Source organism: Clostridium sp. HCP1S3_C6 (assembly GCF_052066735.1).
Taxonomy (GTDB): Bacteria; Bacillota; Clostridia; order Clostridiales; family Clostridiaceae; genus Clostridium.
This window is the reverse complement of record NZ_JBQHRN010000006.1, coordinates 1-57,671: the sequence shown is the minus strand read 5'-3', so window position 1 is coordinate 57,671 and position 57,671 is coordinate 1. Positions and strand designations below refer to the sequence as shown.

General features: G+C 27.7%; 43 protein-coding genes, 1 other RNA gene, 1 riboswitch and 1 other annotated feature. Of the genes, 29 read left to right on the top strand and 15 right to left on the bottom strand.

From position 1 onward, the window contains the following. Nucleotides 1–239 precede the first annotated feature (239 nt). Entirely contained in the window at nt 240–1,256 is a 1,017-nt protein-coding gene (ilvC, locus tag ACTNAO_RS03570; RefSeq protein ID WP_441026248.1) for a ketol-acid reductoisomerase, read from the top strand. Nucleotides 1,257–1,286: 30 nt separating this feature from the next. On the opposite strand, the gene ACTNAO_RS03565 is transcribed toward ilvC, so the two are convergent. Continuing rightward, complete coding sequence (locus ACTNAO_RS03565; RefSeq protein WP_441026246.1) at nt 1,287–2,447, bottom strand: PucR family transcriptional regulator; 1,161 nt, start codon at nt 2,445–2,447, stop codon at nt 1,287–1,289. 187 nt (nt 2,448–2,634) lie between these two features. On the opposite strand from ACTNAO_RS03565, the gene ACTNAO_RS03560 reads away from it, so the two are divergent. Then, the gene (locus ACTNAO_RS03560; protein ID WP_441026244.1) at nt 2,635–3,987 is read left to right on the top strand and encodes an aspartate aminotransferase family protein; all 1,353 of its coding nucleotides are present in this window, start codon (nt 2,635–2,637) and stop codon (nt 3,985–3,987) included. A 364-nt stretch (nt 3,988–4,351) separates the two neighbouring features. On the opposite strand, the gene ACTNAO_RS03555 is transcribed toward ACTNAO_RS03560, so the two are convergent. Together ACTNAO_RS03555 and ACTNAO_RS03550 are read right to left on the bottom strand one after the other, a co-directional pair. Then, nucleotides 4,352–5,380 (bottom strand): transposase, encoded by a 1,029-nt coding sequence (locus tag ACTNAO_RS03555; protein ID WP_441026242.1) that lies wholly within the window; start codon nt 5,378–5,380, stop codon nt 4,352–4,354. Nucleotides 5,381–5,592: 212 nt separating this feature from the next. Further along, entirely contained in the window at nt 5,593–7,005 is a 1,413-nt protein-coding gene (locus ACTNAO_RS03550) for an aspartate ammonia-lyase (protein ID WP_441026240.1), read from the bottom strand. A gap of 259 nt (nt 7,006–7,264) precedes the next feature. Further along, a riboswitch (Fluoride riboswitch) is annotated at nt 7,265–7,339 on the top strand. A 50-nt stretch (nt 7,340–7,389) separates the two neighbouring features. Between ACTNAO_RS03550 and ACTNAO_RS03545 the strand changes: the two genes are divergently transcribed. From ACTNAO_RS03545 to ACTNAO_RS03535, 3 genes are all read left to right on the top strand, one after another. Then, nucleotides 7,390–8,592, top strand: a complete 1,203-nt coding sequence (locus ACTNAO_RS03545; RefSeq protein WP_441026238.1) for a chloride channel protein — start codon at nt 7,390–7,392, stop codon at nt 8,590–8,592. A 227-nt stretch (nt 8,593–8,819) separates the two neighbouring features. Then, nucleotides 8,820–10,490, top strand: a complete 1,671-nt coding sequence (locus tag ACTNAO_RS03540) for a glycoside hydrolase family 13 protein (protein ID WP_441026236.1) — start codon at nt 8,820–8,822, stop codon at nt 10,488–10,490. An 11-nt stretch (nt 10,491–10,501) separates the two neighbouring features. After that, nucleotides 10,502–11,644 carry a hypothetical protein gene (locus ACTNAO_RS03535; protein ID WP_441026235.1) on the top strand — a complete coding sequence of 381 codons (1,143 nt, stop codon included), beginning with the start codon at nt 10,502–10,504 and terminating at the stop codon, nt 11,642–11,644. Between the two features lie 18 nt (nt 11,645–11,662). Here ACTNAO_RS03535 and ACTNAO_RS03530 read toward each other — a convergent pair whose 3' ends face one another. Continuing rightward, complete coding sequence (locus ACTNAO_RS03530; protein ID WP_441026233.1) at nt 11,663–13,024, bottom strand: MATE family efflux transporter; 1,362 nt, start codon at nt 13,022–13,024, stop codon at nt 11,663–11,665. A 235-nt stretch (nt 13,025–13,259) separates the two neighbouring features. On the opposite strand from ACTNAO_RS03530, the gene ACTNAO_RS03525 reads away from it, so the two are divergent. Both ACTNAO_RS03525 and ACTNAO_RS03520 read left to right on the top strand, forming a co-directional pair. Then, nucleotides 13,260–20,456 carry an InlB B-repeat-containing protein gene (locus ACTNAO_RS03525; RefSeq protein ID WP_441026231.1) on the top strand — a complete coding sequence of 2,399 codons (7,197 nt, stop codon included), beginning with the start codon at nt 13,260–13,262 and terminating at the stop codon, nt 20,454–20,456. A gap of 145 nt (nt 20,457–20,601) precedes the next feature. Further along, nucleotides 20,602–21,330, top strand: a complete 729-nt coding sequence (locus ACTNAO_RS03520; RefSeq protein ID WP_441026229.1) for a DUF881 domain-containing protein — start codon at nt 20,602–20,604, stop codon at nt 21,328–21,330. A 23-nt stretch (nt 21,331–21,353) separates the two neighbouring features. Here the strand turns inward: ACTNAO_RS03520 and asnB are convergent, their stop codons facing one another. Both asnB and ACTNAO_RS03510 read right to left on the bottom strand, forming a co-directional pair. Next, nucleotides 21,354–22,943: an asparagine synthase B gene (gene asnB / locus ACTNAO_RS03515; RefSeq protein WP_441026227.1), complete on the bottom strand. Its 1,590-nt coding sequence runs from the start codon at nt 22,941–22,943 to the stop codon at nt 21,354–21,356. Nucleotides 22,944–23,429: 486 nt separating this feature from the next. Continuing rightward, a complete protein-coding gene (locus tag ACTNAO_RS03510; RefSeq protein WP_441026225.1) occupies nt 23,430–24,323 on the bottom strand; it encodes a LysR family transcriptional regulator in 894 nt (297 codons plus the stop codon). Nucleotides 24,324–24,428: 105 nt separating this feature from the next. Between ACTNAO_RS03510 and ACTNAO_RS03505 the strand changes: the two genes are divergently transcribed. Beyond that, a complete protein-coding gene (locus ACTNAO_RS03505) occupies nt 24,429–25,160 on the top strand; it encodes a YoaK family protein (protein ID WP_441026223.1) in 732 nt (243 codons plus the stop codon). 17 nt (nt 25,161–25,177) lie between these two features. Here the strand turns inward: ACTNAO_RS03505 and ACTNAO_RS03500 are convergent, their stop codons facing one another. After that, the gene (locus ACTNAO_RS03500) at nt 25,178–26,221 is read right to left on the bottom strand and encodes a PocR ligand-binding domain-containing protein (RefSeq protein WP_441026221.1); all 1,044 of its coding nucleotides are present in this window, start codon (nt 26,219–26,221) and stop codon (nt 25,178–25,180) included. A gap of 133 nt (nt 26,222–26,354) precedes the next feature. Between ACTNAO_RS03500 and ACTNAO_RS03495 the strand changes: the two genes are divergently transcribed. Both ACTNAO_RS03495 and ACTNAO_RS03490 read left to right on the top strand, forming a co-directional pair. Next, on the top strand, nt 26,355–26,936 hold the full coding sequence (locus tag ACTNAO_RS03495) for a 5-formyltetrahydrofolate cyclo-ligase (RefSeq protein WP_441026219.1): 582 nt from the start codon (nt 26,355–26,357) through the stop codon (nt 26,934–26,936). A 108-nt stretch (nt 26,937–27,044) separates the two neighbouring features. Beyond that, the gene (locus ACTNAO_RS03490) at nt 27,045–28,313 is read left to right on the top strand and encodes an O-acetylhomoserine aminocarboxypropyltransferase/cysteine synthase family protein (RefSeq protein WP_441026217.1); all 1,269 of its coding nucleotides are present in this window, start codon (nt 27,045–27,047) and stop codon (nt 28,311–28,313) included. Between the two features lie 73 nt (nt 28,314–28,386). On the opposite strand, the gene thrS is transcribed toward ACTNAO_RS03490, so the two are convergent. After that, the gene (gene thrS, locus ACTNAO_RS03485; protein ID WP_441026306.1) at nt 28,387–30,327 is read right to left on the bottom strand and encodes a threonine--tRNA ligase; all 1,941 of its coding nucleotides are present in this window, start codon (nt 30,325–30,327) and stop codon (nt 28,387–28,389) included. Nucleotides 30,328–30,379: 52 nt separating this feature from the next. Continuing rightward, nucleotides 30,380–30,617: a binding site (T-box leader), on the bottom strand. A 164-nt stretch (nt 30,618–30,781) separates the two neighbouring features. Then, nucleotides 30,782–31,186, bottom strand: a complete 405-nt coding sequence (locus ACTNAO_RS03480; protein WP_441026215.1) for an HNH endonuclease signature motif containing protein — start codon at nt 31,184–31,186, stop codon at nt 30,782–30,784. A 221-nt stretch (nt 31,187–31,407) separates the two neighbouring features. Between ACTNAO_RS03480 and ACTNAO_RS03475 the strand changes: the two genes are divergently transcribed. After that, on the top strand, nt 31,408–32,082 hold the full coding sequence (locus ACTNAO_RS03475; RefSeq protein WP_441026213.1) for a hypothetical protein: 675 nt from the start codon (nt 31,408–31,410) through the stop codon (nt 32,080–32,082). 56 nt (nt 32,083–32,138) lie between these two features. Here the strand turns inward: ACTNAO_RS03475 and ispF are convergent, their stop codons facing one another. Further along, a complete protein-coding gene (ispF, locus tag ACTNAO_RS03470; RefSeq protein ID WP_441026211.1) occupies nt 32,139–32,609 on the bottom strand; it encodes a 2-C-methyl-D-erythritol 2,4-cyclodiphosphate synthase in 471 nt (156 codons plus the stop codon). Between the two features lie 110 nt (nt 32,610–32,719). Between ispF and ACTNAO_RS03465 the strand changes: the two genes are divergently transcribed. Further along, nucleotides 32,720–33,775, top strand: coding sequence for an anti-sigma factor domain-containing protein (locus ACTNAO_RS03465; RefSeq protein ID WP_441026210.1), 1,056 nt, complete (start codon nt 32,720–32,722; stop codon nt 33,773–33,775). Between the two features lie 49 nt (nt 33,776–33,824). Here ACTNAO_RS03465 and ACTNAO_RS03460 read toward each other — a convergent pair whose 3' ends face one another. The 3 genes from ACTNAO_RS03460 to ACTNAO_RS03450 form a co-directional block, all read right to left on the bottom strand. Further along, complete coding sequence (locus tag ACTNAO_RS03460) at nt 33,825–34,703, bottom strand: polysaccharide deacetylase family protein (RefSeq protein WP_441026208.1); 879 nt, start codon at nt 34,701–34,703, stop codon at nt 33,825–33,827. A gap of 347 nt (nt 34,704–35,050) precedes the next feature. Then, the gene (locus ACTNAO_RS03455) at nt 35,051–35,758 is read right to left on the bottom strand and encodes a response regulator (protein WP_441026206.1); all 708 of its coding nucleotides are present in this window, start codon (nt 35,756–35,758) and stop codon (nt 35,051–35,053) included. After that, on the bottom strand, nt 35,745–36,836 hold the full coding sequence (locus ACTNAO_RS03450; RefSeq protein WP_441026205.1) for a sensor histidine kinase: 1,092 nt from the start codon (nt 36,834–36,836) through the stop codon (nt 35,745–35,747). The genes ACTNAO_RS03455 and ACTNAO_RS03450 overlap by 14 nt, the downstream gene beginning before the upstream one ends. Before the next feature lie 612 nt (nt 36,837–37,448). Between ACTNAO_RS03450 and ACTNAO_RS03445 the strand changes: the two genes are divergently transcribed. The 13 genes from ACTNAO_RS03445 to ACTNAO_RS03385 all read left to right on the top strand — a co-directional run bounded on the left by ACTNAO_RS03445 (nt 37,449) and on the right by ACTNAO_RS03385 (nt 51,481). After that, nucleotides 37,449–37,841, top strand: a complete 393-nt coding sequence (locus tag ACTNAO_RS03445) for a hypothetical protein (RefSeq protein WP_441026203.1) — start codon at nt 37,449–37,451, stop codon at nt 37,839–37,841. Between the two features lie 160 nt (nt 37,842–38,001). After that, nucleotides 38,002–38,598 carry a 30S ribosomal protein S4 gene (gene rpsD / locus ACTNAO_RS03440; protein WP_441026201.1) on the top strand — a complete coding sequence of 199 codons (597 nt, stop codon included), beginning with the start codon at nt 38,002–38,004 and terminating at the stop codon, nt 38,596–38,598. A gap of 33 nt (nt 38,599–38,631) precedes the next feature. Continuing rightward, a complete protein-coding gene (locus ACTNAO_RS03435; protein WP_441026199.1) occupies nt 38,632–39,189 on the top strand; it encodes a hypothetical protein in 558 nt (185 codons plus the stop codon). Nucleotides 39,190–39,298: 109 nt separating this feature from the next. Beyond that, on the top strand, nt 39,299–40,366 hold the full coding sequence (locus ACTNAO_RS03430) for a mannose-1-phosphate guanylyltransferase (protein ID WP_441026197.1): 1,068 nt from the start codon (nt 39,299–39,301) through the stop codon (nt 40,364–40,366). A 189-nt stretch (nt 40,367–40,555) separates the two neighbouring features. Beyond that, on the top strand, nt 40,556–41,137 hold the full coding sequence (locus ACTNAO_RS03425) for a zinc dependent phospholipase C family protein (RefSeq protein ID WP_441026196.1): 582 nt from the start codon (nt 40,556–40,558) through the stop codon (nt 41,135–41,137). 128 nt (nt 41,138–41,265) lie between these two features. After that, nucleotides 41,266–41,649, top strand: coding sequence for an ArsR/SmtB family transcription factor (locus ACTNAO_RS03420; RefSeq protein ID WP_441026194.1), 384 nt, complete (start codon nt 41,266–41,268; stop codon nt 41,647–41,649). A 13-nt stretch (nt 41,650–41,662) separates the two neighbouring features. Continuing rightward, nucleotides 41,663–43,843 (top strand): heavy metal translocating P-type ATPase, encoded by a 2,181-nt coding sequence (locus tag ACTNAO_RS03415; protein ID WP_441026192.1) that lies wholly within the window; start codon nt 41,663–41,665, stop codon nt 43,841–43,843. A 132-nt stretch (nt 43,844–43,975) separates the two neighbouring features. Next, nucleotides 43,976–44,209 (top strand): preprotein translocase subunit SecG, encoded by a 234-nt coding sequence (gene secG, locus ACTNAO_RS03410; protein ID WP_441026191.1) that lies wholly within the window; start codon nt 43,976–43,978, stop codon nt 44,207–44,209. A gap of 279 nt (nt 44,210–44,488) precedes the next feature. Beyond that, complete coding sequence (locus ACTNAO_RS03405) at nt 44,489–46,516, top strand: sodium-translocating pyrophosphatase (RefSeq protein WP_441026189.1); 2,028 nt, start codon at nt 44,489–44,491, stop codon at nt 46,514–46,516. 226 nt (nt 46,517–46,742) lie between these two features. Further along, a complete protein-coding gene (gene rnr, locus ACTNAO_RS03400; RefSeq protein WP_441026187.1) occupies nt 46,743–48,947 on the top strand; it encodes a ribonuclease R in 2,205 nt (734 codons plus the stop codon). A gap of 84 nt (nt 48,948–49,031) precedes the next feature. Then, nucleotides 49,032–49,502: an SsrA-binding protein SmpB gene (smpB, locus tag ACTNAO_RS03395; protein ID WP_441026185.1), complete on the top strand. Its 471-nt coding sequence runs from the start codon at nt 49,032–49,034 to the stop codon at nt 49,500–49,502. 82 nt (nt 49,503–49,584) lie between these two features. Then, the gene (locus tag ACTNAO_RS03390) at nt 49,585–50,745 is read left to right on the top strand and encodes a hypothetical protein (protein WP_441026183.1); all 1,161 of its coding nucleotides are present in this window, start codon (nt 49,585–49,587) and stop codon (nt 50,743–50,745) included. A gap of 250 nt (nt 50,746–50,995) precedes the next feature. Next, the gene (locus tag ACTNAO_RS03385; RefSeq protein ID WP_441026181.1) at nt 50,996–51,481 is read left to right on the top strand and encodes a hypothetical protein; all 486 of its coding nucleotides are present in this window, start codon (nt 50,996–50,998) and stop codon (nt 51,479–51,481) included. Nucleotides 51,482–51,542: 61 nt separating this feature from the next. Here ACTNAO_RS03385 and ACTNAO_RS03380 read toward each other — a convergent pair whose 3' ends face one another. After that, nucleotides 51,543–51,851, bottom strand: a complete 309-nt coding sequence (locus tag ACTNAO_RS03380) for a hypothetical protein (protein ID WP_441026180.1) — start codon at nt 51,849–51,851, stop codon at nt 51,543–51,545. 183 nt (nt 51,852–52,034) lie between these two features. On the opposite strand from ACTNAO_RS03380, the gene ssrA reads away from it, so the two are divergent. From ssrA to bsh, 4 genes are all read left to right on the top strand, one after another. Further along, nucleotides 52,035–52,388: a transfer-messenger RNA gene (gene ssrA, locus ACTNAO_RS03375) on the top strand. 684 nt (nt 52,389–53,072) lie between these two features. Next, on the top strand, nt 53,073–55,325 hold the full coding sequence (gene pflB / locus ACTNAO_RS03370; RefSeq protein ID WP_441026178.1) for a formate C-acetyltransferase: 2,253 nt from the start codon (nt 53,073–53,075) through the stop codon (nt 55,323–55,325). Next, entirely contained in the window at nt 55,291–56,085 is a 795-nt protein-coding gene (gene pflA, locus ACTNAO_RS03365; RefSeq protein WP_441026176.1) for a pyruvate formate-lyase-activating protein, read from the top strand. The genes pflB and pflA overlap by 35 nt, the downstream gene beginning before the upstream one ends. A gap of 160 nt (nt 56,086–56,245) precedes the next feature. Further along, nucleotides 56,246–57,229 (top strand): choloylglycine hydrolase, encoded by a 984-nt coding sequence (gene bsh, locus ACTNAO_RS03360; RefSeq protein ID WP_441026174.1) that lies wholly within the window; start codon nt 56,246–56,248, stop codon nt 57,227–57,229. Between the two features lie 29 nt (nt 57,230–57,258). Here the strand turns inward: bsh and ACTNAO_RS03355 are convergent, their stop codons facing one another. Then, nucleotides 57,259–57,471: a hypothetical protein gene (locus ACTNAO_RS03355; RefSeq protein WP_441026172.1), complete on the bottom strand. Its 213-nt coding sequence runs from the start codon at nt 57,469–57,471 to the stop codon at nt 57,259–57,261. Nucleotides 57,472–57,671: the final 200 nt, after the last annotated feature.

Here is a 57,671-nt window from a genome sequence, read left to right as displayed (position 1 = left end):
TAAATGATAAAGTGATAAAAAAATTACGTTTACTTTATTATATTTATAATTTTACTACGTTTTTGTTATAATACTTGAATAATTTTGTCAATTGGTGTATTCTAATATAAAGAAACAATAGTAATTAAAAACAATATTTGCTATGCGCAATGGAATATGAAAATGTTTCGTTGAGACAATATATTAAAAGATAAAAAGCTATAAGTTTTTTATTTTAACTACTTAGGAGGTTTTTTAAAATGAATAAGATCTATTATCAAGAAGACTGTAACCTTTCATTGTTAAAGGGAAAGACTATCGCAGTTATTGGATATGGTAGCCAAGGACATGCACATGCATTAAATGCAAAAGAATCAGGATGCAATGTTATCATTGGACTTTACAAGGGAAGTAAGTCTTGGGCAAAAGCTGAACAACAAGGATTTGAAGTATATACAGCTGCTGAAGCTGCTAAGAAGGCAGATATCATTATGATATTAATAAATGATGAACTTCAAGCTGATATGTATAAGAAAGATATTGAACCAAACTTAGAAGAAGGAAACATGTTAATGTTTGCTCATGGATTTAATATTCATTTTGGTCAAATAGTACCACCTAAAAATGTAGATGTTACTATGATAGCTCCAAAAGGACCAGGTCATACAGTAAGAAGTGAATACCAAGCTGGAAAAGGTGTTCCTTGCTTAATAGCTGTAGAACAAGATGCAACTGGACAAGCTAAAGATTTAGCATTAGCTTATTCATTAGCAATTGGTGGTGCAAGAGCTGGTGTTCTTGAAACTACATTCAGAACTGAAACTGAAACAGACTTATTCGGTGAACAAGCTGTACTTTGCGGTGGTGTTGTAGCACTTATGCAAGCAGGTTTCGAAACATTATGTGAAGCTGGATATGATCCAAGAAATGCATATTTCGAATGTATTCATGAAATGAAATTAATAGTTGATTTAATATATCAATCAGGATTTGCAGGAATGAGATATTCAATATCTAATACTGCTGAATATGGTGATTATATAACTGGACCTAAGTTAATAACTGCAGAAACTAAGAAGACTATGAAGAAGATATTAAAAGATATCCAAGATGGTACATTTGCAAAAGATTTCTTATTAGATATGTCTAAAGCAGGTGGTCAAGCTCACTTCAAAGCAATGAGAAAGTTAGCTTCTGAACATCCATCAGAAAAAGTTGGAGCAGAAATACGTAAGTTATATAGCTGGAATGGTGAAGATAAATTAATAAACAACTAATTCTTAGTTATTTAAAAGAGACTTCTATTTTTAGAAGTCTCTTTTAATATTCAAAATTTCTTTTATATAATAGGACATTTCATATAATAATCTAGTATCTGTATTTTCAAAGTTACATTTAGTTAATGATTTTATTTTTTTTATTCGATAATTAATTGTATTTCTGTGAGTGTATGTAATAGATGCTACTTTTTGTACGCTGCAAGAATTAAATAGATATAATTTTAATGTATCAAGATAATTTGTATTATGTAACTTATCATAAGTTTCTAGTTTTCCAAGAGTTTTATCATACATTTCTTTAAGAATATACTTATCATTTACATCTAAAATAAGTTTATATATTCCTATATCATCATAATGTATTATATCTTTTTTCTTTAAATTACAAATTGTAAAACTATATAAAGCTTCTTTATATAAGGTTTTTATACTATCAATAGATTTTTTTATAGAACTTATTCCTATGTATAATTCACCTTGTGATTTTGAGTTTAAAATATCACAAATGGAACTTAAATCATTTATCATTATATTATTAAATAAAAGAAGAAGAGAGTTATCCTTAAATATATAACTATATTTTATATTGCTATTTATAAATTTACTATTAATAGAGTTACTTATATTTTTGTAAGATATATTACAATCCTTATTTTCAATTTTTGGTGAAACTTTAATTAAAAGGTAATTTCCTTCTAAATTATAATTGTTTTGAAGAAGTATTTCTTTGGCATCAGAATTTATATTATTGTTATTAAAAATCAACCATTTAAATGCATTACTTACATTCTTTTCTTTTTGATTATTCAATATAATTTCATTTGAGAAGCTTTGCATTATATCAACTAAGTGAATTTCCCAGGGCATAGTAAATAGAGGAAAGTTTTTTTTGTTGCATAAATCTATAACACTTTTGGGGATTTCTTTTATATATTTTCCAGTATTAATAATTAATCCTGATGCATTATTTTTAATAAGATTATTAATATAATTTAGAAGATCAGAACTATTAGAATTTGCTAAACAAGTTGTTAAAACTAACTCATTTCCTTTTATAAAATTTGTGGTAGTAGTATCTTCTGAATAATAAACCCATGTAACAGTGTTAGAAATTCCTTTGTGGCCGGCGCATAAATTTAATTTGAAAATATTATTGTTTTCATACAACTCTTTTAATGTAGTACTCATATTATCACCTATCCTAATACTATTTTAGTCGTTTTGCACTAAAAATACAAAAAAATTTGTGCTTAACAATGTTGTTGGGTAAATATGATTGTGCTAAGATAATAATAAATAATAAATGTATGACAAAGAAGTCGAAAATTTCTTAATATGTCATACATTTTTTTTGTTTTTTAAGGAGGAAAATATTATGTTGAGAGATGATTTGCCTAAAATAATTACAAGTACTTTGCCAGGGCCAAAAGCAAAGGAGATTATAAAGAGACGTGAAAAAGCAATTCCAGATGCTATAAAATGTGTTTATCCAGTTGTAATTGATAGAGCTGAAGGAGCAATAATAGAAGATGTAGATGGAAATAAATTTTTAGATTGGGTTGGTGGTGTTGGTGTATTAAACATTGGATTTAGCCATCCTGAAATAATTGATGTAGTAAAAAAGCAAAGTGAAAAGTACTTTCATGGAATGTTTAACATAGTAACTCATGAAGGTTATGTAAAACTTGCAGAAAAATTAAATCAGATTGTACCAGTAAAAGGTAATGAAAAGAAAACTTACTTTGCAAATAGTGGGGCAGAGGCAGATGAAAATGCAGTAAAAGTTGCAAAAGCTTATACAAAAAGACCTAATATAATATGTTTTTCAGGGGCTTTTCATGGCAGAACTAATTTAACAATGGCAATGACAGCTAAAAAAGCATATGCAAAAGGTCTTGGACCTTTTCCAACAGGAGTTTATAGGGCTGAATATCCTTATTTGTATAGGAAACCAGAAGGAATGACAGAAGAACAAGCAATAAAATACTACATAGATTCAATATATAAGGTTTTTGAAGAATCTTCACCAGCTGAATATATTGCAGCAATAGTGGTTGAGCCTCTTCAAGGTGAAGGTGGATTTATACCAGCACCAATTGAATGGGTTAAGGCTGTTAGAAAAATATGTGATGATAATGGAATAATGCTTATTGCTGATGAAGTTCAATCAGGATTTTGTCGTACTGGTAGAATGTTTGCTACAGAGTATTGGAAAGAGGCAGGAGTTATGCCAGATATATTAGCAACAGCTAAGTCAATAGCTGCAGGGTTACCTTTAAGTGCTATAATAGCTAGAAAGGAAATAATGGATTCTGTAGTTTCAGGAACTATTGGGGGTACATTCTGCGGTAATCCTCTTGCATGTGCTGCTGGATTAAAAACAATTGAAATAATGGAAAGAGACAATCTTGCAGATAGATCTTTAGAAATAGGTAAAATAGTAACAGATAGGTATAATAAATTAAAAGAAAAATATGAAGTGGTAGGAGATGTAAGAGGACTTGGAGGTATGATTGGTATAGAATTTGTTAAGGATAAAAAATCAAAGGAACCAAATGGTGAATTTGTTAAAAAGTTAGTTGCCGAATGTGCTAATAATGGGCTTATTGTAGAGAATTCTGGTAGTCATGGTCAAGTTATTAGATTTTTAGCACCACTTGTAATTACTAATGAACAACTTGAAGCAGGTCTTGATATATTTGAAAATGCTATAAATAAATTAAGTTAGGATATTATATGTAAGAAAAACATCATGTATGTTACACAAAATAGTGATAAAAAATTATAAAGTGTAAAAAATATATAATATAGATTTATATTAAAAAATATTTATATCGTATATGTTATATAAAACAGTGATATAAAAGTATGTTTTATTGTGTTACAAATTGAAATATTATTGTACACATGAAAAGAATACATTATATTGCTGTTTTTTATAGTAAATAGAATTCATATAATAATAGGAACATTAGTTTTATAAAGAAAAAACTAATTAATTGTATTTAGCAAAGCAAAATAAGTTAAAATCAAATTTCGAAAAAATTATTAATTATCATAAAATAAATTATTAATTATCATAAAATAAATTATTACATACAAACTAAAAATTTATTAAATAATTTGAACAAAGATAAATACTTACACAAATTTTTTGTGGCTACACCTCTATATTTTTTAAAAAAGAATTTGATTCCAATAGAAACATCGTATATTTCATTAAGGTTATATGAATTTAGAGGGTTTTTTATATCCTGAAATAAATTTAATGCTTTTTTTATAGAAAAATAAGAAATAAGTGTTTTGTAGTAACTTATATTAAAAATATTATCTGTGATTAATATGCTTTGTTTCTTGATTTTTCCCTCCAAAGCTAATAGCAGATCTATTTCAGTTACTTTGTTACTGCTTTTTCTTAAAATATTTTTTATAATATTGTTATTATATTTAATTTTAAAGAATTTTCTTTTGAAGTTTTGGATAGTTAAAAAATTATTAAATTTATTGTTGCTTGCTTTATTAGAATTATAAGAAAATCTATTTATGGTATTTATATAGTTGTTAGAATCTTTTACAATAGGTTTAAGTAACAGGATATTATTATTATCCAAGGCTGTTATAACAGGTATATTTTTACGTGGATATTTAAAAACAATTTTCTTTTTATGGTTTCCTTTAAAATTTTCTTTGAATAATAAAGATCTGCAGAATATTGTTCCAGAAAGATTGGAAGAATTATTATTACTATTTATGTAACTTAATACTTTGTGTCTCCAAAGGAAAGCAGTGGTGGTGCTTATATTTAAAATTTTTGCAGTCTTACGAAGAGAATATTGTTTTATAAGGCAATTTAAAAAATTAATTAATAACAAGTGTTGTTTTTTAGAATAATATATACAAGTTTTTGTACTAAGAATAAAGGATTTGGAGCATTTTTTACAAAGGTATCTTTGCGTGGTGTTGTTTTTTCCGTTTTTTACTATATGATTATTATAACAATAAGGACATTGAATTTTATTTATTGAAGATTTAGGATATATCAATTGTAAAATATAGTTGATAATTTTATTTTCATTAAGAATATTTATTAAAAATTTATTTATAGATTCTGTGTGGTTCATTTAAAATTACTCCTTGAAAAGAATTAGATATTTAAATTATTTCCCTAAAGGAGTAATTATATTCATTAAAAATAATTTTTTTATCACTATTTAGTGTAACAGACTAAATATATTTTAGAGTATACATTTGAAGTCTTATATTTTAGAGTATATATTTGAAGTCTTAATTTATGCAAAAAAATAAGATGCCTTATAGAAAGACATCTCTATTATTATACTGCAAATGCTTTAATATTTGAGGTATTTGGAACTGTCATGGCAAAAGGTTCTAAAACTTCATCAAGTTTCTTTGGGCTCATAAGTTTTTTGGATAATACAAGTTTCTTTATTGGAGTATTAGTTCTTAAAGCTTCTTTTGCAAGTTCAGCACTCTTTTTATAACCTATATAAGGGCAAAGAGCTGTCACAGTACCAACACTGTTTTCAAGTAATTCTAAGCATCTTTCTTTATTAGCTGTAATACCTATTATACAGTTATCAACAAATGTATTAACAGCAGAAGTTAATGTTTCTATTGATTCAAATATATTATAAAATAGTACTGGTTCAAAGGCATTAAGTTCAAGTTGACCAGCTTCAGCTGCCATTGTTATTGTATAATCATTGCCAATAATATTAAATGCAACTTGCGAAACTACCTCTGGGATTACTGGATTGATTTTACCTGGCATAATAGAGGAACCATTTTGTTTGGCTGGAAGGTTTATTTCTGCAAGTCCAGTTTTTGGACCACTTGATAACAATCTTAAATCATTTGCCATTTTTGATAAATTTACAGCTGCAGTTTTTAATGCAGATGATACAGAAACAAAGGAATCTAAGTTTTGTGTTGCATCTATAAGATTATCAGCTTTATATAATTTTTCACCTGTTATCATTTCGAGAGTTGATGTTATGTTATCTAAATAATAAGGATTAACATTAATGGAAGTTCCTATTGCTGTTGCACCTAAGTTTATAACTCTTATTTCATCACAGACTTTAGTGAGCCTTATTATATCTCGACTAATTACAGAAGCATATGAATTAAAGGATTGACCAAGTCTTATAGGAACTGCATCTTGAAGTTGTGTACGTCCCATTTTTATAACATCATCAAATTCTACTGCTTTAATCATTAAAGCTGAATGTAATTTTTCAAGAGCTTTTAAAGCTTTTGGGATTAATTTTAGTATTGTTAATTTACCAGCGGTTGGAAAAACATCATTGGTAGATTGTGACATATTTACATCATCATTTGGATGTATAATACTGTAATCACCTTTTCTACCATTTAATATTTCAATAGCTTTGTTTGCAATAACTTCATTAGCATTCATGTTTGCAGATGTTCCAGCGCCACCCTGAATTGGATCTACTATAAAGTCATCATCAAGTTCACCAGAGATAACATAATTACAGGCCTTTATTATAGCAGAAGCTTTGCTTTGAGAAAGTTTGCCAGCGTCAGAATTTGTTATAGCAGCAGCTTTTTTTATTTCAGCAAGACTTTTTATTAAATCTTTGTGCATTGTTTTTCCTGTTATGTGAAAGTTGTTATAAGCTCTTAATGTTTGAACACCATAATATGCATTATTATTTATTTCTAAACTTCCTATTGAATCGTATTCTATTCTTTTACTCATAAAAAAACCTTCTTTCAAAATATATTTTTAATAGTATAAGTTACATTTTTCTAAGTGCGTTTCTATTTCCTTAGCACAGTTAGAGATTAACACTATTTAAAAAACAAGTAAATATATTAAGCAAAAATGCAGAATAAAGAGAAATGTAAAAGTATACAACTTTATAATGTAAAGTTTGTATAAAAAGAAATTAAAAATTTAAGTATGACAATTATAGTTAAATATAATATTATTGATGAGTGTTAAAAAAAATAGTATAATGTTTTTAGGGAATGAATGTCTCCCTTGATTTTAAATCTAAACCGCAATTATTGCTGATGACTTCTATGAGTTTTTCATAGGGTTATCAGCTTTTTTTGAGTTATAACATAATTAGGAGGTTTTATGAATAAAAAAAAGTGCATTACAATTTTTAAATTAATTGTATCTTCTATTTTAATTGGATTAGTAGTAGGAGCTATTGATACTGTTTTTGGCAGGGTATTAATTAAAATTACTAATTTTAGACAAGAAAATTATATGTTTTTAATTCCATTTTTATCTATTGGTGGTTTGATTATTATATATGTTTACGACAAGTATGGAAAAAATACCGAAAGTGGAATGAATATGGTATTCGAAACTGCTCAAGGGAAAAATGATAAGATTCCATTAAGGCTGGTGCCATTAATTACAATATCTACATGGATAACTCATCTTTTTGGTGGTAGTGCAGGTAGAGAAGGAGTTGCAGTTCAGATTGGTGCTACCATTTCAGACTTTTTTTCTGAAAAGTTAAAAATAAAAGAGTGTAAAAAAACTTTGATTTTAGTAGGAATGGCAGCAGGTTTTGCAGGATTATTTCAAACTCCTATTGCTTCTGTATTTTTTGCACTAGAAGTAGTGTTTATTGGTGTAATTAAATATGATGCATTAATTTTAGCTATAATATCAGCTTTTACTTCAAGTTATACTTCAAGTATGTTAGGACTTGAAAAGTTTTCTTTTAATTTATCATCGGAAATTAGTGTTAATGCTCCCTTTATAATTAAATTAATTTTGATAAGTTTTGCTTTTGCACTAGTAGGAAAATTATTTGCCCTTTCTTTAAAAAAGTTAAAATCATTTTTTAACAAAAAAATTGAAAATAAATATAAAAAAATATTTTTTATGTCACTTATATTATCAGCATTATTAATAATCATAATTAAAGGACGTTATGGAGGTCTTGGAACAAACCTTATAGAATTAAGCTTTAATAGGGGGGATATATATTACTTTGATTGGATTTTAAAACTTATATTTACTGTATTTACATTAGCAATTGGTTTTCAAGGAGGGGAAGTTACGCCTCTTTTTGCAATAGGTTCAAGCCTTGGAGCAGTACTTGCCTTAATACTAGGGCTCCCAATTGAGTTTTGTGCAGCCCTTGGATATATAGGAGTATTTTCTGCTGCAACTAATACATTTATAGCACCTATATTTATAGGTGCAGAAGTTTTTGGATTTACATATATGCCATATTATTTTATTGTATGTGCAATTGCTTACATATTTAGTGGTGCTGATTCTATATATGGAAAACAAATCATTAATAAAAAAAGTTAAAATTATGATAGCCATTGCATAGGTGGTAAAAGGAAGCAGTGAAGAAGTGTTTTTAGAATTAAAGAAAAAAATCATTTGTAAAGCATTGAACCTAAAAATACTTAGGTTCAATGCTTTTTTTATAAAAAACATAATAGTATAAAAAGATGGCAGAATAGTAAAAGAATAATGTATAATTTAAATATACAATTAGTATAAAATATATTATTCATTTTAAGGAGAATATTATGGAGAAAAAATGGTGGAAAGAAAGTGTTGTATATCAAATATATCCAAGAAGTTTTAAGGATAGTAATGGAGATGGTATTGGAGATATTAATGGTATAACAAGCAAACTTGATTATTTAAAGGAATTAGGAATTGATGTAATATGGTTATCACCTGTATATAAATCACCTAATGATGATAATGGATACGATATAAGTGATTATAGAAATATTATGGATGAATTTGGTACTATGGAGGATTTTGATAAACTTCTTAATGAAGCACATAAAAGAAACATTAAAATATTAATGGATCTTGTTGTTAACCATACATCAGATGAACATAAGTGGTTTGTTGAAAGTAGAAAATCAAGAGATAATAAATATAGAGATTATTATATATGGAGAGAAGGTAAAGATGGAAAAGAACCTAACAATTGGGGGTCTATATTTGGAGGAAGTGCATGGCAGTATGATGAAAATACTAACATGTATTATCTTCACTTGTTTTCAAAGAAACAACCAGATTTAAACTGGGAAAATGAAACAGTAAGAAATGAAATATATGATATGATGAAATGGTGGCTTGATAAGGGAATTGATGGCTTTAGAATGGATGTAATAAGTATGATATCAAAAGATCAAAAATTCCCTGATGGAAAAAATGGTGACTTTGGGCCATATTCAATTCATGGACCAAGAGTACATGAGTTTTTAAAAGAAATGAATAAGGAAGTATTGTCAAAATACGATATTATGACAGTGGGAGAAACAGCAGGGGTTACTATAGATGAAGCTAAAAAATATGCAGGGTTTGATTCAAATGAACTTAATATGGTATTTCAATTTGAGCATATGGATTTAGATAATAATAAAGATTATAAGTGGAATGATGAACCTGTTAAGTTAACTAAATTAAAAGAAGTTATGGGAAAATGGCAAACTGAACTTGAAGGAGAAGCTTGGAATAGTCTTTTTTGGAATAATCATGATCAGCCAAGAGTAGTATCAAGATTTGGTAACGATAGTGATGAATATAGAGAAGTTAGTGCAAAAATGCTTGGTACATGTCTTCATATGATGAAAGGAACACCATATATATATCAAGGCGAAGAACTTGGAATGACTAATATTTATTTCAATTCTATAGATGAATATAATGATATTGAAAGTATAAATGCATATAATGAATTAGTAGGTAGCGGTAAAGTATCAAAGGAAAAAATGATGAGTTACTTAAGATATAAAAGTAGAGACAATGCAAGAACACCAATGCAGTGGTCTGATGATGAAAATGCCGGATTTACAACTGGTAAGCCTTGGATGACTATTAATCCAAATTATGTTAAAATAAATGCACAAAATGAAGTAAGTGACAGTAATTCAGTATTTAATTATTATAAAAAGTTAATAAAACTTAGAAAGGAAAATGATATAATTGTTTATGGCAATTATAAGCCAATATTAGAAGAGAGCGAAGAAATATTTGCATATATTAGGGAATTAGAAAATAAAAAGCTTTTAGTTTTATGTAATTTTACTAAGAATGTAACTTCTGCAGAAATTCCAGCTGAATTATTAAATAAGGATGCAAAACTTCTAATATCTAATTATTCTTGTGAAGATTTAGACAAAAATTCAAAGGATATTAAGTTAAAAGCTTACGAAGCTAGGGTTTATTATTTTAATTAAGGAGAGTGCCTATGGCTGGCAGTATAATTGAAGGTGCTTTTGCTCTTTCAGCTTATAAAATAGCAGGACCTTATTTTAGAATTGCTATAGTAGCATGTGAACCATATTTAGGAATTATAATTATAGGATTATGTGAAAACTTAAATAATCTTTTTGGAAAACCTCTTAATATGCAAGAAACTTTAGCAGGAAATCCAATAGTGTTAACTATTGTAACTATAATGTTTATTATTACAAAAATATTAAAATCTAATTCTGGAACAAAAATTTTTGGAATGATAACATTAGGCGAAATAGAAAAAAAGCTTGCAGTAATATTTCCAGTTATTCTTGGAATAATTAATATATATATGATTATAAAATATGGAGATATACCTGATAATAAATCTAATGAAAGTATTTTAATGATTTTATTTACTATTATTTTAAGTATATTATCTGTTGTTGTATGTTATATTATAAAAACTGTAGCAAGCTGTATTGAAATATTAGAATTATCATTAGGATTTATACCTGGATTTTCTTTGTTTTGTGAAATTGTAAAAAGCTTGCTTGTGGTATTTTTGTTATTAATAAGTATAATTAATCCCATTGCAGGAATGATTATAAATATTATTATTATACTTATAAGTGCTGTTTTATTTAAGAATAGTTATGGAGTAACTTTATATTTTAGAAAAATATATATAAATCCATTTATAATAAAATTAGGATTAAAAAAAGAAAAAGATTTATTATATAGTGAAAAGGTATTAAATAAAATAAGAGAATATTTTAATTTTTCCCAAATAGATATTATAATCCCAGTATTTTCGTTAAAGAAAAATAATGATTTTAAGAAATATGAAATGTGGTATTTAGTTTCTCTAAATAATCAGGTGTTTCTTTTAAAAAATGCATTTTTTAAGAAAAATGTAAAGTGTATAAAATTACAAAATTCGCTTCATAGTGAAATTTTTATAAAGGTTCAAAAGAGGTTTATTGAATTTTTTACAGTTTTCAATAAAAAAGAATTTATAGATACAAATTTTAATAAGCCAATTAAAAATATGAGTTTTGCTTTTAGCCATGAATATATTAAAAATTACAATAAAATAATTTCCTTTTTAAAATTTTATGAAATAAAAAAAGCATGTGGTAAAGATAATTTTTAATCTTTGCCACATGCTTTTTTATCTAGTAACATTATTTAACCATGCATATGATTTAAACCTAATAATGCAAAGAGGGATCTTGAAAACTTCATCACACATAAGTATTACATAAACTACTGGGATGCTTAATTTAAGTACAAAAGCTGCAATAAATCCCAAAAGTATGGAAAAACACCACATGGTACTTACATCTACGAAAAGTCCATATTTAGTATCTCCACCAGCTCTAAATATTCCTACAATCATTGTTGTATTAAAGGATTGACATATTACAAAGTATGACATTACAAACATCATTGAACTTAAATATGATACTGCTTCATCTGAAATATTTAAGTATTTCATAGCAATAGGCCTTACTATTAAAACCACAATTGCTCCAATAAAGCCTAAAACAATACTTAGTTTTATGCATTTTTTTGAATAAGATTTTGCTTTTTCTATATCATTTTCACCTATTGATTTACCTATGATAATTGCAGCAGCAGCAGATACTCCAAAGGCAACAACTGTAGCAAGTTGTCTTGTAACCTGAACTATTGAACTAGCTGCTGCAACCTGGCTACCTAATTGACCAAGTATAGCAGCATTAACAGATGTACCAAGCCCCCATAAAAGTTCATTAACAGTAACAGGAATTGAAAATCTAAAAAAGTCTTTTAATAATAATTTGTCAGATTTTATTAAATATTTAAGTTTTATTTTGACTGTTTCATTGCATCTATAGGCATATACTAGTGTAATAATAACTTCTACAATTCTTGCAATTAAAGTTGAAATGGCAGCACCAGCTATTCCAAAGCTTGGTATAAATGATATGCCAAATATTAATATGTAGTTAAATATAACATTTATTATTAAAGAAACTGAATATACTACAGTTGATATTATTACCTTTTCTAGAGTCCTCATTATATTTAAATAGACAATAGTTATAGATGAAAATATGTATGAAAAGCATACAATTCTTAAATATTTTATACCTTCATTAATAACAGGTTCTTCACTTGAAAATAACATCATTATTTCCCTAGGAAAAATAAAGGTTACAGAAGTAAAAATTATTGAAACAATAAGAGAAAATTTTAAAGAAATGCCAAGAACCTTTTCTATAGATAGAGTATCTTTTTTTCCCCAATATTGTGCTGTTAAAACTGCTGCACCTGATGTAAGTCCAAAGAAAAATAATGTCATAACAAATTGTACCTGGCTTGCTAATGAAGCTGCAGATAATACTGTTTCATTTACACGTCCAAGCATTATAACATCTGCAGAAGTAACACCTACATTAATTAAATTTTGAATAGCAAGAGGTATTACTAAAGCAAATACTGTTTTATAAAAATTTTTGTTAGTTAATTGTAAGTTTTTGTCGTCCAATATTATCACATTCCTATATTTATTTATTTCCACAAGTAATAATATCAGAAAAATATCATAAGGGAAAGTAATAAAATTTTATAGCAAATAAAGTCTGTATTCGTAGTAAATATGGATATTATGTAAAAAAATAAAACTTTTTTTAAAAAGTAGTTAATATTTGTTTAAAGTAGAGATTTAACTATAAAAATATGTTTTAATTAGATCATAATAAAAAATAAAAGGGGGGAATTTTATGAGAAAAATAAGTAAAACTAACATAATAACAAGTTATATTGTTCTTATATGCTTTTTTGCTAGTTTGATTACTGCAATACCAGTTAATGCAAGTGCAGCTGATGAAAATGAACCTAAAAAGTGTATAGAATGTAATAAGGAAGCAATAGAAATATCAAGTTATGAAGACCTTAATAAAATTAGGGGAAATCTTAGTGGATGCTTTATATTAACAGATGATATTGATTGTGAAGGAAAAGAATTTACACCAATAGAAGGTTCTTTTACAGGACATTTCGATGGTAATAATCACAAAGTACTAAATTTAAAGATTAATGGATCTGAAAAGGTGGGGTTTTTTTCAAGCATATCATCAGGAACTGTTGAAAATTTTGCTATTGAAGATGCAAAAATAAAAGCTACTGGTTCTGATGTTGGAATACTAGTTGGTGTAGCAGAAAATGCAAAGATAAGCAATTGTTATGTTAAAGGAGAAATTGAAGGTTTAAGCAGAATTGGAGGAATATCGGGTTCTGGTATTTCAAAAACTACATATACAAATTGTTATTCTTATCTTTCAAAAATTACATCAAAAAGTAATGAATATGATGTGGCTGGAATATCAGGAGGAAATGATAGCACAATAAAGGCCATAAATTGTTATACAATATCAGATGGACAAAAGAGTCCAATTTGTGGTTCTATAGATTATAATAATGATAAACTTACTGAAGAAAATTTTGAGTATTGTTATTATAATGAGGAATTTGAAAAAAATAAGTTTACTGAATTTGCTGATTTTGGCATAAAAGATTCTCAAATGACTAACAAGGATACATATAAATCATGGGATTTTGATAATGTATGGCAAATAGATAATACTAAAAATTCTGGTTATCCTTATCTAAAAAGCTTTTTAGAAAAAGGTAACAGCTTAGAAATTACACCTGGTAATGTTGTTGTAGCTAAAGGACATGAGCAAAACTTTAATTTACAACTTAAAATTAATGGAAAAGTAGTTTTACCTACAGAAACAAAGTGGAGTATTGAGGGTAATACTTCAACTGATACTAATATTGATAAAAATGGAAAATTTACCTTAGGATTAAATGAAACAGGTGATGTAGTAACAGTAAAAGCTGTTGCAACATTTAAAAGTTCTTCTGGTAAGGAAAGTGTAGTAAAGGGATATTCAAATGTATTTATATCTAATATTAAAGATGCAGATACTCCTAAATTTGGTTTGAATTCTTCTCAAGAGGTATCATATAAGATTGGTGATAATAATCCAGAACCTTTAAAAGCTAATGCATCAGTAAATGATGGTGGTACATTATCATATCAATGGTATATAAATAATGTAAATAGTAATGAAAATGGACAACCTATAAATAATGCTATAGGTGATACATATATACCTGATTTAGATGTGGCAGGAACTTATTATTATTATGTTATAGTAACAAATAATAATGAATCTTCTGAAATAACTGGTGCTCACATGATTCAAAAGGCAAGTAGTGTTTATACTGTAAAGGTAGCTGCTAATCATGAAATTATTTATGATACTAATGGAGGTACACTTAGTGATAGTGCAGTAAAAAGCTTTAATGAATTAGATTCTGATATTGCTCTTGAAAATCCAACAAGAGATGGTTATGATTTTGATGGTTGGTATACAGACAAAAATTTTGTTAGTGATAAAGTTACTTCAATAAAGAAAGGTACATCAGAAGATGTTTATTTATTTGCTAAATGGGCTCAAAAAGGTCAAACACCAGAAAAAGATGAGGGCGCTCATAAGGATTTTATTAATATTTCCTTTGATATAAATGGAGCGATTGGTAATACACCAGAAAATATTACTGTAAAAAATGGTGAAAGCATCAAATTACCTGTGATTTTAAATGCAGTAAAACCTGGATTTATTTTTAATGGATGGACATATGAAGATGGAAAACTTGCAGATAATATAATTAAATGTGAAGGAAAAGATATAAAACTTATTGCTTCATGGAAGAAAGTTACTGCAGATGTTTCTATAGATGAAATTAATAGTGAGTATAGTAATGTTTCAGAAGTTGTTGGAAAAATCAATGTTAAGTCAAGTGAAACTGTTTCTGTAAAAGTTAATGTTATGAAAGATGGTAAAGATTATACAAATTTTGTATACAATAAAGACAGTAACACAATAACTATTAAAACAGAAGGCTTTGGAGTTCGTGACAATTATAGGGTTATAGCTGAAGCTTATTATGAAGGTTATAAGTTAGATTATGATACAGTATCCTTTGCTGTAAATTGCATTGAAAGTATTAATACTCGTTATGAAGGAAAAATAGTAGATTCTATAGATATAAATAATGACAATATTATAGATAAAGCTATTTCTAGCGGCAATGATAGCAATTCATTTTATAAGGCTATTAGTAACTTAAGTTTATCTAGAGCTATTACAATAAATGATGGTACTTCAAATGGAGAATACATTGTTTCAACAAGTGATAGTTCAGTAGCGCTTGTAAGTGAAAAATCTTTAAGTGGTGTAAATATAGGAGATAAAGAAATTACCACTAAAGAAAACAAAATTTATATAAATGGTCTGAAAGATGGTAATTGTACAATTACAATAACTCATAAACAATCTGGAGTTACAAGAAATATTAATGTAAATATAAACTCATTAAGTAAAAGATTATATGTTGTAAAACCTGAATATACATCTGGATACAGATCATATATTAAATTAAATGATAGTCTTTCAAAAAGAATTATTAGATATTCAAATTATCTGAATGGTTATGGTGAGGATGATAGTTCTGATATTACTAAATTAAAATGGACATTTAAATCTGATAATGGTGTAGATGGAGTAAAGCTAATAAAATTATCAAATGGAGATGTTGTTCTTTACAATTCATCAAAGAAGTTTACTGGTACATTATATAGTAATATAACTAACTTTGATATTCTAATTTCAAGATCAATAGATAATATGAAAACTGGTGAAGAAGTAAGAGGTGGCAGTTATCCTAGAAATACATTAGGAATTAATGGAACATATAAAATAAATTTAAAGCTTGTTCAAAATTCAAATGATTATGTTCAATCTAATATAGATATTAATGCTTATCTATTAAAAAATGAAAAGATAGTTGACCATGTAAGTAAAAATTATTATGGAAATTTAAGTGATAAGCCTGATATTAGTCTTGGATTTAATAGTGATAATATAGGTGAAATTTCTAGTAATGATACTTTAGAATTAGTTTATGAAATAGCAAGTAACAAACATAAACCAAGGTACGGTAGAAATATTATTATTTCTCAGGATGAATTGAAAGATACTAAAATAATTGAACAGTTATCCAGAACTGAAAATAATAAATCATCTATAGCAATATTTAAAGAAATAAATAAAGGTATTGAAAGTGAAGAAACAAAAAAATATATATCATTAACAGATGATCAAAAAGAACAGGATATAAGAATATATACAGCAACTAGTGAAGTTGCAAATCAAGCTTCAGCAGAAGTTAGTATTGGATCAAGAAAATATGATAATAGTAAAAGAAATAATGTTACTTTTGATGGAATGAAGTATACTTGGTATGTTAATAATATTAAGCTAAATGAAAAATCTGTAGAGTCAGGAACAACAAATAATATCAAGTTAAAATTAATAAATAATAAGGGTAATTTAACACAATTAATATCATCAGATTTTAAGGTTTCAAGTTCAATTAATATACCAGATCCTACAACTCAGCAAATTTTCAGTTTCTTTGGAGGAATATCTGGAGGTGAAATAGTAACTAAGCCAACAGGTAAATTTAATCTTAGTTTTCAGCTTCCAAAGAGTATAGAAGCAAACTTTGAAGTTTCAAGTACAGATAATACTTTATCAAGAACTTTTGTTGCACTTTTAGGCTATAGTGGGGAAAAGGATCTTGGAAAAGGTGGTAATAAGAAGGATGATGCTAAAAAGAAAGAGAAATTTAAGGAAACCTTAAATAAAGAAATGCAGAAAATAAAAGACAAAAAAGCTGGTAAAAAAGGAGGAAAGTTAGATGGTTCATTAAGTGGATATATGATGGGAACACTTAATTATTTAAATGGTAAGTGGTCATATTCTGTATCAGGAGGAGGAATAAATGGTAGCATTGGCGTTAGTTATGGAATAACAAATAATGTATTCTTGGGTCCTGTTCCTGTGTATTTTGGATTTAAAGTTGGTTTACAACTTGATGGTGATATACTTGTTGCAGGTCAAAATAGCTATCACGATTTATTTGATATAAATAACTATAATTTGGTATTGGATGGCATGATTGGAGTTACTGGTAAGGTATGTGTAGAGGGTGGTATAGGATTTGATGCAAAGGTTCTTGCTGTCAAATTTGGAGCTGTAGGAGAAATTAAGCTTTCATATAATCACAGAGGTGTTATGTTCTTTAATAATGGAAGTTTATCAAGAGTATTTAATGGAGGAGAAACAACTCTTTCAGGGTCTTTAAAGCTTGTTTTCCAAGCAAAGTTCCTTTTCTTCAAAACAAAAATAGAGCTGGCCTCAGGTTCCTTATCAAAGACCTGGTCTAATGGATATAAATTCCCGTCAGGACGCCCTAATGATTTTTTGAAAAATGGCAGTGATGATTTGGAGATTAAAGGAAGCAGTATAGTACCATTAAGCTTTGCTAAAGGTAATGGCATAGATTCAGATGATTGGAAATCTAATATATATCCATATGCAGATCCTATATCATCAAAAGATGGTAAATCAATAGGACTTTTATATAATGATGGAGATATGAATGATCCAAAATCAATAAAACCAGCCATTAGTTATAGTACTGATGGTAATTATTCTGAACCAGAAGTAATAACAGGATGGGATGAAGATAAGAATGTAGTTTCATCAATGGATTATGATGGAGATAACAATATGCAGGTTCTTGCTTTTAGTACTGCAAAATATGCAGGTATTGATGATGATAATATACAAAGTATAGAAGATGCCATGAATAGTAGTGATATTTATGTTACAACAGTTATTGATGGTAAAAAAATTACTAAAAAATTAACTGATGATATGTTATCTGATTCTGCTCCAATAGTATATACAAATGGGAATAAAGCAGTAGTATTATGGCAAAAAGGTAACTATAATATTGACACAGATAGTAATGGTAACTATACAGATGGGGGCTATACAGATGGTGATACTTTATGGTATTCAACATTTGATGGTAATGAATGGACAGATCCAAAGATGATAGAAGATGGAAGCATAGGTAGTACTAAAGCTTATGATGTGGCTATAATGGAAGATGGTACTATAATGGCTATAACTAGTAGATCTAATGATTACAGTGATGATTTAAATTCTAGACAAATAGTTTCATATATAATTAAAGATGGACAAGTTTTAAGAGAACAATTAACAGATGATAATTTACCAGAAACTCAACCAAGAGTAACTTTATATAACAATGATGGCAAGGAAGCATTTGCAGTAGGATATATAAAAGGTGAAGATTCATTAGGAGCTAAAAGCGGAGAAGATGGTGAAACACCTAATGTTTCTCATAGGCTTATTTTAAAGGGATATGATAAAGATGGAAATGCCATTAGTAATTTAGACTGTCAAAGTGATTTAGATGAAGTAACTGAAAAGTACGATTTTGTTAAGTCAGAATCAAAGGATTTAGGAGTATCCTGGATTGGATATGATTATGATGGCAAGTGTAATGCATATAGTAAAATTGTAAATATCTCTGAAAATGATTCATCATTATCAAAAACCTATACTATAGATACTTTAGAAAGTGGTACAGCCATTAATAAATTATCATCATATATAAAAAATGATAATAATGGTAACCCAGTAGTAAGCGCTGATATATTAGCACAAAAAATTACAGAAGAAAATACTGATGAAGAAAAACCTGCATTTATTACTAATAATTCCATTACTATTACAGATAATATTGAAGATGTTACACTTAGTGTAACAGATGAATTTGCATATCCTAATGAAACAATTAATTGCAATATTTCATTTAAAAATTCATGTTCAGATAAAATTAAAGCATTAATGGTAGAAGCTGATAATCAAGTTCAAACAATAAGTACAGATGTAGATATTAATGATTATGGAAGTGTAAATTATACTTATACAATTGGAAATGAAGTTAGAGATGTAGATGTAAAAATAACACCAATATTAAATGATAATTCTACAGGAAAAACAATTACAAAGAAGATGAAATTGTATTTACCAAATTTATATGTAATTGAGCCAGAAATTATAAAGAAACAAAGTGGAGGAGTTTATACTCTTAGTAGCTATATAGGAAATATTGGAGTAAGGCAATTAGAAGATGAGGATTATGTTATTGTAAAGATTGTTGAAAACAATGATAAAGTTTCAAAAGTTGAAGCAAATTCTGAGGGAGCTACTGTTTTAGATGATGGTACAATAAAAATTTCAGGAAAAGAAGCTATTAAAGCCTTAAATGAAGATTTTTATAATCTTACATTTAATCATAAGGTTGAAAAAGATTCTTATAACAAAAATGGTGTAAAACCAATGCATATTTATGTTGAAGCATATAACAAGGATGATGAAAAATATGATGATATAATGCTTACATATAGTGAAGCTTCCTTTGACTTTGTAAAACCATCATTAACAGAAGGAGAACAATTTAGATATGATATAGAACAGAATAATGATTTACAATATACAAGTGCAAAAATTACTATTACTAATAATTATGAAGAATCAGGAGAAGGTAACTTTAAAATATCATTATTAGATAATGATTCAAATGTTATTGAAAGCAAAATAGTAAAAATGTCATTTGATTCTCAGGAGGCTAAGGAATTTAATGTTGAATTTGATAAAGTAGGAAAAGAAATTGTTATAAGTGAAACACAGGAGGAACCTACAGAACCAGTAACACCTAAACCAGTAGAACCAGAACCAATTGTAAATCCAGGCTATAATAATAATAGTGGAATTTATAATATTAATTCAACTAATAGTAGAAGAAACAATTTAGATAACAATTCTAATTCAAAATCTACATCAAAGGAAACAGGAAATAGTATTCCTGTAGGCTTATTATTATTTAATATTACATCAATTTCTGTAATTGCAATTTTTGGTTTAAAAAAATTAAGAACAAAAAATAATAAAGGTATTAAATAAAATTAGAAAAGAGTGTGCTTATTTAAAAATAGCATGCTCTTTTTTGGGTAATAAAATTTATAGTAATTTCAAAATAAATTCTATTATGAGTTAAAACTTTATGATAGAATTAGAACTATAGATATTTTATAAATGGAGTAATAATATGAAAAACAATTTGTCTAAGATTTTTGTGGGAAGTGTCTGTGCTTTATTAGGCTTTTTAATTGTATTTCAAATAAGAATGTCAAATGCATCCAAAAGTAGAAGTATGTATAATAGTTCAGACATTGAAAGTGATATAGAAGTATTAAAAGAAAAGAAAAATAATTTAACAGAAGCTAATGCTGAACTTAAAGAAAATGTAAGTGAATTAGAGGCTGAAGCTGCAGAGGCTAATGCAGAAGGTCAGGATATTAAGGATCAGCTTTATAATGAAAGAGTTAATTTAGGAATAATAGATGTTACAGGAGATGGGGTAACCATAACAATAAAGGCTAAAAATACTATGTTTGGCTCTACAGGCAAGGATACAAGTAAAAATATCGACACCAGTGATATTATAAAGATATTAGATGCCTTATGGTTTGGTGGAGCAGAAGCCATATCTGTTAATGATATGAGAATAACAATGCAAACAGGAATAAGCTCTTCTGCATCTGATATTTTAATTGGTTCAGCTGGTAAAATAACAGCTTCTGATGCTATTGTAATTAAAGCTATAGGTGATTCGGATAAGATGAAAAAGAATATTTCAGAAGAATTTAGTGTAATGTCAAATTCTAATCTTATACAAAATTACAATGTAAATATAGAAAGTACTAAAGCTTTAGTAATAGAAAAAACTACAGAAAATTTGCAAGGTGATCAATTAAGAAGTATACATAATAAATAAAAAATAGGCTTAAAGCCTATTTTTTATTTACCGCTATCTCCATAGTTAGAAAGAACTCTTGCACTTGGGTCGTTAACATTACAGCCTTCCCAAGTTTTATTTGGCATCCAGAAATCTTTTATCCAATGAGCTTGGCCTGGATAGAATTCTTCAAAGATATCTCTATAAAGAAGAGACTCTTTAGTAAATGGAGTTCCATAAGTATATTTTTCTTTTGCATTTTTTACATCTTCATCAGTATATTTTTCTTCTGCATAAGCTTTTAGATAATCAACCATTGAGTGACCAACAGCATCACTAAAAGCAGCTTTTTCTCTATAAAGAATAGATTCAGGTAAATAATCAAATCCATCAAAAGCCTTTCTTAATAAATATTTACCTTTATTATAAGTATTCATTTTCTTTGCTGGATTAATACTCATAACGTAATTAACAAAATCTATATCTGCAAATGGTACTCTGCCTTCTAAAGCATGAGCAGAAATACATCTGTCAGCTCTTAAAACATCATACATATATAGTTCTTTAATCCTTTTTTCAGATTCCTTTTGGAATTCTTCTGCATTTGGAGCAAAGTCAGTATATTTATATCCAAATAATTCATCACTAACTTCGCCAGTTAAAATAACTTTAAGATCTGTATTTTCATGAATATATTTGCATAATATGTACATACCAATACTAGCACGAATAGTAGTTATATCCCAAGTTTCTAAATGATAAATAACTTCTCTTAATGAGTTTAATACATCATCTTTTGTCATTATAACTTCTGTATGATCAGTACCTAAGAAATCTGCTACTTGTTTTGCATATTTTAAGTCAATAGGATCTGTTTCCATACCAATGGCAAAAGTTTTTATTGGTTTATCAGTTATTCTTTGACCAACAGCACATACTAGGGAAGAATCTAATCCACCACTTAAAAGATATCCTATTGGAGCATCTGATTGAAGTCTCTTTTCTATTGCAGTTACAAGTTTTTCTCTTATATTTGTGCAAATTTCATCTATAGAATCATCTATAATTGTTTTTGGACTTGATAAGTCATTATAGCATGTGAATTTTCCATCTTTATAGAAATGTCCTGGAGGAAATGGCATAATATCATCACAATAATCAAATAAAGCCTTTGCTTCACTAGCAAATGATATTTTTCTTGTTTTTTTATCATATCCATAGAACATTGGTCTTATTCCCATAGGGTCTCTTGCAGCCATTATAGAACCAGCTTTTTTATCATATAATACCATAGCAAATTCTGCATCTAAAAATTTACATAAAGTTTCTAATCCAAACTTTTCGTAAAGAGGTATTAAAACTTCGCAATCACTTGAAGAATTAAATTTATATCCATATTCTATAAGCATTTTTTTTAACTTTGGATAATTGTATATTTCACCATTACATACAAGTTCGCAATCATTAAGACGGAAAGGCTGATTACCTTTAGGAGATAAATCCATTATGGCAAGACGATTAAATCCCCATGATATGCCATTTTCTAAAGTGCCACTATTATTATCTGGACCTCTGTGATAAACCTTTTTTAAAGCTAATTGAAAGCTTTCTTCTGAAATTTCATCTGTGTTTAATACAACAAAACCACACATTGTGTAAAACCCCCTTAATTAATGCAAAATAAAAAGCCCGCTAAAAATAGCGGGCTACCTATAACTCAAGTTAACGAAAAAAACTTCTAGTTACATGGTACGGAAAATACTTCTAAAGAGCACTCGATACCCGCCAATAGTTACGTTATTGGATACGTTCTAGCCTACTCATATAAAACAATATACTTTGGGTAGACAGCTCGAAGGTGTTCTTCGTCAAAAACTCCATTATCAGGCTTACACCATATCCTGACTCGCTAAAACTTCTGTTTAAGATTACTCTCCTTGTCATAGCCTTTATTTCACATATTTATTATTAATTGATGTTTTAAATTATATGCCACTTTAAATTTATTTACAATAATAAAGGCTTACAAAAATAAAATATATTATAAAAAAAGAAAAGCACTTAAGTTATTTAAGCACTTTTAAATAAACACTTAATTTTTTAAAGTTAATTTATTTGATTAAGTAGAAAAATACATATTACAATTTAGAGCTTTTTGAGTAATTTTGTATAAAATTCCAAAAACATGTTGTAGCTGCAGGCATAACTTGATTTTTTTTTCTTATGACTAAAAGCTTTGACTTATGTTCTGGAATTATTTTTTTATATGTTAAGGTCTTTTGATTATAAGTATATTTTATTGATTCAGGACATATAGCTATGCCAACATTTTTTTCTATAAGGGGAATAATACATGAAAGTGTATTATAGTAACAAAAAACATTTTTTGGATTTGATATTTCATTAAACCAAGTACTCATTTCTTTTTGAAGTGGAAGTCGTGAAGGTATAATAAGTGGCTCTTTAGCAATTTCAGAAATGTTTAATGTATCTGAAGTATTGCTAGCTAAGGGATTATCTTTACTTAAAAGAACAATCCATGATTCAGATTTTAAATAGAAACTTTCATAATTACTTGTATTAAAAGGTTCTCGAACTATACCTAAATCGATTAGTCCTCTATCTAATTTTTCATTTATTTCATCCCCATTGCCACACCATACATTATATTTTATATAAGTATATTTAGAAGAAAATTCTTTTATAAGCTTAGATAATATACTTGAACCACATGTTTCTGTAACTCCAATAGAAATAGTGCCATGAGTACTTGTTTTCATTTTATTTAATTCATTTTCTGTCTTTTGAACAAGACTTATTATTTCTTCAGCTCTTTGTTTTAAAAACAAGCCTTCGCTTGTTAATTGAATATGTCTTTTTCCACGTATAAATAGGTTTACTCCTAGTTCATCTTCTAATTGATGAATTTGTCTGCTAAGAGGAGGTTGTGCTATATGTAATTTTTTTGAAGCTTTAGTAATAGTACCTTCATTAGCTACTGCTAAAAAGTACTTTAAAATTTTTATATCCATAATTATCACCATACCTAAAAAGTATTGTAGTACATACATTATATGTATTTTTATATAAAAGATCAATATGGTATAATTTTGTTATTGTAAATGGAGGGATAAGAAATGAAATTAAGTGAAGAACAGCTTGAAGTAAGAATTCATTATACAATGTCTTTAGTAGGTGGATTTTTTGGTGCCTATGCACTTTTTAATAGACTTGAGACCTTTGGTTCATCACAGACGTCTAATATGATATATATGGTTATGAATATATTAGGAAGAAATTCTGATGAAAAATTGGCAAGATTTATAGCAATACTTATTTATATGTTTGGTTTTGTTGTAACAGTAGTTTTACCTAAATATACAAAAGTAAATATGCATATTTTTAGTATAGTATGTGATATGATTGCTATTTTTATGGTTTCATTATTACCTATAGACATGGATCCTGTTATTGCATTATATCCAATATTTTTTGTAACAGCTGTACAATGGAATTCTTTTAAAAGTGCAAATGGATTTGTAAGTGCTACAATATTTTCTACTAATAATTTAAGACAAACTACAACATCTTTAACAGAATATATATTAGAAGGAGATAGGGAAAAACTTAAAAAATTTAAATTTTATTTAGGAGTTCTTTTATGTTTTCATACAGGAGTTGTAATTTCATATTTATCTAGTAAGTTTTTTTCTGTTAAAGGAGCACTTATATGTCTTATACCATTATGTGTTGCATTAGTATTTGTTAAAAATGAGAATAAGGCATTACAATTATTATTAAGTAAGCATCCATTAAGAGCTTTTAATAAACAAAGTTATTGTGATAATTTAGAACAAAAAGCAAGCTAGCTTATATTTAAGCTAGCTTATTCATTAATTGTGTTATATAAATCATTTAATGCATCATCCATATTCTTTATTCCTGAGTAAATATTATTTATTTCATCAGTTTCAGAAGATAATATTTTTTTACTATCTGTACTTAATGTTGTTGTTTTAGAAACAGATGATTGAATATTGTCAGTAAATCCCTTTATTGTTTTTACTGTTTCTTTTGAAATATTTGAAAGCTTTCGTATTTCAGAAGCCACTACTGAAAAACCAGAACCAAATGAACCAGCTTTTGCAGCTTCAATAGAAGCATTTAAACCAAGCATTCTAGTTTGGTCTGCAATGTCTTCTACAGATTGAAGAACATTTTTTGTATCTTTAAGTAATGTGTTTATATTTTCGATTTCAGAAGTTAAATCATTTTGATTATTAGAAAATAAAGTTAAGTTTTCTTTTGTTTCTTTTATGATTATCTGTAGGTTATTTGTAACATTTTCTATAATTGATTTTATTTTTTTTGAATGCTTTGCTATTTTATATTGTTTAGTCCAACTATTTGCTAATTCATTTACTATTATGAAAAGTAATTCAGCAGCAGCTCTTATTTGATCTTCAGGCAAAATTTTTACTTTGTTTAATGCATTTATATACTCATTTTCATTTACACCAATCTCCCGTGCAATTTCTCTAAATTTATCAATATTTTCTGGCTTATGTGGAAGTATTTGGCCACCTAAAACTGATCCTATTAATTTGTCATTTATTACAATAGGAGCTCCAAAATCCATTAATCCTGCATGACAGTAGTAGACTGATGGTTTGCCTGTTTTTTGAGATGTTTCTCCACCTTTTAAGTCACATTCTTCGCAACGTTTTTTACCTAATGATGTGCCTCTTGTATATTTATTGCAGAAATCTGTAAAGTTGCTAGGTTTTGTTAGATTTTCAGAAGAGTAACTAACTGCAATGGTAGCCATTCCTGTAGTTTTAGAAAAAGTATCTAAAACTTTTTGTAAGAAATCAGTATCAATTATTTTTAATAATTCCTCTAAGTCTAAGTCTGTTTTGTTATTTTCCATAAATTTAATCCTCCATATATTTAATTATTATTATAAATTAGCTATAATATATTATCGTAGATTATTAAAATAATTTTAGTAGCATAAAAAATATAAAAAGTTAATTAACATTTAGTTAAATTAAGGAGAAATAATGGGAAATAAGGACTTTTCTAAAAAAGAAATAAGAAAATTAATTATAAGAAAAAGAGACAACTTAGATAAAAGAATAAAAGAAAAATATGATGAGGATATAAAAAATATTTTATGTGAGAATAAAATATTTTTAAGTTGTAAAAATATTTTTATATATGTTGGATTTGGCAGTGAAATTAATACATCTAATTACATAGAAGAATTTTTAAAAATGGATAAAAATATACTTATTCCTAGAACAGAAATAGAATCTAAAAAAATGGATGCAGTGCAAATTCAAAATTTATGTGATTTAGAAAAAGATAAGTATGGGATTTTAGAACCTAAAAGGTCTATTAATGCTTTTAATAAGAGTGAAATTAATTTGGTCATTCTTCCTGGGGTGGCCTTTTCAGAATCGGGTGATAGAATTGGATATGGTGGGGGGTACTATGATAGATATTTAAAAACATTAAAAAGTAGTGTACCTAAAATAGCTTTATGTTATGAATTTCAAATACAAAATAATATTATAAGTGAACCTCATGACATAAAAGCAGATTATATAATTACAGAAAAAAGAATTATAAAGTGTAAATAAGTATGTAAATTTTACAAATATTTTAGTATAATATTTAAGTGATGAAAAAATTATACCAAAATAAAAAAGTATAGTAGAAAATATATAAATTGTACGGGGGAAGTTTAAATGAAAATAGAAACACAATGTTTACATGAAGGATACAATCCTGGAAATGGAGAACCAAGAGCATTACCTATTTATCAAAGTACTACTTTTACATATGATTCAACAGATGAAATAGGAAAGTTATTTGATTTAAGTGAAGATGGCTTCTTTTATTCAAGATTAGGAAACCCAACTGTTGCAGCAGTAGAAAATAAGATTGCAGCATTAGAAGGTGGTGTAGGAGCTCTTTGTACATCATCAGGACAAGCTGCTTCAACTCTTAGTATTTTAAATATAGCAGAAGCAGGAGATCATATAATAAGTACAGCAACAATTTATGGTGGTACAATAAATCTTTTTGCTGTAACATTAAAAAAGTTTGGAATAGAATGTACTTTTGTTGATGCAGATGCATCAGAAGAAGAAATTCAAAAGGCATTTAAACCAAATACAAAAGCTGTATTTGGTGAAACTATAGCAAACCCTGCAATTGCAATATTTGATATAGAAAAATTTGCAAAAATTGCACATAAGAATAATGTGCCTCTTATAGTTGATAATACTTTTGCAACTCCAATTCTTTGTAGACCTATAGAATTTGGTGCTGATATAGTAACACATTCAACTACTAAATATATGGATGGACATGCACTTCAAATTGGTGGAGTAGTAGTAGATAGTGGAAATTTTGATTGGAATAACGGAAAATTTAAGGGACTTACAGAACCAGATGAATCATATCATGGTGTTGTTTATACAAAACAATTTGGAAAATCTGCATATATTGTTAAAGCAAGAGTACAGCTTATGAGAGATTTAGGAATGTGTCCAAATGCTATTAATGCTTTTATATTAAATATAGGACTTGAAACATTAGCTGTAAGAATGGAAAAATACTGTGAAAGTGCTCAAAAGGTTGCTGAATTTTTAGCTTCATCAGATAAAATTGAAGAAGTAAATTATCCAACACTTCCAGGTAATAAATATAATGATTTAGCAAAAAAATATTTACCAAAGGGATGCAGTGGTGTTATTTCATTTACAATAAAAGGTGGAAGAGCTAATGCAGTTAAATTTATGGATAGCTTAAAACTTGCTTCAAATGTTGTTCACGTTGCGGATATTCGTACATGTGTCCTTCATCCTGCAAGTTCAACTCATAGACAACTTACTGATGAACAACTTGTTGCAGCTGGTATTAATCCAGGAATGATAAGATTATCTGTTGGTCTTGAACATATAGATGACATATTAGAAGATTTAAAACAAGGATTAGATAAGATAGTATAATTGTAGATTAAATACAGTAAATAATAAAAAAGTTTAGCACTAATTTTGGTGCTAAACTTTTTTGTTAGTTAATTTACATAAGTTGTTCAATAGATTTTGAAGCAATTTCTTTTAATATTTTACTTTCAAAATCATCAAGGCTCATGCTACCTACATCACCTTTTCTGCTTCTAACAGATACAGTGTTTGATGCAGCTTCTTTATCTCCAACAATTAATATATAAGGACTTCTTTCAAGTCTTGCTTCTCTAATTTTATATCCTATTTTTTCAGCTCTATAGTCAGTTTCAACTCTTATTCCAAGGTTTTTAAGTGAAGCAGAAACTTTATTTGCATATTCGTTATACTTATCTGAAATTGGAAGAAGTTTTACTTGAACTGGTGACATCCAAGTAGGGAATGCTCCTGCATATTTTTCTATAAGCATAGCAATTGTTCTTTCATAACATCCTATAGATGATCTGTGAATAACATATGGATGTTTCTTTTGACCATTTTCATCAATGTAAGTCATGTTAAATCTTTCTGCTGCAGCAAAGTCTATTTGAACAGTAAATAAAGTATCTTCTTTTCCATGAACATTTTTAAATTGAATATCAAGTTTTGGACCATAGAATGCAGCTTCATCATCAGCTTCTGTATATTTTAATTTCATGTGATCAAGGATTGTTTTCATGATTCCTTGAGTTTTATTCCAAGCTTCAGGATCATCTATATATTTTTCTTTGTTATTTGGATCCCATTTTGAAAATCTGTAAGTAATGTCATTTTCTATGCCAAAAGTTTTCATAAAGTATTGAATTAAATCTACAACAGCTCTAAATTCATCTTCAAGTTGTTCTGGCATAACAATTAAATGTCCATCAGCTAAAGTGAATTGTCTGACTCTTATAAGACCATGCATTTCTCCTGAAGCTTCTTTTCTAAATAATGTAGAAGTTTCACCATATCTTATAGGAAGATCCTTATAACTGTGTTGTTCAGAGTTGTATATGCTATATTGGAATGGGCAAGTCATAGGTCTAAGAGCCATAACTTCTGAATCTTTTTCTTCATCTCCTAAAACAAACATATCATCTTTATAGTGATCCCAGTGACCTGATATTTTGTATAAATCACTCTTTGCCATATAAGGAGTTTTTGTTAAAACATAACCTCTTTCTTCTTCCACATCTTCAACCCATCTTGAAAGAATTTGGAAAAGTTTGGCTCCCTTAGGCATAAGAAGTGGAAGTCCTTGACCAACATTTTCATCTGTTGTAAATAATTTAAGTTCTCTTCCTAATTTATTATGATCTCTTTTTTTAGCTTCTTCTAAAGCTTCTAAATAAGCATCAAGATCTGATTTCTTTAAAAATGCAGTTCCATAGATTCTTGAAAGCATTTTGTTCTTTTCATTACCTTTCCAATAAGAACCTGAACTTCTTAAGAGTTTTACAGCTTTCATTGGTTTTAATGACATAATGTGAGGACCTGCACAAAGATCTGTAAATTCACCTAATTTATAGAATGAAATAGTTTCGCCTTCTGGTAAGTCATTTATTAGTTCCACTTTATATGGTTCATCTTTCATTAATTCTAATGCTTCATTTCTTGGAAGTTCAAATCTTTCTATAGGAGGATTTTCTTTTATTATTTTTTTCATTTCATCTTCGATTTTTTGTAAATCATCTGTAGAAAATGAACCTTCTTTATCGAAATCGTAATAGAAACCAGTTGCTATAGATGGTCCTATTGCAAGTTTTACATCTTTAAATAATCTTTTTACAGCTAAGGCTAATACATGTGATGCAGTATGACGTAAAGCATCTTTACCTTCTTGAGAATCAAATGTGCAAATATTAACTTCGCAGTCATTAGATACAACATATCTTAAATCTACAACCTTGCCATTTACTGTCCCGCATAATGCATTTCTAGCAAGTCCTTCACTAATAGATTTTGCTATATCATATACAGACATAGCTTCATTAAATTCTTTTACTGATCCATCTTTTAATGTAATTTTCATAATTTAAATCCCCTTTCTTTATAAAAAAATCATAAAAAAAACTTCATCTCTAAAAAATAGAGACGAAGAAAAATTTCCGTGGTTCCACTCTAATTATTCCCATAAAAATAAAATAACAATAATATTATAATTTTGTTATGGAAATCACTTTGCTATCGTAACGTGATAAAACGGACTGTATTAAAGTCACTCAGAGGTGGTTTTCAATTAAAGACATTTAAGAATACTTGCAGCTTATGTATCCTCTCTCTGAAAATGAACATTTAATCTACTGTCCTCATCAACGTATTAATATATTTAATAGAATTAATTATAATTATTAATGTGAAATATGTCAAGAATAGTTAGAAAAATAAATTTCTTATAACTATGATTATTTTAAAATTAGTGAATAATTATTTTGATTTTTTCATATAATTATTTAGGTGGGAAATTGCTTTTATAGATATTTAAACTATTAATATATATTGTCTAATAGTTTTTGAAATTTAATGTTTTCTAGCATTTCATCAGTATAAAAAGTACCACCCATTATTCTTTTAATAATGTCGTTTTTACTGTAGCCTTCTTTATACATTTTTAAGTCTTTAGTTATGCGTTTTATCATATTAGAGGAGGTATTTAATAGTGTGGTAAGTTCTTTTGCTTTATAAAAATCCTTAGTTAGAATAGTATATAATTTTTTTTGCATTTCAATTTTGTATTTTAAGTCTGTTTCTAAACACTTATGAGGTCCATATTTGCCACGGTGATGTTTTTCACAAAGATATTTATAATTTACTTCAATATCAAAACCACCTTGGTATTTATGAACTATATGATGAATGTCAGCCTTTTTATTGCAAATTTCACAAAAAAACAATAACTACTCCTCCTTTTTAATAACACTTTTATTATATATTATATTATGATGTTTTTCAATTTAACTTTATTTCCTAAGAATTATTTTATAGCTATTAAAGTGTTATTATATTAAGCTTTTTATCTTTATTTTACTTTGTTAACAAATCGTAAATTACCTTGAAAAGGGTTTTATATAACTATATAATATATTATGAAGTATAAGAAAGTGTGGTGATATAAGTGAAACAAAATTACAATTCTTTTAAGTTTTGGGAGACAGCTATTAATGAAAATAAGACAATAAGAGGTCATATGTTCATGGAAACTCCACCTAAGGAAAAATCACTTTATATTCATACACTAATTTTCAGTAAGAAGAATGGGATAGATAATATTTACGCTTATTTTCCAGATGCTAAAGTGTTGCTTGGATACCTTCAACATTCATTTTTACAGGAAGCATTTTATAAATGGATTTATGGTAAAAATAGCGTTGTTACAAAAATTCCATCTTTACCTGTTGATAAAATAATTAGTGATGGATATAAGAAGGGCAGAATATCAAAAGAAACAGCAAATAGCATGAATACTTATTATAATAAGCTAAATAAAATGTGGGATTTACCAAAGGATAGGATAGTTGGTGAATTAATTAAATTTGCAAGGGAATTTAACAAAACATGGTTTGGTGATAATACAGAATTCTTATATATAAAGATTTTTAAAACTCCAAAAGAAGTAGGAGAATTTGTTGTAAATGCTACTTTGGTTACTACATCAGTTGAAAATTTCAAGAGAAAAATAGGCGTTGATATTGATGAATGGAAAAAAATTTGTGAAAAAGCAAACAAGGATGAAGCATTCGGTGAAAAATTCAGAAAAATTATTAGAAAAAATTTATCGGAAATACTATAATGTGTAAAGAGAGTGCAAGATGATTAAATTTAATTATCTTGCACTCTTTTTATAAATTAATCTTCTATTAGGCATATACTTTGAGAAGATATACCTTCAGATTTGCCAGTAAAGCCCAAACCTTCTTCAGTTGTAGCTTTTACATTTACCTTGCTAATATCTATATTTAATGCTAAGGCAATATTTTTTTTCATTTGTTCTATATATGGTGCCATTTTTGGCTTTTGAGCTATTATTATAGAATCTATATTTCCTATTTTATAATTGTGTTTTTTTATAAGTTCTCCTACATATTCTAATAATTTTATACTTGAAATGTCTTTATATTTTTCATCTGTATCAGGAAAGTGTTTGCCTATATCTCCTAGTGCACATGCTCCAAGTATAGAATCCATAATAGCATGTAAAAGAACATCAGCATCTGAGTGACCTAAAAGACCTAATTCGTAAGGAATTTCTACACCACCTATTATTAATTTCCTATCTTTAACAAGTTTATGAACATCATAGCCAAGACCAATTCTCATTTTTAAACTCCTCCTTTTTTGTTTAAGTTTAACATAAATTATTATAAGTATAAATAGTATCTATATGATATAATGTTATAATGATAGAGATTTAAAAGCGAGGTGACATTATGGTACAATTTAAAAAAAATAAATATGTATTCTCTAAATCTCCATCAAATGTTAAGAATGATGATGATTCTTTAAAAATTAGAAGTAGTCAAATTTCTTTATTAGTAAAAGAAATATTTTTATATAAAGTGTTATTAAAAGATTTGGTATCACATATTCCGAATGAAGATCAAAAAAATCTTCTTTTAAATATTGCTTATTATGTAGTTGAAGAACAAGAAATTTTTTCGAAATTTGAAAGAAAACGGATTCTTCCAATTAGATTAATTAGTAGTAAGACACATATTGATTCTAGTTTTATTGAAACATGGCAAGAATACATAATTACATACATAATAATATTAGCTAATCCTAATTATAAAAATATACAAGATTATTTAAAAGTTGAATATAATGAAGACAAATTAAAACATGCAAATCAATATAATGGATTAACATTAATAGAAAAACCAAGAACAGTAGGAATTGTTCTTAAAATAAGCAAAAAAAGCAATATTATTCTTACTAGTGATGGTAGTTTTATTAAAATAAACAGAAAAGAGCAAGAAGAAAAAATAGGAGAAGAGGTTTACGGTATACCTAAAAAAGTTCCTAAAAATGTAGGATTAAAAATTTCTATTGCTTTCATGTTTGTATTATTTGTTGTTTTTGCAATATATAAGCAATATACTACTCCTGTTACTACAGTAATAGTAAGTTCTAGCATACAAGTAAAATATGAAGTTAATAAATTTGATAAAGTAGTATATGTATATTCAAATGATGATTTAGGTAAAGAATTAATTAGAAATACAGATCCAATGGATAGTGCTATTGATGAAGCATTAAAAACTTGTATTGAATATTATAATGATAGTAAACTTATTTCAGCTTCAGGTATTTTGATAACAGTAAATGGAAAAGCTTTAGAGTATGGTAAGCTTCAAGAAACTGCAAATTATGTGGCTGATAAAAAGTTAAATGTATTAATGAATAATGCTGGAAATCAGCATAAATTATTAGATAATGTTTTAAGACAAAGAGAAGAAAATGATACGGCTACTAGTACTAAATAGCAATATGGCTCCATGATTTATTTTTAATCATGGAGCCATATTGCTATTTTTATTTTAATCTTTCTTTAAAGTCTTCAAAGGTATTAGTAGAACTTACATAAATTCTATTTAAGCTTAATGGATTTGTATCTCTTTTAGCATAACCTTTATTTGTAGTAAATGCTAAAGAATATCCAGCTTCTTTTGCTGCCTTTATGGAATCTTCATTATAATCTCCAAAAGGGTAAGCGACGGAAATAACCTCTTTTCCTGTTATACTTTCTAATGTACTTTTTGATTCTTTAAGTTCTTTAAGCTGTTCTTCATAAGATAATGTATCTAGGTGACTATGGTTTTTAGTATGACTTTCTATATCTATGCCATAATCAGATAATTCCTTAAGCTGATCTTTTGACATATAGTATCCATCATCAGTTCCGCTAGTAATTATAAATATAGTTGCTTTCATGTTAAGCTCTTTAAGAATAGGAAAAGCATTAACATAATTGTCAATATATCCATCATCAAAGGTTATAACAATACTTTTTTCTGGAATTTCTTTATTATTAATAATATAGTCATTTAATTCTGACATTGTAAGGGTAGTATAGCCTGAATCCTTTATATATGTTAGTTGCTTTTTTAAATTTTCTTTAGATAAAATTACTTCATTAGCTTCTGAATCTTCAATTGAGTGATAATAAAGTACAGGAACTCCTCTATTATCATTAATCATATTTAGTCCTTCAAATCTATTTGTTGTAGAAGATGCATCATTGCTAGAAACATTTTCTTCTTCAGGGGAAGTGGTGGCTATAGAAGTACTTTCTTCTATAGAATTAGTAGTGTCGGAAGTTTCTTCTTTGCCTTTTATGAGTCCTAATGCTAATACTATTATGAGTACAGCAGAAAGTACAATTATTAGTATATTGTAAAATTTTTTGTTCATAAAATAAAACCTCCTTGTATTAATAATACATTTTATCATATTATCATATGAGTTACTAATTATCAAATATATTGAAGGAATAAATGGGAAAAAATAGATATTGTCCACATTATCCACACTCTATTGTGGATAACATGTTACAAAACTGTTAATATATATGTTGGTATATATGTTGATAAATGAATAAATTTGTGGAAAACTATATGTAAATAAATGTAATTAGATTATAATGTCGTAATATAGGCTGTTTGCAATGTGTATAAATAATTCCAAAATGAAAAATTATCCACAAAAAACTGTTTATAATAAGTTGGCAATTTGTTTTCTTGTGAATAATGTTTATTATTTTATAGGTTGTTTTCTAGCATTCTATATCCTACACTAATTTCTGTGAATATATATTGAGGTTCTGCTGGATTAGGTTCAATTTTTCTTCTAATGTGAGCCATATTAACTCTTAAAATTTTATTATCATCCCCCATATTAGGCCCCCATACATTTTGTATAATATTTGAATATGTTAATACCATTCCTGAGTTTTTGGCAAGGTAGGATACAATTTTATATTCAATAGGAGTTAAGTGAATTTCTGTGTTATTTACAGTAACTTTTCTTAAATTAAAATCTATATTAAGACCTGAAGAATTATAATTAGTATAGCGGATGCTGTTTGAAATTATTTGAGAATTATGTCTTATGGAAGTTTTAATTCGTGCCACTAATTCTAATGTTCCAAAGGGTTTTGTAATGTAATCATCTGCACCTAAGTTCAATGCTTCAACTTTATCTTTTTCATTGATTCTTGCAGATAAGACTATTATGGGAATGTTTGACCACGTTCTTACTTCTTTAATTATTTCAATTCCATCTATATCTGGAAGTCCTAAATCTAATAGTATTACATCTGGACATAAAGAAGATATTAAGGATAAACCTTCTTTTCCAGAATAAGCATTGACCACTTTATATTTATATATAGATAATGCTTTAGAAATAAAAGAAGCAATGTTTTTTTCATCTTCAATTATTAAGATGCTGTATTTATTGTCTGCCATTTAAATTTTCCTCCTTTGGTAAAGTAAAATAAAATTCAGCACCATCATTATGATTTTTGGCATTTATTGTTCCCTTGTGTGCTGCAATTATAGTTTGGCATATAGAAAGACCAAGCCCCATGCCTTTATACCTATCAGATGAATAGTATTTATTATTTGAATTCTTATTAAATATGTATTCTATAAAGTCACTTGAAATTCCAGTACCATAATCTTTTACATGAACTTCAATTTCATTTTTATTTTCTGTAGTAAAAATATCAATTGGTTTAGAACTATTTGAATGTTCTATTGCATTTTCAAGAAGATTTATTACAACTTGTTCAATTAAGATAGCATCCATAGGTATCATAATGAAATCATCCATTAATTTTACATTTATATTGCAATTTGGGAACCTTTTTTTTACTCGTAAGACTCCTGCTGAAATAACTTCTTCAATGGGTTCTGGAGTTTTAATAAGTCTTGTGCTGTCATCTTGTATTTTTGTTATTGATAGAATATTTTCTACCATATGTAAAAGCCAACTAGAATCTTCGTGAATATGTGTGACAAGTTCTAATTTATCCTTATCAGTAAGGGCATCAAAACATTCAAGAAATGAATTACTAGAACCAATTATACTTGTAAGGGGCGTCCTTAAGTCATGAGAAATTGCTCTAAGAAGCATTGCTCTCATTTTTTCTTTATCAGCTTCCATAAGAAGTCTTTCACGTTCTTTTAAGGCTTCTGCTTGTTTTTTCATGTTAGTAGTAGTAGCACTTGTTATAAGAGATATTGTGAGCATTAAAATAAATGTTACAGGGTATCCTGTAATTGTAAAATTCAATTTAAAATATGGATATGTAAATAAGTAATTTACGCATATTACTGATATTAGTGAGGCCATTATTCCTAAAATATATCCAGAGGAAAAACGTGCTATTAAAACAATAAATAGTATATATATAAGTGCTATTATTATATTACTTTGAGGTGATATTTTAGTAGCTAAAAAAGATAATAATGTAGCTATAAGTAACATTAAAAAAGTAATTAATATATCTTTGTCTAGATTAATAAATTTAAATTTTTTCATAAGTATCATACTCCTATTATTTTCCATAGTATATTATATAACTAATTTTGATTATAAAGAATAGAATTACTGCTAAGATTTTGTTAAGGTTTTACATATTTTATTGTTTAGCAATTTTTCTTATGATAAATTTTTGGTAAACATATTTTATGGGGGGATTATTTTGACTTTTGTAATGGTACTTGGAGTAGTTACATGTATAGTTGGTTTTGCATGGGCTATTTATGATGAATATATAAAAAAATAAAGAGACTGTTTTTATAGCAGCCTCTTATTATCATGTAATTTTTTTATTATAGTATTTAAACCATTAGATGCATACATTGTAAAGAAAGGAAGATATAATATTAAGTTTTTGCCATATATAGCTGCAGCCTAATATCTTACATAAAGATTTTACTATGAATAATAAAAATAAATTGTTAGGATACGTAGAAAAATATAATTAAAAGAATTTATAAAAATTTCTTTGATTTTATTCATAAGAAATAAGCTTACTATTTTTAATCTAATAATAGGATAATATATTGCACAAAAAAATAAACATATAAGTAGAAGTAATTGTTTATTAATGGTAAAATAAAATTATAAATATAAAGGATGGTAATTTATATGTCAGAAATTTTAACTTTTATAGTAGGTATATGCCTATTAGTAGTTGTATTTAAATTTATAAAAGGTATAGTAAAGTTCTTAATATCAGCTGTTATAGTACTTGCAGTAATTGGAGGTTTCTTTTACTTTTCAAATGGAGGTAGTATTGACAAATTGAAGGAAGGAACAGAACAGTATACTGAAATAGTAAAGCTTGTTAATGAAAACAAGGATAAGGTAAAGTTAGAAAATGGTAATGTAATGTTTAATATAAATAATAAGTGGTATGATACCTCAGAATTAAATAAAGTCAAGAAAACAGAAAATGGTTATTCTACTGAAATTAATGGACAAAAGATTGAAGTTACAGACGAAGAGATAAATGAAGCTATAAGAATATTATTAAATTAGAAAAGATAGGCTGTTTTAAAGCAGCTTATTTTTTTTATCACATCAGCTGATAAAATATATCAATTGATAAAAATATTCATTTACAATTAAGAAAACCTGTGATATATTTGTAATGGTGTAAATTTATCGCGGCAAAAAAATTATAATAGGAGATGAAAATATGGCAAAAATGATGGGACCTAGATTTAAAAGGTGCAGAAGATTAGGATTAAATGTTGTAGGTCATCCAAAGGCAATGAATAGAGCTGGAAGTGATACTGCAAGAGATTCTAAAAAACTATCATATTATGGAAAACAACTTTTAGAGAAGCAAAGATTAAAGGCTTACTATGGAGTAATGGAAAAACAATTTAGAAATTATTATAAAAAGGCTGCAAAGGATAAGGAATCAACAGGTAATACTTTAATTAGATTATTAGAATGTAGACTAGATAACATTGTATATAGATTAGGATTTGCTACATCAGTAGCACAAGCAAGACAAATGGTAGTTCATGGACATATTTTAGTTAATGGACAAAAGATAGATATACCTTCTTATAATGTAAATTTAGGTGATGTTGTTTCACTAAAAGAAAAATCAAGACAAAATGAAATGTTTAAGGATAATTTTGAAAATAGTGTAATTCAGTTGCCTTATTTAGAAAAGAATGTTGAAGATTTTAGTGGTAAATTAGTAAGGTATCCACAAAGAGAAGAAGTTCCTATACTAATAAATGAAGTTCTTGTAGTAGAATTCTATTCAAAACAACTATAAGTTAAGTAATTTATTATGGAGGTGCAAAAAAGTTTGAATTATCAATGCAAAAAGAGTTACAGTCAGTATTCTTATTGGGAAAGCAAGATAATAAATAATGAAAATTTGTGGGTTGGAAATTTTAGTGGCGAAAAGATAACAAAAGATTCAGTAATAATTTATTCTGGAATGATGAATAAAGATAAAAATATCTTTGAACATGGTTGGGTTGTTTATCCTAATATTTATACTGCCTTAGGATTTATTCAAAATGTTTTTGTACCAACAGCTACTGTTACATGGCATAAGGATGATGCTGATGGATTATTAATTCCAATAGTTGATTTTTATATGATTTTAGAAAAATTTATTGAAGATGATCTTAAGGATGCAAACTTGTTTAAAGAAATTAATGATATATATAATGAATTAGATGAGTTATGGCAGGAAAACAAAGATATGATTAATAGTAAAGTTAATATAATATCAGATAAATGTAACAAACTTTGGGATTATGAGCCAGATAAAAAAATATTTATTAAAGTATTTAGTAATATTGATGATATAATACCTTTTATTTTAATTAAAATAACATTCATAAAAAAGTCTTAATTTTGATGAATTCAAAATAGGACTTTTTTTATTTACTATAATACAAAAGGCACCATAAAAAGATATTTTTCATATATTAATGTAATAGCTTTTGTGTGGAGATAAAAATATGATATATGCACTTATACTTGCAGGGGGTAAAGGAAGCAGATTGTATCCTTTATCAAGACTTAATAAACCAAAACAATTTTTAAAATCTGAAAATAATAATAGTTTTCTTGTTAATACTGTTGATAGAATAAGACCATTTATTAAGGATGAAAATATATATGTTGTTACAAATGATTTTTATAAAGATCAAATAAGAAAAGAACTTGATTTTATTGATGATTCAAACATATTTACAGAACCTCAAAATAAGGAGACTGCTACATGTATAGGTCTTTCGGCAATAAAGCTTTTAAAAAAAGATAAAGATGCAGTAATTATTGCACTTCCATCAGATCATTATATTGAAGATGAGGATAAATATTTAAAAGTTCTTAAAGAAGCTAGCTATATTGCTAATAGAAGAAGGGGCATAGTAACCCTTGGAATAAAACCAACAAGGGCAGAAACTGGATATGGTTATATTGAAATTGGTGATAGAATAATAAATCATGAAGATTCATATAAGGTAGCTAGATTTACTGAAAAGCCTAACGGAGAAGTTGCAAAAACTTTTCTAGAGAAAGGAAATTATTTATGGAACTCAGGAATGTTCGTATTTAGAGCTGATGTAATACTTCGAGAAATAGAAAAGTACATTCCTAAAATTTATAAATCTTTATCTAATATTTATATAAATTTAGATACAGAACATGAAAAAGATATAATAAAAAGTGAATATGAAAAAATAGAAGGTATATCAATTGATTTTGGAATTATGCAAAAAACACGTAAGGCATATGTAATTAAGTGTGATTTTAAATGGGATGACATTGGAAGCTTTCATGCATTTTCAAGATTTCTAATGCAAAACCATGAAAATAAATTTTCAAATAATGTATATTTGGAAGAATGTAAAAATTGTTCTGTCTTTGGGAAAAATAATTTAATAATAGGCATAGGTCTTAAGGACATAGTCGTGGTAGATGCAGGAGATGTAATACTTGTAATGGATAAAGATAAAGATCAAGATATTAAGCATGTTTTGAAGAAAATATCAAATATAAAAGATTATACTAAGTACATTTAATAAGTATTTATAGATTTTATTGAAATCGTTAAATAATTAACTTTCATTGAAATGAAAAATAAGTAGTAGTATAATTTATATAACGATAAACAAATGTAATGGGTTAGGAATTATTGAGTAAAGTTTTTGTGTTTTATATAGTTATTTGCATTTACTTATGCTTAAAAATATAAGAAGGTGTTAAAAACAATGTTAATAAATACTCATCTGATGTTGGCAAATAGCATTTTAGACAAGGCAAATGGTAAAAAAATATATTTAATTAATAGAAATAGGTTTTTGTGGGGTAACATTAAGCCAGATTGTGTTTCTAAATATAAATTAAAAAAGCATTATTATGAAGAAAGTATAGATATGGTTATTAAAAAGATAAATTTTTTATCTAACATTACTATTAGTGATTTATACTATGATTATGGTAAAAGTAAATTTAGTGAAGAACTAGGAGTTGTATGTCATTTTTTATGTGATTTCTTTTGTGTACCACATAATCAAAGATGGGAATTTAAAAAAGCCATGAAAAAGCATGTACTATATGAGAAAAGATTAGCAAAAGTTGCAAAAGATTTTAAACCAACTTTCTATTATGAAGAAAATCTACAAGTTAAAGATGTAAGAAAATTCATTATATACCATAAGGCAAAATATGAAACAGTAGTTTCATATTTTAACGATTTAGATTATGCATATTTTATGTGTAATAGCATTATAAATGCAGTTCTAAATCAAATATCAAAAAATCAATATTTACAAGCTAAAAAAGCTTCTTAAGAAATGTTTCTTAAGAAGCTTTTTTTATACAAAAAATTTGAAATTTAGTTGACAAATAATAATAAATTTCATATACTTATATTAACATATGAACAATTGTTCATATGTTAATATAAGGCGGTGATAAAATGAATAAAAATTTATATAAGAAAAATACTAATGAAACAATTGAAAAATGCAATTGTAATATTATACATGATGATATTGTAAATAGGGTAAAAGACTTATTACCCAAAGAAGAAATTCTTTATGATTTAGCTGAACTTTTTAAAGTTTTTGGAGATTCCACAAGAATTAAAATTATATGTGCACTTTTTGAGTCAGAAATGTGTGTGTGTGATTTATCAGCCCTTTTAGGTATTAGCCAATCTGCTATTTCTCACCAATTAAGAACATTAAAAAATGCTAGACTTGTAAGATATAGAAGAGATGGAAAAGTTATTTATTATTCGTTAGATGATGATCATATTAAGCACATATTTGATGAAGGATTGAACCATATTACTGAATAGAGGAGATGAGTTTATGGAAACAAACAAGATAAAATTATCATTAAAAGGTCTTGATTGCCCTAATTGTGCAGCAAAGATAGAAAGAAAAGTTAATGATTTAGAAGAAGTAAAAGAAGCATCATTAAATTTTGCAGTTCAATATATAGCAATAGATATAAAAGACGGCTTTGATTCAGAAAATGTAAAAACAAAGGTAAAAGAAATTGTAAATTCATTAGAACCAGATGTAGTTGTATCAGAATATAAAAATACAAAAATTAAGCATGCTAATCTTAAAGAAGGTCATGCTAAAATTAACAATTTAAAAGAAATAGAACCAAGAAAAATAGAAACTCCAAAAGAGGAAAAAAAGGAAAATATATTTAAAGAAAATATTCCTTTATTTGTAGGTATCGCAATTTACTTATTGGCTGTTATATTTTTTCAAGATAAATCTTATGGAGTAGTATTATTTTTAGTAAGTTATGCTTTAGTTGGATTTGAAGTAATATTAGCTGCATTAAAAAATATATTTAGAGGTGAAATTTTTGATGAAAACTTTCTTATGGCAGTAGCTACTATTGGAGCTTTTTCTATAAAAGAATATCCAGAAGCAGTTGCAGTAATGATATTTTATCAAATAGGTGAAATGTTTCAAGATTACGCTGTTAATAAATCAAGAAAATCAATATCATCTCTTATGGATATAAAAGCTGATTATGCTAATATTTTAGTAAATGATAAAGAAAAAAAAGTATCCCCAGAAGATGTTGATATTGATGATATTATAGTAGTTAGACCAGGCGAAAGAGTTCCTTTAGATGGTATTATAATAGAAGGAGAATCATCTCTTGATACATCAGCATTAACAGGTGAAACTGTTCCAAGAAATGCTGCTACTAATGACGAAGTTTTATCTGGTAGTATAAATATTTCAGGATTGTTAAAAATAAAAGTAACTAAAGCTTATGGAGAATCAACAGTAGCTAGAATATTAGAACTTGTAGAAAATGCAGGAAGTAAGAAAGCTAAAACTGAAAAATTTATAACAAAATTTGCAAAAGTTTATACACCTACAGTAGTAGCACTTGCAGTTTTACTTGCAGTAATTCCAACTATTTTTATAAGTGGTGCAGAATTTAGTGATTGGCTTTACAGAGCATTAGTATTTCTTGTAGTTTCATGCCCATGTGCTCTTGTTATTTCAATTCCTCTTGGTTTATTTGCAGGAATTGGTGGAGCATCTAAAAAAGGAGTTTTAATAAAGGGTGGTAACTTTGTAGAACTTTTAAAAGATGTTGATACAGTTGTATTTGATAAAACTGGAACTTTAACAAAGGGAACATTTAATGTAGTAAAAGTAAAGGCTGTAAATATTTCAGAAGATGAACTTATAAGACTTGCAGCTATGGGAGAAAGTTTTTCTAATCACCCTATTGCAAAATCTATAGTTCAATATTATCATAAGGAAATTGACAAAGACATTATTAAAAATTATAAAGAAATATCAGGTAATGGTATAAGTGTTCAAATTGAAGATAAAAATATACTTTTAGGTAATAGTAAACTTATGAGTAGTAACAACATTAAATTTGAATCTGAAGAAACTATAGGAACAATAGTTTATGTTGCTGTTAATAATGAGTTTAAGGGCTATATAATAATTTCAGATGAAATAAAAGAAACATCTAAAGAAGCAATAAAATCATTAAAACAATTAGGTGTAAAGAGAACAATTATGCTTACTGGTGATAGCAAAAATGTTGCAGAAAAGGTAGCTAAAGATATTGGTATTGATAGTGTATATTCAGAACTTTTACCAGCAGATAAAGTTGAAAAAGTAGAAAAATTATTAAATGAAGAAGAAAAAAATGATAAGCTTGTATTTGTAGGTGATGGAATAAATGATGCACCAGTACTTGCAAGAGCCGATATTGGAGTTGCTATGGGAGGCATTGGATCTGATGCTGCTATTGAAGCTGCTGATGTTGTTTTAATGCGAGATGATCCTTTAGCTTTAAAAGATGCTATAAAAATAGGCAGAAAAACAACAGGAATACTATGGCAAAATATTGTGTTTGCACTTGTAGTAAAAGTTGGAGTTCTTATATTAAGTACTTTTGGATATGCTAATATGTGGCTTGGAGTTTTTGCCGATGTAGGAGTTACTCTTATTGCAGTACTTAATTCAATGAGAGCCTTAAGAAATAATTAGTAAAAAAAGCGCCTTGGCGCTTTTTTATTAAATAATAATTAAATCAAAGGAATAATATTGAAATTTATGACGGATTATGATACACTTTAGGTATAAAATTTGTAAGATGCTCATAGTAGCAGGAGGTGTCCCATGAGAACTGCACTTTTAGTTGTAGAAATAATTATTGGATTAGTAGTTATAGTATCTGTGTTAATGCAACCAAGTAAATCAGATGCATTAAGTGGTTTGATTCAAGGAAGCAATAACGATTCATTCTATTCAAAAAATAAATCAAGAACTAAAGAAGTTATGCTTGAAAGATTAACTGTCATTTCAATGATATTATTCGCAGTTGTAGCCATAGCACTAAATTTAGTTAAATAATTATAGAAATTTACAGCTATTCTTTATGTAATAGCTGTTTATTTTTTTAAATAAATTTGATTGAATTTTCTGAAAATTATATTTCCAGAAATTCATATAAATAAAGCTTCAAAGTAAAATTGTTCTTTAAGCTTTATTAGATTCTACATTTTAGTTTATAGTACACTTTTTCTAAATAATTATAGGTGAAATTTTAAAATCTATAATTTATTACTTATCATTTTAATATCATATTAATATGATACTAATGTTTATTAAAGGGTAAAGGGGATGGAGACTATGAAATTATTATTAATACCTATGGGTTGTGGAATCTTAGCATTACTTATTACTACTTTTATTGGCTTTGATGTTTTAAAGAAAGATGAAGGAAATGGCAAAATGAAAGAAATATCAAAGCATATTGAAGAAGGGGCAATGGCATTTTTAAAGAAAGAATATTCATATCTTTTGGTATTCATAGTTGCTGTATTTGCCCTTATTGCAATATTCCTTAATATTAAAACAGCTGTTTCATTTATAGTTGGTTCAGCCTTTTCAATTATTGCAGGTTATTGTGGTATGAGAATAGCTGTAAAGGCAAATGTAAGAACAGCACAGGCTGCAAAAAAAGGCATAAAACCTGCTCTTTCTGTAGCTTTTTCTGGTGGTACTGTAATGGGACTTTGTGTTGTGGGACTTGGACTTCTTGGACTTGGAATCTTTTCACTTCTTTTTAATCTAAATGCTGAATATATTACAGGATTTGGACTTGGAGCTTCTTCAATTGCACTATTTGCAAGAGTTGGTGGAGGTATATATACAAAGGCAGCAGATGTTGGTGCCGATCTTGTTGGTAAGGTCGAAGCTGGAATACCAGAAGATGACCCTAGAAATCCTGCAGTTATTGCAGATAATGTTGGTGACAATGTTGGTGATGTAGCTGGAATGGGGGCAGATCTTTTTGAATCATATGTAGGATCTATAATCTCAGCTATTACTTTAGGCAGTGTATTATCAGCAGTATCTAGTGAAGAGGGAGCTATTTACCCACTTTTATTATCATCAATAGGAATTGTAGCATCAATTATAGGTATAGTAATTGTGAAATGTTTTTCTGGTGATAATCCTCAAAAAGCATTAAATCTTGGAAGCTTAGTATCTGGAATAATGGTTGTTATTTTTGGTGGTGCATTATGCTATTATATGTTTGGTAGTTTTACATTGTTTATACCAGTAATTGCTGGTCTTGCAGTTGGATTAATAATAGGTAAAATTACAGAAATATATACATCTTCTGATTTTAAATATGTAAAAAATATTGCAAAGGAATCAGAAACTGGACCAGCTACTAATATTATTTCTGGGCTTTCAGTAGGAATGAAATCTACATTAGTACCTGTTGTTTTAATTGCAATTGGAATATTTATAGCCTTTTATAGTGTTGGTGGATTAAATGATGCTAGTATTGGATTATATGGAATTGCTCTTTCCGCTGTAGGTATGCTTTCTACAACAGGTATTACAGTAGCTGTGGATGCCTATGGACCAATTGCAGATAATGCAGGTGGAATTGCAGAAATGAGTGGCTTGGATCCAAAGGTACGTGATATTACAGATAAACTTGATTCAGTTGGTAATACTACAGCTGCAATAGGAAAAGGCTTTGCAATAGGATCTGCTGCATTAACAGCATTAGCTCTTTTTGCATCATATGCCCAGGCAGTAAATTTATCTACTATTGATTTATTAAATCCATTAACATTAATAGGTGTATTAATAGGTGGTATGCTTCCATTTTTATTTGCATCACTTACAATGTCTTCTGTTGGTGAAGCTGCAACAGAAATGGTTCAGGAAGTTAGAAGACAATTTAAAGAAAAGAAAGGAATACTTGAGGGCAAGGAAAAACCAGATTATGCAAGGTGCGTAGAAATATCTACAAGGGCAGCTCTTAGAAAAATGATTCTTCCTGGAATTCTTGCTATTGTAGTACCTATTTTAGTAGGCCTATTCTTAGGAGCTGAAGCTTTAGCAGGAGTTATAGGGGGAGGCGTTGTAACAGGTGTTCTTATGGCAATAATGATGGCAAATGCCGGAGGAGCTTGGGATAATGCTAAAAAATATATTGAAGGGGGAGCTCATGGAGGCAAAGGAAGTCAGCCTCATAAAGCTGCAGTAGTTGGAGACACTGTTGGCGATCCATTTAAGGATACATCAGGACCATCTATGAATATATTAATTAAATTAATGACTATAGTATCACTTGTATTTGCACCTTTAATAGTTAAATTTGGTGGAATACTAATAAACTTAATTATTAAATAAGTATTTATAAAAAAGTTTCAAGGTCTTTATGGCTTTGAGACTTTTTTTAAATTTTTGTTGTATTGAATATTATAGTACAATTAGGAGAAAATTAAGAATAAAAATGTTATATTAATTTAATGTGAATTTTACATAAAAGTTATGTATTTTCTTGTTATTAGTGCAATATTTAACGTGGCTTATGATACAATATAATTATAATATATATTTAAAGGAGGCTGATATTATGGGAATTAAACAAACACTAATTAGTTTTATGAAAGATGAAGCATATAGACCAATGGATATACAGGAACTTGCAGCAATATTTGATATTGATAAAGATGAATTTAAGGCTTTTAAAAAGGCATTAAAAACTATGGAAAAGGAAGGCCTTATAGTTAAAAACAAGAAGGAAAGATATGCAATTCCTTCAAGAATGGGATTATTATCTGGAAAGCTTCAATCACATCCAAAGGGATACGCTTTTTTAATTCCAGACAATGAAAAAGAAAAAGATGTATTTATACCAGCTTCTTTTATTAATGGTGCTATGAATGGTGATAAAGTATTAGTTCAAGTTACAAAAGAAGATAAAGGTTCTAGGAAAAGGGAAGGGGAAGTAATAAAAATAGTAGAAAGGGCAAACAAAAAATTTGTAGGCACCTTTGAAGATAGCAAAAATTTTGGATTTGTTGTGGTAGATGACACAAGAATAAGTCAGGACATATTCATTAATAAAAAGGATTTTAATGGAGCCAAAAATGGTGATGTAGTTACAGTTGAGATTACAAAGTGGCCAGATAAGCGAAGAAGTCCTGAAGGAATAGTTACAGAAATATTAGGCAAAAAAGGTGATAAAGGTCTTGATATATTAACAATTATTAAAAAGTTTGGATTGCCAGAGGAATTTCCAGCTAAAGTTTTAAATTTTGCAGAGGCAATTCCAAATGAGATCGAAGAAAAAGAATATAAAAGAAGAAGAGATTTAAGAGATTTAAAAATGGTTACCATTGATGGAGAAGATGCTAAGGACTTAGATGATGCTGTATCAATTGAAAGACTTCCAAATGGAAGATATAGACTTGGAGTCCATATAGCTGATGTTAGTCATTATGTTCGTGAAAAAAATCCTTTAGATAAGGAAGCTTTAAAAAGAGGTACATCTGTTTATTTAATAGATAGAGTAATACCAATGCTTCCTAAAAAACTATCAAATGGTATATGTTCACTTAATCCAAAGGTAGATAGACTTGCTCTTAGTTGCATTATGACCATAGATAATAATGGAACTGTTTTAGATCATGAAATAATGGAATCTATTATTAAAACAAATGAAAGAATGACTTATACAGATGTTACAAAAATTCTTAAAGATAATGATGAAGAACTTATAAAAAGATATGATTATCTTGTAGATGATTTTAAGGCTATGGAAGAGCTTTGTAATATCCTTTATAAAAAGAGAATAAAAAGAGGTGCTATAGATTTTGAGTTCCAAGAAGCTAATATTATTTTAAATGAACTTGGAAAGCCTATTGAAATTAAGCCTTATGCACGAGAAATTGCCAATAGAATGATTGAAGAATTTATGCTTGTATGTAATGAAACCATAGCAGAAGCAATGTTTTATAAAAAAGTTCCATTTGTTTATAGAATTCATGAAAATCCAGATGCAGAAAAATTACAAAAATTCAAAGAATTTGCTTATAACCTTGGATACGTTATGAAGTTATCAGATGAAGTACATCCAAAAGAACTTCAATCAATAATAGAAAAAGTTAAAGGTAAAAATGAAGAAATTGTTATAAATACACTTCTTTTAAGAAGTATGATGCAAGCAAGATATTCTCCTGAAAATGTAGGGCATTTTGGGTTAGCTGCTGAATATTATTGTCATTTTACATCACCAATTAGAAGATACCCAGACCTTCAAATTCATAGAATTATAAAAGAATATTTAAATGGAAAATTAGACGATGTAAGGGTTAAAAAGCTTACTAATTTAGTAGATTATGCAGCAAAGCAATCATCAGAAACTGAAAGGGTAGCACAGGATGCAGAAAGAGAAGTGGATGATTTAAAGAAAGCAGAATATATGCTTGATAGAATTGGAGAAGAATATACTGGAATAATATCATCAGTTACATCTTTTGGTATGTTTGTAGAACTTCCTAATACAATAGAAGGACTTGTTCATATTACTGCCCTTGATGATGATTATTATATTTATGATGAAAGTCATCTTTGCTTAATAGGAGAAAGAAATAGAAAGATATATAAGCTTGGTGACAAGGTAAAGGTTCAATGTAGTCGTGTGGATATTCCAAATCGTGAGATATTCTTTGAACTTGTAGAAGATAGTAGTGAAAGGGAAGAAATAAAACCAAGTAATGAACTAAAGGAAAAGATTCCAGAAGTCAAGGAAAGTCTAAAAAAAGACATTGAATAATTAAATAGTAATGTATTATAATTAATTGTAATACATTACTATTACAATTTTAAATATATAAAAACCTAAGTAGGTGATAACAAAGTGGCAAGAAAGAAAAACAGTAATTCCTTAGCTGAAAATAGAAAAGCTAGGCATGATTATTTTATAGAAGAAACAATAGAAGCAGGTTTAGCTTTGGTAGGTACTGAAGTTAAATCTATAAGACTTGGTAAGTGTAATTTAAAAGATAGCTATGCAGATATTGAAAATGGTGAAGTTCTTATAAAGCAAATGCATATTAGTCCTTATGATCAAGGAAATATTTTTAATGTTGATCCATTGAGAAATAGAAAATTACTTCTTCATAAAAGCGAAATATTTAGACTTGTGGGTCTTGTGCAAAGAGATGGTTATGCATTAATACCATTGTCATTATATCTTAAAAATAGCAAAGTTAAGGTGGCTCTTGGTGTATGTAAGGGTAAGAAAAATTATGATAAGAGGGATGCCCTTATAGAAAAAGCTCAAAAGAGAGATATTGACAGACAAATGAAAATGAGAAACAGAAGTTAATATTTAAAAATATCCTATGAATAAGTATAATAAAATTTATTTCATAGGATATTTTTATAATAAAATTGAGGGGAAAATACTAATGGAAAAAGCTTTTAATTATATGGTTGATTATTTGAAAAAAAGTAGCACAAAGAAAAATATTATAAAGATTTCAATTTTTGCACTTTTAATAAGAAGTACGCTTTTAATATTTGAAAGTGGCGATTATACAATGTTTTTGTCAAAATGGTGTGAATACTTAAAGTCAAATGGTGGTTTTAAAGCCATTGTAAGTATAGAAGCAGATTATAATGCTGTATATTTGTATTTTTTAGCATTTTTCACCTATTTGCCTATTAAATATTTGTATTCTATAAAAATACTATCAATTATCTTTGATTTTGTAATGGCATTAGGTGCATATCTTATTACTTATGAGTTCTATAAGGATGATGAAAATGTGAAAGTGTATCAAACATTATCCTTTGCAGCTGTACTTTTTATGCCAACAGTTATTTTAAATAGTTCATTTTGGGCTCAATGTGATTCTATTTATGCTGCTTTTGTAGTTTTTTCATTATATTTTATGTTAAAGAAAAAATATAATACAAGCTTTATTTTATATGCAGTAGCTATTACATTTAAATTGCAAGCTATATTTTTATTGCCTGTTTATGGATTATTGTATTTAAAAAATAAGGAATTTTCTATTTTTAAATTTTTGTGGATACCAATAGTTAATTTTCTATTGTATATCCCAGCAATAATACTGGGAAAACCAATATCATCAGTATTTGATGCATATTTTACTCAAGTTAACAATTATGATTATAAAATAGTATTTGGATACCCTAATATATATAATTTTTTCCCATTAGATGCAGTATATCTTATAAAACCAGGAATAATATTTACAATGTGTCTTCTTGCAGTTGTTGCTTTAATTGTTTTATATACTAGAAAAAAAATTAACAATGAGGATATAATAGAATTAAGCATTGGAATAATATTTTTAGTTACATACTTTTTGCCTAAAATGCATGAAAGGTATGCATTTGTTGCAGAAGTGCTAGTTGTTATTTATTTTATTATTTCGAAAAAAAATCAAAATGCAACTATGATAGCAATGTTAGTTGCATTGGCAACATATGGTGCAGGTCTTATGGGGCTTCCTGATTTTGTTGTTACTACTATAGCTTTATTTCAAATTTATCCTGTAGTAATATTTATTAAAAATATTATAAGTAAGAGGGAAAGTTAATAAAATATTAGTAAATAAAAAGCTATTATTCTTATAAAAACAAAGAATAATAGCTTTTGTCAGTATAACTGACGTTTTTACAATCCTGGGTGGAAATGTAAAAATGTATATAAAAAAATTGTTGGGCTATTTAAAAATTTTATTAATTTATAAATTCATACTAACAACTAGTTTACAGTAAATTATTGTTTTTGTCTAGTGCAGATATTAAAATGTTTACATTTTTCTAAGGAAACTTTAAGCTATAGCATTGTTTTCAAAGTATTCTAATGAAGATATAAATAGTTTAACTGCAGACGAAATTTTAAATTATATAAATCTTTATGGAAGTTATACTGGAAAGGATCTTATAAAGGAATTAGGTTTACAAAAGGTTAAGGATAATATTGATTCATTTAAAGGATTAACTAATTTTGAAGATATATTATATGAAGCAGAAGAATATTATGGATATTCTTCAGAAAGTGATACATCTGATGATTCAAATAAAACCTCTAATTCAGATAAACTTCAAGAAAATAATTCTACTGATAAGATGCTTGGTTATGATGAATCTAATAAAAATAATTTTGATAGAAATGATAATTATTCAGAGGACAGTAATAAAAATACAAATGAAAATAATAATAAATTACCATCAAATACTTCAACATCTTCAAATACTGGTGATACATCAAATCTTTTGTTAGCTTTATCAGGAATAATTGGATTATTAGGTATTAAAAAGAGAAGATAAAATATAAAAGACTGCTTAAAGATTATGATATGCATATCAATTTCTTAGAAGCAGTCTCCTTTTATTTATTTATCCATTCTAAAAGTTCTTCATGTTTATAGGCAATATCGGAGCAATCAATTTTATTAATAAAAATTAAATCACTAGGATTGCTTATAGATTTTATTTCATTATACATTTTATCAGCAGTTAATGTGGTTTTTACTACAAAGGAATAAGGAAGAACTTGAGCCCAGGCACCAAAAGATTTTATTTTAGCTTCTATTTTATAGCTAGAATCTTCATCACTATGTTCGTGATTGTGATTAGGATCATCACAAGAGCAACTTCCAGTATCACTGATAAAAAATGTAATATTATATTTATTCATTATATAAATCCTCCAATAATAATAGTATATTTATTATATCATTTTAATTGATAATATAAATCAATTAAAATGATAAGTTTTTAAAATTCTATTGACAATAATAATATATGAAGTATATAATGAGGTACTAGGAAAGTTCAAAATTAAATAAGTTTTTGTTTTGAAAGATTTCCTTACTCACATGGGGGCGCTTTGGCTTCGACGGGGGTAAGGCGAGTCTGATAAGCGAGCCGAGGTAAGCATGTATCCTCGTTAATAAAGTATGCATTAAATATAAACGCAGAAGATAATTTTGCATTAGCAGCTTAATTTAAGCTACTCATCTGTCCAGGTTGCCTACGGCTTGGGTTGCAGGTGTCAAACAGTGGGAAACGAAGCTGAGCAAAGCTTTGAGCTCAGGGGGTATTTATGAAGCTAGCAAATAAGTTGCCCGTTTGTAGGCATACTTAGGCGTGAACTTTTGTATGCAAACTACGCCCGTAGAAATTCAGATTCAACTGCTTTCGGACAGGGGTTCGATACCCCTCGCCTCCACCAGAAAAAATAGCTATAAATTGCTTTGGCAATTTATAGCTATTTTATTGTAATAAACTTTTCATAAAACCTTTTTTAGCCTCAAACATCTCCTTGCTATATCTACCATTTCTAGAAGTTGCTGATTTATATTCATTTATTATAAGTTAAGCCCTTATCTTCTTACTTTTAATAAGAAGATAAGGATAAACATCCCTAATTAAATTAATAGCATCATCATATTTAAATATAACTATAGCAATTTTATTTTCAAAAGAGGAAATTTATTCTAAGATTTATTAACAAATAATAAAAAAAATCACAATATTTTTAGAATGTTATAAATTTAACAAAGTATTAATAATATTATGTTAAAATGCAAAATATATGAATCAAGATAATCTTGACAGTGACTATAAAATGATATAAAATTTCATTTGAGAAGAGAAATCAAACAGAACTACATCTTTTATGAAATGCATATAATTTATTATAAATTTTTTAAATAAATTTACTCATTACGACCCTTTTTTATTTATTTTATGATAATATGTTTATAGATGTTTTTTTTATAAGTAGTATTACAATTTTAAAGAAACATCTAAGCATTTCATAAAACAAATTACAATTTTTTTAATTAGCTAATACTCAATTATTAAAACATAAATTGAAAAATATATGTATAGAAATATACAAGGAGGAATGTACATGTTAGAAAAAGAACAATGGGCAGGCTTCGAAGGAAGACTTTGGAAAGAAGAAATTAATGTCAGAGACTTCATTCAAAACAACTACAAGCCATATGATGGAGATGAAAGTTTCCTTGAAGGGCCAACAGATGCTACAAATAAACTTTGGGGAAGATTACAAGAATTACAAAAAGAAGAAAGAGCTAAAGGTGGAGTTCTTGACATGGAAACAGAAGTTGTTTCTGGACTTACAGCTTATGGCCCTGGTTATATTGATGAATCTTTAAAAGACCTTGAAAAAATCGTTGGTCTTCAAACAGACAAGCCTCTTAAGAGAGCATTTATGCCATATGGTGGTATTAAAATGGCTGAACAATCTTGTGAAAACTATGGATATAAACCAAATCCAGAATTACATAAGATTTTTACTGAATATCATAAGACACACAACCAAGCAGTATTTGATGCTTATACACCAGAAATGAAAAAAGCTAGACACAGTCATATAATTACAGGACTTCCTGATACTTACGGACGTGGACGTATAGTAGGTGACTATAGAAGAGTTGCTCTTTATGGTATTGATTACCTAATAGAAGAAAAGTCTAAGGATTTCGCTAATTGTGGCGATGGAACTATGACAGATGATGTTATTCGTCTAAGAGAAGAAATTACAGAACAACGTAGAGCGCTTGAAAACATGAAGAAAATGGCAGCAAGTTATGGTTATGATATTTCACAACCAGCAAAGAATGCTAAAGAAGCAGTTCAATGGTTATACTTTGGATATCTTGCAGCAATAAAAACACAAAATGGTGCTGCTATGTCAATAGGACGTGTATCTACTTTCCTTGATATATATATGCAAAGAGATCTTGATAATGGTGTTATTACTGAACAAGAAGCTCAAGAATTAATAGATCATTTAACAATGAAATGCAGAATGGTTAAGTATGCAAGAATAACTTCTTACAACGAATTATTCTCAGGAGATCCTTCATGGGTTACAATTGGATTAGGTGGTATAGGTGTTGATGGACGTCACATGGTAACAAAGAACGACTATCGTTTTCTTCACACACTAGAAAACATGGGACCTGCTCCAGAACCAAACTTAACTGTATTCTATTCTTCTGCACTTCCAGAAAACTTCAAAAAGTATGCAGCTAAGATTTCAGTAGAAACAAGCTCAATACAATATGAAAATGATGATGTTATGAAGCCAGTATGGGGCGATGATTATTCAATTTGTTGTTGTGTATCTGCAACTCAAACTGGTAAGGAAATGCAATTCTTCGGAGCTAGAGCTAACCTTGCTAAATGCTTACTTTATGCTATAAATGGTGGTATAGATGAAAAATCTGGTGATCAAGTTGGACCAGAATATAAAGGAATAACATCAGAATACCTTGATTATGATGAAGTAATTCAAAAATATGAACAAATGAGTGACTGGTTAGCTGGTCTTTATGTAAATGTATTAAACTTAATTCAATACATGCATGATAAATACTACTATGAAGCAGCTGAAATGGCTCTTATAGATACAGATGTAAGACGTACATTTGCAACAGGTATTGCAGGTTTCTCACATGTTGTAGATTCACTTTCTGCAATTAAGTATGCAAAAGTTAAAACAGTTCGTAATGAAGCTGGTATAGTTGTAGATTATGAAATAGAAGGAGACTTCCCAAGATACGGTAATGATGATGATAGAGCTGATGATATTGCTGTATATGTATTACAATCATTCCTTGACAAGATCAAGAAGAGACATACTTACAGAAATTCAGAACCTACAACATCAATTCTTACTATTACATCAAACGTTGTATATGGTAAGTACACTGGTAATATGCCAGATGGTCGTGATGCTTGGACTCCACTTTCACCAGGTGCTAACCCATCTTATGGTGCTGAAAAGAGTGGATTACTTGCTTCATTAAACTCTGTAGCTAAACTTCCTTATGAATGGGCTTTAGATGGTATTTCAAATACACAAACAATTAACCCAAGTGCATTAGGTCATAATAAGGAAGAACAAGTTGATAAACTTGTACAAGTATTAGATGGTTACTTTGATCAAGGACCACATCATCTTAATGTTAATGTATTTGGTATTGAAAAATTAAAAGATGCCATGGAACATCCAGAAAAAGAAGAATATGCTAACTTTACTATCCGTGTATCAGGTTATGCAGTTAAATTTATAGATTTAACAAGAGAACAACAATTAGATGTTATCTCAAGAACATTCCATGACAGAATGTAATACGGATAAAATTAAAGGAAGAATTCATTCAATAGAGAGCTTTGGATCTGTTGATGGACCAGGAATTCGTTTTGTAGTCTTTGTTAAAGGATGCAAAATGAGATGCCAATTTTGTCACAATCCAGATACCTGGGAAATGAAAGGTGGAGAGATAAAAACAGCAGATGAACTTATCTCTCAAGCTCTTAGATATAAGACTTATTGGAAAAAAGGAGGCGGCATCACTGTAAGCGGTGGTGAGCCTCTTCTTCAATTAGATTTCTTAATAGAATTCTTTACCAAAGCAAAAGCAAAGGGTATCCACACTACACTTGATACTTCGGGAAATCCATTTACAAGAAAGGAACCTTTCTTTAGTAAGTTTAATGAACTTATGAAGGTAACAGATCTTGTAATGCTTGATATAAAACAAATAAATGATAAAGAGCATAAAATACTTACTGGATGTACTAATGTAAATATTCTTGATATGGCAAGATATTTATCAGAAATAAATAAGCCTATGTGGATTCGTCATGTACTTGTTCCTGGTGGCAGTGATAATGATGAACAACTTAAAAAGCTTGATGAATTTATTAAAACTTTAAAAAATGTTGATCGTGTAGAAGTACTTCCTTACCATACACTTGGAACTTTCAAGTGGGAAGAACTTGGCATTGATTATCCTTTAAAAGGTGTAGAACCACCTACTAAGGAAAGAATAGAAAATGCTAACAATCTTCTTCATACAAGTGAATATAAAGGATATTTAACACGATAAATTTAAACATGCTTCTTGTAATATGTATTACAATGAGCATGTTTTTTTATAGTAAATTAAATATTTGTATATAAATAATGAATAAACTATTATATTATGGATAATAATAAATTTAAGTGGTAAGCTATTATATAAATAATAAAAGAAGGGAGATATACTAATGTGTACAGCATTAACATTACAAACTAAAGATGGATATAATTTATTTGGGAGAAATATGGATTTGGCATATTCTTTTAATCAAGCGGTAACTTTAGTGCCTAGAAATTATGAATGTAGAGATAGAGTAACTGGCAATATTAGAAAAAATAAATATGCAATACTTGGTATGGCAAGTATTATAGATGATTATCCCGCTTTTGCTGATGCATTTAATGAAAAAGGATTATCATGTGCAGGTCTTAATTTTCCTGGCTATTTTCATGCAGAAGCAAGTATAGTTCCAGGTAAAAAAAATATAGCACCATATGATTTGATTTTATGGATATTATCAAATTTTAAAGATGTAGATGAAGTTTTTAATGAAATTAACAATATAGAATTAGTTGCAGTTCCAATTAATGAGCAAACACCCCTTCCAACTCTTCATTGGATGGTAGCTGATACAAAGGGTAAATCTATAGTTATAGAAAAAACAAAAGAAGGATTAAAGGCTTATAAAAATCCAATTGGAGTTTTAACTAATTCACCAACATTTGACTGGCATTTAACTAATTTAAATGAGTATATGAAAGTTACACCTATTCAACCAGAACCATTAAAATGGGGAGACAAAGAATTAAAACCATTAGGAGTAGGAATGGGAACAAAAGGTTTACCAGGAGGTTTATCTGGTGTTGATAGATTTGTAAGAATATCATATTTAAAAGCACAATATTCAAAATCAGAGGATTTAATGTCTGGAATAAGTCAATTTTTTCATATGTTAAATAATGTAGCAATGCCTAAGGGTGCAGTTATAAGTGAAGGTTTAGATGATATAACAATATATACTTCTTGTATGTGTCAAGAAAAGGGAATATATTATTATTCTACATATAATAGCGGTATAAATGCTATTGATATGCACAAAGAAAATCTAGATGCTAAAGAAATAAAAAGATTTGATTATATAGATAAACTTAATATAATATATCAAAATTAGAGTTAATATAGCATAAGATTTAAATATTCTTATGCTATATTAAGTTCCTTGTTATCATAAGTTACAATTGAATTAATATCAATATTTTTTTTATAAAGGTTATCATCTGGTGTGCTTATTTTAAGAGTTTCTTTAGTTTTTATATTTTCTAAAATAACATCTACACATACTTTTTGACCTGGTGGAAGTTCTTCGCATCCATAATCTTGTTCTAAAATATCAATTACTTTATATTTATTCATAATATACCTCACTAATTTTATATTATAAGTATACTATAAATTGTTTATTTCACATAAACTTTTTTGTATAATAAAATAAACAGTAAAGTTTAAGGAGATTATTAATAGTTATTAAAAATATATTCAAATATAATCAAATGTAATATAATATATTTAGGGGTGATTATATTTGAGTAAAAATTATAAACCAAAAGAATTTG

Excerpts from the sequence above, each read along its gene's own strand:
- ACTNAO_RS03465 (WP_441026210.1), top strand. The coding sequence starts at position 32,720 with ATGGTACAATTTAAAAAAAATAAATATGTATTCTCTAAATCTCCATCA.
- ACTNAO_RS03555 (WP_441026242.1), bottom strand. The coding sequence starts at position 5,380 with ATGAACCACACAGAATCTATAAATAAATTTTTAATAAATATTCTTAAT.
- ACTNAO_RS03455 (WP_441026206.1), bottom strand. The coding sequence starts at position 35,758 with ATGGCAGACAATAAATACAGCATCTTAATAATTGAAGATGAAAAAAAC.
- rpsD (WP_441026201.1), top strand. The coding sequence starts at position 38,002 with ATGGCAAAAATGATGGGACCTAGATTTAAAAGGTGCAGAAGATTAGGA.
- ACTNAO_RS03390 (WP_441026183.1), top strand. The coding sequence starts at position 49,585 with ATGGAAAAAGCTTTTAATTATATGGTTGATTATTTGAAAAAAAGTAGC.
- ACTNAO_RS03495 (WP_441026219.1), top strand. The coding sequence starts at position 26,355 with ATGGGAAATAAGGACTTTTCTAAAAAAGAAATAAGAAAATTAATTATA.
- asnB (WP_441026227.1), bottom strand. The coding sequence starts at position 22,943 with ATGTGTGGTTTTGTTGTATTAAACACAGATGAAATTTCAGAAGAAAGC.
- ACTNAO_RS03535 (WP_441026235.1), top strand. The coding sequence starts at position 10,502 with ATGGCTGGCAGTATAATTGAAGGTGCTTTTGCTCTTTCAGCTTATAAA.
- ACTNAO_RS03525 (WP_441026231.1), top strand. The coding sequence starts at position 13,260 with ATGAGAAAAATAAGTAAAACTAACATAATAACAAGTTATATTGTTCTT.
- bsh (WP_441026174.1), top strand. The coding sequence starts at position 56,246 with ATGTGTACAGCATTAACATTACAAACTAAAGATGGATATAATTTATTT.
- ACTNAO_RS03520 (WP_441026229.1), top strand. The coding sequence starts at position 20,602 with ATGAAAAACAATTTGTCTAAGATTTTTGTGGGAAGTGTCTGTGCTTTA.
- ilvC (WP_441026248.1), top strand. The coding sequence starts at position 240 with ATGAATAAGATCTATTATCAAGAAGACTGTAACCTTTCATTGTTAAAG.
- ACTNAO_RS03510 (WP_441026225.1), bottom strand. The coding sequence starts at position 24,323 with ATGGATATAAAAATTTTAAAGTACTTTTTAGCAGTAGCTAATGAAGGT.
- ACTNAO_RS03460 (WP_441026208.1), bottom strand. The coding sequence starts at position 34,703 with ATGAACAAAAAATTTTACAATATACTAATAATTGTACTTTCTGCTGTA.
- ACTNAO_RS03560 (WP_441026244.1), top strand. The coding sequence starts at position 2,635 with ATGTTGAGAGATGATTTGCCTAAAATAATTACAAGTACTTTGCCAGGG.
- pflA (WP_441026176.1), top strand. The coding sequence starts at position 55,291 with ATGTTATCTCAAGAACATTCCATGACAGAATGTAATACGGATAAAATT.
- secG (WP_441026191.1), top strand. The coding sequence starts at position 43,976 with ATGAGAACTGCACTTTTAGTTGTAGAAATAATTATTGGATTAGTAGTT.
- ACTNAO_RS03540 (WP_441026236.1), top strand. The coding sequence starts at position 8,820 with ATGGAGAAAAAATGGTGGAAAGAAAGTGTTGTATATCAAATATATCCA.
- ACTNAO_RS03405 (WP_441026189.1), top strand. The coding sequence starts at position 44,489 with ATGAAATTATTATTAATACCTATGGGTTGTGGAATCTTAGCATTACTT.
- ACTNAO_RS03500 (WP_441026221.1), bottom strand. The coding sequence starts at position 26,221 with ATGGAAAATAACAAAACAGACTTAGACTTAGAGGAATTATTAAAAATA.
- ACTNAO_RS03355 (WP_441026172.1), bottom strand. The coding sequence starts at position 57,471 with ATGAATAAATATAAAGTAATTGATATTTTAGAACAAGATTATGGATGC.
- rnr (WP_441026187.1), top strand. The coding sequence starts at position 46,743 with ATGGGAATTAAACAAACACTAATTAGTTTTATGAAAGATGAAGCATAT.
- ACTNAO_RS03425 (WP_441026196.1), top strand. The coding sequence starts at position 40,556 with ATGTTAATAAATACTCATCTGATGTTGGCAAATAGCATTTTAGACAAG.
- ACTNAO_RS03490 (WP_441026217.1), top strand. The coding sequence starts at position 27,045 with ATGAAAATAGAAACACAATGTTTACATGAAGGATACAATCCTGGAAAT.
- ACTNAO_RS03380 (WP_441026180.1), bottom strand. The coding sequence starts at position 51,851 with ATGAATAAATATAATATTACATTTTTTATCAGTGATACTGGAAGTTGC.
- ispF (WP_441026211.1), bottom strand. The coding sequence starts at position 32,609 with ATGAGAATTGGTCTTGGCTATGATGTTCATAAACTTGTTAAAGATAGG.
- ACTNAO_RS03545 (WP_441026238.1), top strand. The coding sequence starts at position 7,390 with ATGAATAAAAAAAAGTGCATTACAATTTTTAAATTAATTGTATCTTCT.
- ACTNAO_RS03550 (WP_441026240.1), bottom strand. The coding sequence starts at position 7,005 with ATGAGTAAAAGAATAGAATACGATTCAATAGGAAGTTTAGAAATAAAT.
- ACTNAO_RS03445 (WP_441026203.1), top strand. The coding sequence starts at position 37,449 with ATGTCAGAAATTTTAACTTTTATAGTAGGTATATGCCTATTAGTAGTT.
- ACTNAO_RS03420 (WP_441026194.1), top strand. The coding sequence starts at position 41,266 with ATGAATAAAAATTTATATAAGAAAAATACTAATGAAACAATTGAAAAA.
- ACTNAO_RS03415 (WP_441026192.1), top strand. The coding sequence starts at position 41,663 with ATGGAAACAAACAAGATAAAATTATCATTAAAAGGTCTTGATTGCCCT.
- ACTNAO_RS03450 (WP_441026205.1), bottom strand. The coding sequence starts at position 36,836 with ATGAAAAAATTTAAATTTATTAATCTAGACAAAGATATATTAATTACT.
- ACTNAO_RS03565 (WP_441026246.1), bottom strand. The coding sequence starts at position 2,447 with ATGAGTACTACATTAAAAGAGTTGTATGAAAACAATAATATTTTCAAA.
- ACTNAO_RS03430 (WP_441026197.1), top strand. The coding sequence starts at position 39,299 with ATGATATATGCACTTATACTTGCAGGGGGTAAAGGAAGCAGATTGTAT.
- ACTNAO_RS03505 (WP_441026223.1), top strand. The coding sequence starts at position 24,429 with ATGAAATTAAGTGAAGAACAGCTTGAAGTAAGAATTCATTATACAATG.
- pflB (WP_441026178.1), top strand. The coding sequence starts at position 53,073 with ATGTTAGAAAAAGAACAATGGGCAGGCTTCGAAGGAAGACTTTGGAAA.